This window comes from Micromonospora sp. NPDC005413 (genome assembly GCF_040606435.1).
GTDB lineage: Bacteria > Actinomycetota > Actinomycetes > Mycobacteriales > Micromonosporaceae > Micromonospora.
The window spans coordinates 576132-633802 of sequence record NZ_JBEXEV010000001.1; the positions used below are offsets into that span (position 1 = coordinate 576132).

47 protein-coding genes (2 of these 47 cut by a window edge) are annotated in these 57671 nt (G+C 71.3%); 25 read left to right on the plus strand and 22 right to left on the minus strand.

Annotation, left to right across the window (positions count from 1 at the left end):
* The 3 genes from ABZS37_RS02300 to ABZS37_RS02310 form a co-directional block, all read left to right on the plus strand.
* Positions 1 to 113: the 3' end of a hypothetical protein gene (locus tag ABZS37_RS02300; RefSeq protein ID WP_354992147.1), read on the plus strand. The gene continues 283 nt to the left of window position 1, outside the view; 113 of the gene's 396 nt are visible here — the last part of the coding sequence; its start codon lies off the left edge, out of view; it ends in the stop codon at positions 111 to 113.
* 179 nt (positions 114 to 292) lie between these two features.
* On the plus strand, positions 293 to 1999 hold the full coding sequence (locus tag ABZS37_RS02305) for an ABC transporter ATP-binding protein (protein ID WP_355164990.1): 1707 nt from the start codon (positions 293 to 295) through the stop codon (positions 1997 to 1999).
* A complete protein-coding gene (locus ABZS37_RS02310) occupies positions 1996 to 3849 on the plus strand; it encodes an ABC transporter ATP-binding protein (RefSeq protein WP_355164991.1) in 1854 nt (617 codons plus the stop codon). The genes ABZS37_RS02305 and ABZS37_RS02310 overlap by 4 nt, the downstream gene beginning before the upstream one ends.
* A gap of 16 nt (positions 3850 to 3865) precedes the next feature.
* Here the strand turns inward: ABZS37_RS02310 and ABZS37_RS02315 are convergent, their stop codons facing one another.
* On the minus strand, positions 3866 to 5302 hold the full coding sequence (locus ABZS37_RS02315) for a PepSY domain-containing protein (protein WP_355164992.1): 1437 nt from the start codon (positions 5300 to 5302) through the stop codon (positions 3866 to 3868).
* A gap of 225 nt (positions 5303 to 5527) precedes the next feature.
* Between ABZS37_RS02315 and ABZS37_RS02320 the strand changes: the two genes are divergently transcribed.
* Positions 5528 to 6106 (plus strand): sigma-70 family RNA polymerase sigma factor, encoded by a 579-nt coding sequence (locus tag ABZS37_RS02320; protein WP_355164993.1) that lies wholly within the window; start codon positions 5528 to 5530, stop codon positions 6104 to 6106.
* A 39-nt stretch (positions 6107 to 6145) separates the two neighbouring features.
* Here ABZS37_RS02320 and ABZS37_RS02325 read toward each other — a convergent pair whose 3' ends face one another.
* Complete coding sequence (locus tag ABZS37_RS02325; protein ID WP_355164994.1) at positions 6146 to 11608, minus strand: carboxyl transferase domain-containing protein; 5463 nt, start codon at positions 11606 to 11608, stop codon at positions 6146 to 6148.
* 182 nt (positions 11609 to 11790) lie between these two features.
* Here ABZS37_RS02325 and ABZS37_RS02330 point away from each other — a divergent pair, with 182 nt between their 5' ends.
* Positions 11791 to 12915, plus strand: coding sequence for a winged helix DNA-binding domain-containing protein (locus ABZS37_RS02330; RefSeq protein WP_355164995.1), 1125 nt, complete (start codon positions 11791 to 11793; stop codon positions 12913 to 12915).
* A gap of 127 nt (positions 12916 to 13042) precedes the next feature.
* Here the strand turns inward: ABZS37_RS02330 and ABZS37_RS02335 are convergent, their stop codons facing one another.
* Positions 13043 to 13840 (minus strand): SAM-dependent methyltransferase, encoded by a 798-nt coding sequence (locus tag ABZS37_RS02335; RefSeq protein ID WP_355164996.1) that lies wholly within the window; start codon positions 13838 to 13840, stop codon positions 13043 to 13045.
* A 238-nt stretch (positions 13841 to 14078) separates the two neighbouring features.
* Here ABZS37_RS02335 and ABZS37_RS02340 point away from each other — a divergent pair, with 238 nt between their 5' ends.
* Entirely contained in the window at positions 14079 to 14777 is a 699-nt protein-coding gene (locus tag ABZS37_RS02340; protein WP_355164997.1) for a hypothetical protein, read from the plus strand.
* On the opposite strand, the gene ABZS37_RS02345 is transcribed toward ABZS37_RS02340, so the two are convergent.
* Positions 14774 to 16138 carry a serine/threonine-protein kinase gene (locus tag ABZS37_RS02345; protein ID WP_355164998.1) on the minus strand — a complete coding sequence of 455 codons (1365 nt, stop codon included), beginning with the start codon at positions 16136 to 16138 and terminating at the stop codon, positions 14774 to 14776. The two genes, ABZS37_RS02340 and ABZS37_RS02345, sit on opposite strands and share 4 nt — an antisense overlap.
* A gap of 55 nt (positions 16139 to 16193) precedes the next feature.
* Here ABZS37_RS02345 and ABZS37_RS02350 point away from each other — a divergent pair, with 55 nt between their 5' ends.
* A complete protein-coding gene (locus tag ABZS37_RS02350; protein WP_355164999.1) occupies positions 16194 to 16742 on the plus strand; it encodes an RNA polymerase sigma factor in 549 nt (182 codons plus the stop codon).
* Positions 16743 to 17268: 526 nt separating this feature from the next.
* On the opposite strand, the gene ABZS37_RS02355 is transcribed toward ABZS37_RS02350, so the two are convergent.
* The 3 genes from ABZS37_RS02355 to ABZS37_RS02365 form a co-directional block, all read right to left on the minus strand.
* Complete coding sequence (locus tag ABZS37_RS02355) at positions 17269 to 17649, minus strand: YccF domain-containing protein (RefSeq protein ID WP_355165000.1); 381 nt, start codon at positions 17647 to 17649, stop codon at positions 17269 to 17271.
* A 71-nt stretch (positions 17650 to 17720) separates the two neighbouring features.
* The gene (locus tag ABZS37_RS02360) at positions 17721 to 18362 is read right to left on the minus strand and encodes an STAS domain-containing protein (protein ID WP_355165001.1); all 642 of its coding nucleotides are present in this window, start codon (positions 18360 to 18362) and stop codon (positions 17721 to 17723) included.
* On the minus strand, positions 18359 to 18688 hold the full coding sequence (locus ABZS37_RS02365; RefSeq protein ID WP_355165002.1) for an STAS domain-containing protein: 330 nt from the start codon (positions 18686 to 18688) through the stop codon (positions 18359 to 18361). Before ABZS37_RS02365 ends, ABZS37_RS02360 begins: the two co-directional genes overlap by 4 nt.
* Positions 18689 to 18839: 151 nt before the next feature.
* Here ABZS37_RS02365 and ABZS37_RS02370 point away from each other — a divergent pair, with 151 nt between their 5' ends.
* From ABZS37_RS02370 to ABZS37_RS02385, 4 genes are all read left to right on the plus strand, one after another.
* Positions 18840 to 19529, plus strand: a complete 690-nt coding sequence (locus ABZS37_RS02370) for a response regulator transcription factor (RefSeq protein ID WP_355165003.1) — start codon at positions 18840 to 18842, stop codon at positions 19527 to 19529.
* The gene (locus ABZS37_RS02375) at positions 19526 to 20881 is read left to right on the plus strand and encodes a HAMP domain-containing sensor histidine kinase (RefSeq protein ID WP_355165004.1); all 1356 of its coding nucleotides are present in this window, start codon (positions 19526 to 19528) and stop codon (positions 20879 to 20881) included. The genes ABZS37_RS02370 and ABZS37_RS02375 overlap by 4 nt, the downstream gene beginning before the upstream one ends.
* Positions 20878 to 21441 carry a GerMN domain-containing protein gene (locus ABZS37_RS02380; protein ID WP_355165005.1) on the plus strand — a complete coding sequence of 188 codons (564 nt, stop codon included), beginning with the start codon at positions 20878 to 20880 and terminating at the stop codon, positions 21439 to 21441. The genes ABZS37_RS02375 and ABZS37_RS02380 overlap by 4 nt, the downstream gene beginning before the upstream one ends.
* Before the next feature lie 293 nt (positions 21442 to 21734).
* A complete protein-coding gene (locus ABZS37_RS02385; RefSeq protein ID WP_355165006.1) occupies positions 21735 to 22331 on the plus strand; it encodes a hypothetical protein in 597 nt (198 codons plus the stop codon).
* Between the two features lie 47 nt (positions 22332 to 22378).
* Here the strand turns inward: ABZS37_RS02385 and ABZS37_RS02390 are convergent, their stop codons facing one another.
* The 7 genes from ABZS37_RS02390 to ABZS37_RS02420 form a co-directional block, all read right to left on the minus strand.
* Positions 22379 to 24295, minus strand: a complete 1917-nt coding sequence (locus tag ABZS37_RS02390; protein WP_355165007.1) for a glycerophosphodiester phosphodiesterase family protein — start codon at positions 24293 to 24295, stop codon at positions 22379 to 22381.
* 95 nt (positions 24296 to 24390) lie between these two features.
* Positions 24391 to 25131, minus strand: a complete 741-nt coding sequence (locus ABZS37_RS02395; RefSeq protein WP_355165008.1) for a cellulose binding domain-containing protein — start codon at positions 25129 to 25131, stop codon at positions 24391 to 24393.
* Positions 25132 to 25205: 74 nt separating this feature from the next.
* Positions 25206 to 25586, minus strand: coding sequence for a DUF742 domain-containing protein (locus ABZS37_RS02400; RefSeq protein ID WP_355165009.1), 381 nt, complete (start codon positions 25584 to 25586; stop codon positions 25206 to 25208).
* On the minus strand, positions 25564 to 26013 hold the full coding sequence (locus ABZS37_RS02405) for a roadblock/LC7 domain-containing protein (protein WP_355165010.1): 450 nt from the start codon (positions 26011 to 26013) through the stop codon (positions 25564 to 25566). The genes ABZS37_RS02400 and ABZS37_RS02405 overlap by 23 nt, the downstream gene beginning before the upstream one ends.
* Positions 26010 to 28004, minus strand: coding sequence for a nitrate- and nitrite sensing domain-containing protein (locus tag ABZS37_RS02410; protein ID WP_355165011.1), 1995 nt, complete (start codon positions 28002 to 28004; stop codon positions 26010 to 26012). The genes ABZS37_RS02405 and ABZS37_RS02410 overlap by 4 nt, the downstream gene beginning before the upstream one ends.
* 43 nt (positions 28005 to 28047) lie before the next feature.
* A complete protein-coding gene (locus ABZS37_RS02415; RefSeq protein ID WP_355165012.1) occupies positions 28048 to 30612 on the minus strand; it encodes a LuxR C-terminal-related transcriptional regulator in 2565 nt (854 codons plus the stop codon).
* A gap of 5 nt (positions 30613 to 30617) precedes the next feature.
* Positions 30618 to 31883: an Hsp70 family protein gene (locus tag ABZS37_RS02420; protein WP_355165013.1), complete on the minus strand. Its 1266-nt coding sequence runs from the start codon at positions 31881 to 31883 to the stop codon at positions 30618 to 30620.
* Between the two features lie 296 nt (positions 31884 to 32179).
* Here ABZS37_RS02420 and ABZS37_RS02425 point away from each other — a divergent pair, with 296 nt between their 5' ends.
* From ABZS37_RS02425 to ABZS37_RS02435, 3 genes are all read left to right on the plus strand, one after another.
* A complete protein-coding gene (locus ABZS37_RS02425; protein WP_355165014.1) occupies positions 32180 to 33061 on the plus strand; it encodes an IniB N-terminal domain-containing protein in 882 nt (293 codons plus the stop codon).
* Between the two features lie 115 nt (positions 33062 to 33176).
* Positions 33177 to 35033, plus strand: a complete 1857-nt coding sequence (locus tag ABZS37_RS02430; RefSeq protein ID WP_355165084.1) for a dynamin family protein — start codon at positions 33177 to 33179, stop codon at positions 35031 to 35033.
* On the plus strand, positions 35030 to 36490 hold the full coding sequence (locus tag ABZS37_RS02435; protein WP_355165015.1) for a GTP-binding protein: 1461 nt from the start codon (positions 35030 to 35032) through the stop codon (positions 36488 to 36490). Before ABZS37_RS02430 ends, ABZS37_RS02435 begins: the two co-directional genes overlap by 4 nt.
* A gap of 58 nt (positions 36491 to 36548) precedes the next feature.
* On the opposite strand, the gene ABZS37_RS02440 is transcribed toward ABZS37_RS02435, so the two are convergent.
* Positions 36549 to 36839 carry a DUF1540 domain-containing protein gene (locus tag ABZS37_RS02440; RefSeq protein WP_355165016.1) on the minus strand — a complete coding sequence of 97 codons (291 nt, stop codon included), beginning with the start codon at positions 36837 to 36839 and terminating at the stop codon, positions 36549 to 36551.
* Between the two features lie 351 nt (positions 36840 to 37190).
* Here ABZS37_RS02440 and ABZS37_RS02445 point away from each other — a divergent pair, with 351 nt between their 5' ends.
* From ABZS37_RS02445 to ABZS37_RS02455, 3 genes are all read left to right on the plus strand, one after another.
* Positions 37191 to 41126, plus strand: a complete 3936-nt coding sequence (locus ABZS37_RS02445) for a ThuA domain-containing protein (protein ID WP_355165017.1) — start codon at positions 37191 to 37193, stop codon at positions 41124 to 41126.
* Between the two features lie 98 nt (positions 41127 to 41224).
* A complete protein-coding gene (locus tag ABZS37_RS02450; protein ID WP_355165018.1) occupies positions 41225 to 41572 on the plus strand; it encodes a PadR family transcriptional regulator in 348 nt (115 codons plus the stop codon).
* Positions 41569 to 42642: a hypothetical protein gene (locus ABZS37_RS02455; protein ID WP_355165019.1), complete on the plus strand. Its 1074-nt coding sequence runs from the start codon at positions 41569 to 41571 to the stop codon at positions 42640 to 42642. The genes ABZS37_RS02450 and ABZS37_RS02455 overlap by 4 nt, the downstream gene beginning before the upstream one ends.
* On the opposite strand, the gene ABZS37_RS02460 is transcribed toward ABZS37_RS02455, so the two are convergent.
* Positions 42639 to 43214, minus strand: a complete 576-nt coding sequence (locus ABZS37_RS02460; protein WP_355165020.1) for a septum formation initiator — start codon at positions 43212 to 43214, stop codon at positions 42639 to 42641. The genes ABZS37_RS02455 and ABZS37_RS02460 overlap by 4 nt on opposite strands.
* Positions 43215 to 43315: 101 nt before the next feature.
* Here ABZS37_RS02460 and ABZS37_RS02465 point away from each other — a divergent pair, with 101 nt between their 5' ends.
* From ABZS37_RS02465 to ABZS37_RS02480, 4 genes are all read left to right on the plus strand, one after another.
* Entirely contained in the window at positions 43316 to 44011 is a 696-nt protein-coding gene (locus ABZS37_RS02465; protein ID WP_354992098.1) for a response regulator transcription factor, read from the plus strand.
* The gene (locus ABZS37_RS02470; protein ID WP_355165021.1) at positions 44008 to 45297 is read left to right on the plus strand and encodes a HAMP domain-containing sensor histidine kinase; all 1290 of its coding nucleotides are present in this window, start codon (positions 44008 to 44010) and stop codon (positions 45295 to 45297) included. The genes ABZS37_RS02465 and ABZS37_RS02470 overlap by 4 nt, the downstream gene beginning before the upstream one ends.
* 28 nt (positions 45298 to 45325) lie before the next feature.
* A complete protein-coding gene (locus ABZS37_RS02475; protein WP_355165022.1) occupies positions 45326 to 45880 on the plus strand; it encodes a DUF5872 domain-containing protein in 555 nt (184 codons plus the stop codon).
* Positions 45881 to 46060: 180 nt separating this feature from the next.
* Complete coding sequence (locus tag ABZS37_RS02480) at positions 46061 to 46627, plus strand: PepSY domain-containing protein (RefSeq protein ID WP_355165023.1); 567 nt, start codon at positions 46061 to 46063, stop codon at positions 46625 to 46627.
* A gap of 80 nt (positions 46628 to 46707) precedes the next feature.
* On the opposite strand, the gene ABZS37_RS02485 is transcribed toward ABZS37_RS02480, so the two are convergent.
* The 5 genes from ABZS37_RS02485 to ABZS37_RS02505 form a co-directional block, all read right to left on the minus strand.
* Positions 46708 to 48558 (minus strand): ABC transporter ATP-binding protein, encoded by a 1851-nt coding sequence (locus tag ABZS37_RS02485; protein WP_355165085.1) that lies wholly within the window; start codon positions 48556 to 48558, stop codon positions 46708 to 46710.
* A gap of 170 nt (positions 48559 to 48728) precedes the next feature.
* A complete protein-coding gene (gene trxA / locus ABZS37_RS02490; RefSeq protein WP_354992094.1) occupies positions 48729 to 49076 on the minus strand; it encodes a thioredoxin in 348 nt (115 codons plus the stop codon).
* A complete protein-coding gene (locus ABZS37_RS02495; protein WP_354992093.1) occupies positions 49046 to 49438 on the minus strand; it encodes a MerR family transcriptional regulator in 393 nt (130 codons plus the stop codon). Before ABZS37_RS02495 ends, trxA begins: the two co-directional genes overlap by 31 nt.
* Before the next feature lie 120 nt (positions 49439 to 49558).
* Positions 49559 to 50767, minus strand: a complete 1209-nt coding sequence (locus ABZS37_RS02500; protein WP_355165024.1) for a chitosanase — start codon at positions 50765 to 50767, stop codon at positions 49559 to 49561.
* A 212-nt stretch (positions 50768 to 50979) separates the two neighbouring features.
* Positions 50980 to 52605: a glycoside hydrolase family 43 protein gene (locus tag ABZS37_RS02505; protein ID WP_355165025.1), complete on the minus strand. Its 1626-nt coding sequence runs from the start codon at positions 52603 to 52605 to the stop codon at positions 50980 to 50982.
* Positions 52606 to 52855: 250 nt separating this feature from the next.
* Here ABZS37_RS02505 and ABZS37_RS02510 point away from each other — a divergent pair, with 250 nt between their 5' ends.
* Genes ABZS37_RS02510 through ABZS37_RS02525 form a run of 4 tightly spaced genes read left to right on the plus strand, consistent with a single transcriptional unit; the run spans position 52856 to position 57136 of the window.
* Entirely contained in the window at positions 52856 to 54151 is a 1296-nt protein-coding gene (locus tag ABZS37_RS02510; protein WP_355165026.1) for an extracellular solute-binding protein, read from the plus strand.
* A 52-nt stretch (positions 54152 to 54203) separates the two neighbouring features.
* The gene (locus tag ABZS37_RS02515) at positions 54204 to 55202 is read left to right on the plus strand and encodes a sugar ABC transporter permease (protein WP_355165027.1); all 999 of its coding nucleotides are present in this window, start codon (positions 54204 to 54206) and stop codon (positions 55200 to 55202) included.
* Positions 55199 to 56035 (plus strand): carbohydrate ABC transporter permease, encoded by an 837-nt coding sequence (locus tag ABZS37_RS02520; protein WP_355165028.1) that lies wholly within the window; start codon positions 55199 to 55201, stop codon positions 56033 to 56035. The genes ABZS37_RS02515 and ABZS37_RS02520 overlap by 4 nt, the downstream gene beginning before the upstream one ends.
* Before the next feature lie 54 nt (positions 56036 to 56089).
* Positions 56090 to 57136 (plus strand): LacI family DNA-binding transcriptional regulator, encoded by a 1047-nt coding sequence (locus tag ABZS37_RS02525; protein WP_355165029.1) that lies wholly within the window; start codon positions 56090 to 56092, stop codon positions 57134 to 57136.
* A gap of 7 nt (positions 57137 to 57143) precedes the next feature.
* Here ABZS37_RS02525 and ABZS37_RS02530 read toward each other — a convergent pair whose 3' ends face one another.
* Positions 57144 to 57671, minus strand: the 3' portion of a protein-coding gene (locus ABZS37_RS02530; protein WP_355165030.1) for an ElyC/SanA/YdcF family protein. It continues 126 nt past the right edge of the window; the window shows 528 of its 654 coding nt (coding positions 127-654); its start codon lies beyond the right edge, outside the window — the gene reads right to left on this strand; its stop codon occupies positions 57144 to 57146.

Here is a 57671-nt window from a genome sequence, read left to right on the forward strand (position 1 = left end):
CCAATGGCGGGGTGTACGACCTCGTCGAGGGCGCCAACTACAAGTTCGTGCTCTGCGTCGACTGGGGCGGCGGGGATCGGTACAACTGCGTCACCGAGTACGACAAGGCCTGATCGGCTTGTGGACGAGGGCGTGGCGGCGGTCACCGGATCGTCGCCGCGCCTCCGTGCCACCGGGTTCCTCTGAGAAACTGTCGGCACCCTCCCGCCCAGCCCGGTCTCGCGACGGCGTGTTAGGTTAGGCTGCCCTAATCAATAGTGGAGTCTGCCGCCATGCCCTCATCGATCCGAGCATGACAGTCGCCGAGATCAGCGGCACAGTGGTGCTGCGCCGCGCCCTGCGCCGACAGCGCGGACGGGTGGTTCTCGGCATCGCGCTGCTCTGCACACACCAGGCCGCCGAAGCCCTCGTCCCGGTCGCCATCGGCGTGGTCATCGACCGTGCCGTCGCCACCGGGGACGTCCGCGCGCTGCTGCTCTCACTCGCCGGTCTTGCCGCCCTGTTCACCGTTCTCGCCTTCGCCTATCGGACCGGTGCCCGAATGGCGTACGCCGCGGTGGAACACGAGGCGCACGCCATCCGCGTCGAGATCGCCCGCAGTGCACTCGACCCACGAGGGCACCGCTCGGGCATGCGTGACGGAGAACTGCTCTCCGTCACGGCCTCCGACGCCGAGTTGTCCGCCCTCGTCGTCCGGGTCGCGGGACTCACCGCGGCAGCGTTCACCGCCATCGTGGTCGCGGCCGTCGCGTTGCTCGTCGTCGACATTCCTCTCGGGCTCGGGGTGCTCATCGGCGTACCTCTGCTGGTCGTCGTCCTGCAACGGATGGCGCCGTTGCTCACCCGACGCAGCGCATCGCAACAGGAGGCCCTCGCGGCCACGACCGCACTCGCCGTCGACCTCGTCACCGGCCTGCGCGTGCTGCGCGGCATCGGCGCCCAGGATCACGCCGCACGCCGGTACGCCGGCGCCAGCCGTCACGCCCTCGACGTCACCCTGCGTGCCGCCACCACCAAGGGCCTGCACCTGGGGCTCACCACCATGGTCAACGGCCTCTTCCTCGCGACGGTCGCCGGCGTCGCGGGCTGGCTCGCGCTACAGGGCCGACTGACCATCGGCGAGCTCGTCGCCGTCGTCGGGCTGGCCCAGTTCATCGCCGAGCCGGTGCAGACGCTCGGCTACTGCGTCCAGCTGTTCGCCATGGCCCGGGCCTCCGCGGGTCGGGTCGCCCGGGTCCTGGGTGCCGCGCCGGTCATCCGGCCGGGCAGCGCGGGGCCGCCCGCCCCGAGCTCGTCGCGGCTCACCCTCGACGCGGTCGGTCACGTCGGCCTCGACGACGTCAGCCTGCACGTCCGCGCCGGTGAGATCCTGGGCGTGCTCGCCTACGATCCGAGCGACGCCGAGGCGCTGGTCGCGCTGCTGTCCGGTCGGGTGCCCCGCCCGGACTACCGGGGAACGTTGTACGTCGACGGCGTGCCCGCCGAAGAGCTGCACATCGACGCCGTACGCGCCACGGTCCTGGTCGAGCAGCATGACGTGGCGCTGTTCGAAGGAACCCTGCGCGCCAATCTCAGCGCCGGTGCCCACCTCGACGACACGGTCCTGCGTGCCGCTGTGCGGGCTGCCGCGGCCGAGGACGTGCTCGCCGCGCACCCGCACGGATTCGACCGCCTGCTCACCGAGCGGGGGGCGAACCTGTCCGGCGGGCAGCGGCAGCGGATCGGACTGGCCAGGGCACTCGCCGCCGACCCGCCGGTGCTGGTGCTGCACGACCCCACCACGGCGATCGACGCGGTGACCGAAGGGCTGCTCGCCGAGGGTCTGGCCTCGGCTCGCGGGACGGCGACCCGCGGCACGGTGCTGATCACCACCAGCCCGGCCCTGCTGCGGGTCACACACCGGGTGGCCGTGATCGACGGTGGGCGGGTCGTCGCCGAGGGCCCGCACGAGCAGCTGCTCGCCAGCGACGCCCGCTACCGGGAAGAGATCCTGCGATGACCGACAAGTCGTTGATGACCGGCGTCGAGCCCCGGCAACTGCTGCCAACGGCCACCGGCCGGCAGACCTGGGCCGCTCTTCGTACCGAGTTGACCCGCCTGCCCTGGCTCAGCGCCGTCGCCGGCACGTTGCTGGTCGCCGCGGCGGCAACCGGGCTCGTCGCCCCGTGGGTGCTCGGCCGCCTCGTCGATGACGTCATCGCCGGGTCCGACACGCCACAGATGGTGGCCTGGGCCGGTGTGATCGCGGGCGCGGCGGTGCTCGCTGGACTCCTCACCGCGGTCGGAGCGGCGGTCGCCGCACGACTCGGCGAGACCGTGCTGGCCCGGCTTCGGGAGCGGGTCCTCGATCGCGCACTGCACCTACCATCGGCCACCCTGGAACGAGCCGGGACCGGGGACCTGGTGGCACGCGCCGGTGACGACGTGGCCGTGGTGACGAACGTGATCGCCACCAGCGGCCCCGCGTTCCTCGGCGCGCTGCTGTCCGTCGTGTTGACCGCAGCAGGGCTCTTCGCCCTCGACTGGCGACTCGGCATCGCCGGGCTGGTCGCGGCCCCGGCGTACGCGTTGGCGCTGTACTGGTACCTGAAGCGTTCGGTTCCGTTCTACGCGCGCGAGCGGGTGGCGACGGGCGAACGCGCACAGGCGACGGCGGAGGCGCTCCGCGGCTCGGCAACCGTTCGCGCCTACCGGATGGAGGACGCCCACGTCGCGCGGATCGCGGACCGCTCCGCGGTGGCCCGCGACCTGTCGCTGGAGATCTTCGGTCTGTTCACGCGGTTCGGGCTGCGCATCAACCGGTCCGAGTTCGTGGGGCTCGCCGCCGTGCTGCTCGCCGGTTTCCTGCTGGTACGCGACGACCTCGTCACCGTGGGAGCGGCCACCACCGCCGCGCTCTACTTCCACCGCCTCTTCAACCCCATCGGCCTGCTGCTGTTCGAATCGGACTCGGTGCTGCAGGCCGGGGCGAGCCTCGCCCGGCTCGTCGGCGTCACCACACTGCCGGACACCGCGTCCTCCGACGGCTCCCGGCCCGCTCGACAAGAGCGGCCCGAGCCGGCGGCGCTGGAGGTGACCGTCGCGCAGCACCGCTACGACGACGGACCCGTCGTGCTGCGGGACATCGCCCTCCGTCTCGCACCCGGGGAGCGTGTCGCTCTCGTCGGCGCGAGCGGAGCGGGCAAGAGCACGCTCGCCGGCATCATCGCCGGCATCATCGCGCCCAGCCACGGTTCGGTGAGCCTGCGCGGCGTGCCGCTGGCGCACCTCGGCGAGCACCGCCTCCGGCGCGAGATCGCCCTGATCAGCCAGGAGGTGCACGTCTTCGCCGGGCCGCTCGCCGACGACCTGCGCCTGGCCGACCCGGATGCCACCGACGTCGAGCTGACCGCCGCCCTCGACCTCGTCGGTGCCACCACCTGGCTCCGTACCCTGCCTGACGGTCTTGCCACCTCGGTGGGGGAGGGTGGACGGCACCTCACCTCGGCTCAGGCCCAGCAGCTCGCACTGGCTCGCCTCGTCCTCGCCGACCCCGCCGTCGCGGTCCTCGACGAGGCCACCGCGGAGGCGGGCAGCGCCGGCGCGCGCGACCTCGACCGTGCCGCCGCGGCGGCCACCGAGGGCCGTACCACCCTGATCGTCGCCCACCGCCTCAGCCAGGCGGCCACCGCGGACCGCATCATCGTCATGGACCACGGGCGTATCGCCGAGCACGGCACGCACGCCGAGTTGCTGGCGGCCGGGGGCGGGTACAGCCAGCTGTGGCGCTCCTGGAGCATGCCCGACCTCGTGGTCCCGAGGAGACGCGAGAGCGCCGAGCAGATCCAGGACCAGCCCGTCGCAGGCTGAACGGCAGACCCGCGCGTCATCCGGCCGTGGCCCTGGCCTGGCGGGTCCGCCAGGCCCCGGTGACAAGGTCGAGGGCGAGGAAGGCCAGCAGGGTCACCCCGAACACCGGTAGCACCCAACCGGCGGCGACGACGACGGGTACGCCGAGGACGAGGCCCCAGCCGGGCACCAGCCGCCATGCGCCGCGCTCGGGGGCGGTGCCGACGGGGGCGCGACGGTCGGTGCGGGTGGGTCGGCGTTGCCACCACATGCGGTAGCCCCACACGATGACACAGAGCAGCCCGAGGGCGAGGGCGGCGAGCAGGATCTGATTGACCGGCCCGAAGAGCAGCCCCATGTGGGCCTGGATGCCGAGGCTGCTCAGTTGTGCCAGCAGCGGCCAGGACCCGAAGTCGCTGCGGGCGGTCACGGTGCCGGCGGCAGGATCGACGGCGACGCTGTCCTTGCGGACCGGCCAGGTGTCGTCCACCTGCGTGACGGTCCACGCCGTGTGGGCGTCGGCGGCGGGCGTGATCTCGACCGGGCCGTCGAGCCCCGCGCTGCGGGCGATCGCGAGGACGCGGTGGGTGGCGGCAGGGTCGATCGCGGTGGCCTGCCCGCTGTGTCCGCCGCCGTGATGGCCAGTGTCGTCGGCGGGTGCGGCCGCACCCGGCAGAACGGTGGACACCTCGGGGGTACGGGAATCGAGGGCGTCCAGCCCCGCGCCGAAGTTCTCCCCGGCGTGGCGGGACCAGGTCAAGCCGGTGGCGGCGAGGAACAGCAGACCAACGGCGAGCCACAGCCCGGTCGCCGCGTGCCAGCCACGGGTTCGCCGCACACCCCGACGGGCCGCGAGATCGGGGCCGACGAGCCGTCGCACCCGACCGGCACCGGGGCGCTGCCGACGCCACCACAGGACGATCCCGCCGAACACGAGAACCCACAGCCAACTCGCGGCGATCTCCGAGTAGTAACGGCCCACCGCGCCGAGGTGCAGGTTGCGGTGCAGGTCGTCCAGCCAGGTGGTGACCGGCGTCGACCCGAACCAGGTCGTCAGCGTCCCCTTCACCTCGCCGGTGTACGGGTCGACGTAGACGGTGTGTTGCCGGTCCCCGAGGGCAGCGACGTCGAACACCACCCGGGTCGTGGCGTCCCCGTCGCCCGGCGCGACGGATGCGAGGGCGCCGTCAGGATGGGCGACCCGGGCGGCGGCGATCTGCTCGGCCAGCGGACGCGCGTCGTCGCCGACCTTGTCGACCATGAGCTGCTCACCGTGGACGATCCTCTCCAGTTGTGGCGTGACCGTGTACGCGAGGCCGGTCAGCGCGGCCACGACGAGGAACGGGGCGACCAGGATCCCGGCGTAGAAGTGGATACGCAGCAGCAGTCCGCCCCACCCCGCGCGGGCCCCGGACGTCGCGGCCGGAGCCGGCGAGGGGGGAGTGGATTCGGGCGTCTCAACGGTGGACGTCATGCGGTATCCGATCGACTCGATGCGCGGGGCGGTCGGAATCGGTAGTCGGATGGCGGGCGGTGTCGGTTCCCGCCGAGTCGGACATCCGGGAAATCAGCCGAACGGGGAGATCCGGGAACTTTTCCGGACCGGCCTCCGACAACCAGAGTGCGCGGCTGACCGGCGGCGTTCCGACGACGGCATCTCGGCATGGAGGAGCGCCCGTGGCACACAGGACGGTGGTCGGTGCGGAAGGGCGTCGTTGACGACGACCAGGTGACCCGGTGGGCGCAGGACGCAGGCCAGGGCGACCGGCAGGCCGCCACGGCGTTCGTCCGGGCCCTGCAGGACCAGGTCTGGCGGTTCCTGTCGCATCTGGCCGGGCCGGGTGAGGCCGACGACCTGACCCAGGAGACGTTCCTGAGGGCATTTCGCAGCCTGCCCCGCTTTGCCGGTCGCTCGTCCGCCCGGACGTGGGTGTTCACGATCGCCCGGCGCGTTGCCGTCGATCACGTCCGGACGGCGGTGGCCCGGCCGAGGACGGCATCGGTGCCGGACTGGCAGGCAGCAGCCGAGGCTGCCGGGGCGATCACCGCCGGCATCGACGAGGGCGTGACCCTGCACCGGTTGATCGCCGGCCTGACCCGGGAGCGTCGCGAGGCGTTCGTCGCCACCCACGTGCTCGGCCTGTCCTACGCCGAGGCTGCCGACGTCTGCCGGTGCCCCGTCGGCACGATCCGCTCCCGTGTCGCCCGCGCCCGCGAGGATCTCGTCACGGCCTGGCAGGCCGACACTGGCCCGACCCGCGAGCAGCAGACCGGCTGAGGGCGGATACCGGTTCCGGCCCCGCCCCGCCTCGTTCCCTTATCCCAGGCGGGTCTCGATGGCCTCGATGATGCGCGGGCGTAGCTCGGCGGCGCGGATGACGGCGTCCACCGAGCCGACCTCGACGGCGCGTTGGATGTTGTGCACCCGGTCGAACTCCGTCGCCACCTCGCCGAGCTTCTCCGCGCGTACCGACGAGCGCAGTTCGTCGAGTTCGGCGGTCAACGCGGCGCGTTCGGTGCCCGTCGCGGCCCCGGCGCGGGTCTCCAGGTCCCGCACCCGGGCGTCGGCCGCCGTACGGGCGTTGACGTCGGCGGCGAACACCACCGCGGCGGCGGGGGCGCCACCGAGCACCGAGGCGAACGAACCCTCCAGGGCGAGCACGGTCATGTTCGGGTTCAGCGCCTTCGAGAACACCACGAACGCACCGCCGTGGTAGCGGGAGATCACGCAGAAGACGATGGGCCCCCGGAAGTTCACGATCGCCCGGCCGATCTCGGCGCCGTACTCCAACTGCAGCTTGCGCATCGACTCCGGTGAGCCGTCGAAGCCGGACAGGTTCGCCAGGACGACGAGAGGTCGGTTGCCGCTGGCCGCGTTGATCGCCCGCGCGGCCTTCTTCGACGAGCGGGGGAACAGCGTGCCCGCCGTGTAGGTGTCCGGACCGTCGGTGGGCGGGAAGCCGTGCCGCGGCACCGACCGGGACTCGATGCCGAGCAGGCAGACCGGGATGCCACCGAGGTGGATGTCCTGCACGACCGCGGTGTCCGCGTCGGCCATGCCCGCCCAGCGCTCCAGCACCGGGTGGTCCTGGTCGGAGAGGGCACGCATCACCGTACGGATGTCGAACGGCTTCTTGCGGTCCGGGTTCGACTCGACGGAGAAGATCTCCCCGACGGTGCGGAAGGCGCTGCCCGCCACGTCGTGCGGGAAGTCGGAGATGTCGCGGTCCGCGGGGTCGGTGGTGGCCGCCCGCCGTGGCGCGTCCTCGCCGGGTGCGACGTACGTGTGGTCGTAGTGCGACATCACCACGTCCCGTGCGGCCGTCAGGTTCGGCGCCCAGTACTGCGCCTGCCCGTTCGGCCCCATCACCCGGTCGTAGCCACCGATGCCGAAGTTGTCCTCTGCGGACACACCACCGGAGAAGTCGAGCGACTGCTTGCCGGTGAGCACCATCGCCGAGTCGGGTGTCATCACCAGGATGCCCTTGGTGTGCATGAGCATCGTCGCCTCGGCGTTCCAGTACGGCTGCGCGCCGACGTTGATGCCCGCGACCACGATGTTGATCTCACCGCCGGCCTGGGTGAACTCGACGATCCGCTTGAGCGCCGCGGCCACCCAGTCCATGTTCTCCGTGCCCGAGGTCATGGAGATCCGAGCGCCGGCGGACAGCGCCCACCACTCCAGCGGCACGTGCATCCGCTCCGCCAGGTCCAGTGCGGCGATCACGCGCCGGCACTCCGGCTCCGACAGGGCACCCAGCGACTTCGTCGGGTCGCCGAGCAGCACCACGCGGGTGACACCCTGCGGGTAGCGCTCGGTCGGCGTCGTGACCACCCCGGCGACGATCGCGGCGCTGTTGCGCCCCTTCGGCCGGTCCACCGGCACCAACACGTGGTCGTCGTCGAGGTCGTACTCGACGAAGTCACCGAGCCGGCCGGTCAGCTCGTACGGGTACACCGTGTTGCGGCTGCTCGCGCGCAGCACCTTCAGCCGGTACTCGTCGAGCGGCTCGAGCGGCTCGACCGGCGGCTCACCGACGGCCAGGTCGGCCCCGCCCGCGGCATCGAACGAGATCCGCACGGCGATCTTGGTCAGCTCGCCGGTCCGGCGGTCGCGCTGCCGTGCGATGAACAGGATCTCCTCCAGCCCGGCGCCCACGGTCGTCGGGCGTACGCGCCCGGCGATCATCTCCATCTCCTGGCGGGTGAGCTCGCTCGGCGGCCAGACGTAGACCACGATCCGGTTGGTGTTGAAGCGCGTCTTCGACGGTCGCCGCGACTGGGCGCGGCGGATCGAGTCGAGGCAGGCGGCGATGGCGTCCTCGGTCGTCGGCAGCGCGACCAGGCGGCCGTCCTGCTCGCGAAGCTCGGTCAGGTCCCGCACCTGCGCGAACGCGACGAGGCGCTCGTCCGCCCGGTTTTCCCGCGCCACGCACTGGAAGAGGTAGACCTCCTCGTCCGACGACGGCAGCCGGGTCAGGTCGAACTTGTGCAGCCGCTCCAACTGCATCCGCTGCGCGATGTACGGGTGCAGACCGCGGATCAGCCGGTCCTCGGTCATCTCGGTGCTCGACGGGCGGAAGGTGAAGTGGTGGTGCATCACCGCTCCGCCGCGACCCGCGACGGTGGTGGTGACCCGACGGACCTGGGGCGGCAGCGGGTGCGCCGCGATGACCTCGGCCAGCGCGGCCGCCATCGCGTCGAAGTCCTCCGGCTGGTTCTCCCAGCCGAGGTAGATGTCGGCGTCGACGGAGTCCTCGCCGCCGGCCAAATCGGCCAGCCCGCGCAGTGCGCTGCCCAGCGCATCGAAGCTCACCGCGGCGGAGACCACGCTCGAGTCGGCGCGCTCGGCGACCACGAACGTGCAGCCCGCGACCTCCCGGGTGCGCACGCTGGTGAGCGCCTTGTTGCCGTAGTACCGCCGGGTCAGCACTTCCAGCATGACCGCGTTGTCGAGGTGGTCGCGGACGAGCCGCTGGCCGAGCAGCCGGACCAGTGGCTCGGTGCTGCGTACCATCTCGGCGATGCGCTCGGCGCGGTCCGCCGCGTCCGGGTGGGCGTCCAGGTGCCGCAGGTGCCCACGGACCCCGGCGTAGACGCGGGCGCGGTTGCGGCGCAGCAGCGGCTGGGCGAACCAGGCGAACACCACGCCGCGGGCGAGGTCGGCCACCGCGGGGAAGCGGACCTGCGTGGCGGCGATCAGCCGCTCCAGCGCGAGTCCGGCGGGCTCGCGCAGCGTGTCGTCCGGCGGGGTCTCCCGCAGCCACGCGCGCAGCAGCGTCGCGACGACCGTCGCGTCGGCGGACGCGCGTTGCTGGGCGAGGAAGATCCGGAAGACGGCGGCTTCGAGGGCGGGGGAGCGCTCCAGGTCGGTGACGCCGTACCGGCCGAGCGCCTTGGCGAGCTTGGTCTGGAAGGCATCCGGCAGCCCGGCCCGCTCGACGTCGAGGCTCTGCAGGTAGGTGTGGAAATACTCCCGGGCGCTGTGGACATGCGCGGCGCCGCCGTCCTCGCCCGTCGGCCGGTTGCGGCTCAGCTCGACCAGGTCGGCGAACACCTCGATGAGGTCGAGCTCGGCGGCCAGCGGCCGCTGACCGGCCTCGGTGGCAGCCCGCCGCGCGGTGAGGTAGCCGTCGAGCACCCGACGGTCATCGTGCGGATCGACGTCGAAGCCGAGCAGCAGAGCGCGCAGGTCCTCCTGACCGCGCCTGCTGCGCTCGTACGCCGGAATGTCCTCGGCGGAGGTGGGCAGGTCCAGTTCGACGGTCTCGACGGTCGGGTCGTCCGCGGTCTCGTCGGCCTCGTCGGCGAGCGGCTCCAGCCGCATCAGCGGCGCACCCGCTTCCACCTGGCTGCCCACGGAGACGGCGCACTCTTTCAGCCGCGCCCTGAACGGCGCCCGCAGCACGGTCTCCATCTTCATCGCTTCCAGCACCAGCACCGGTGCGCCCGCCTCGACCTCGGCGCCGACCTCCAGCGGCGTGGCGACGACCAGCGCGGGCATCGGGGAGCGCAGAACGCCACCCTCGTCGCGGCTGACCCGGTGCGTCACGCCGTCCACCTCAACGAGGTGGGTGGGCCCGTACGTGCCGGTGAGCAGGCGGTACCGGATGCCGTTGACGACGATCTGACCGGTGTGCCGATCGAAGCGGTCGAGCTCGACGTCGGCGGTGCGCATGACGGCACCTGCCTCGATGCCGACGCGGAACCGGTGTGCGCCGACCCGCGCCACGCGCGTGCGGTAGTCGACGCCACGCAACTTGAGGTCCAACGGTCGGCCGCTGGCATGCTGCACCTGCGGGCGTCCGCCGGACGCCGTCGACAGCAGCCGCTGCCGCTCGACGCGTTCCTCCTCCTCGTACGCCTCGATGGCGGCGGCCGCCAGTGCGACCGCGGAGTGGCGGTGCGTGACGAGTCTGCCCTCGCCGCGGACGCGGTCGATCCAGCCGGTGTCCGCGCTGGCGTCGATCACCTCGGGCTGGTCGAGCAGGTCGAGCACGAAGCTCTTGTTCGTCGCGCCGCCCTCGATGATCACCGTGGTGTTCGCCATCGCTCGCCGAAGCTTGCCGAGTGCCTCGTCGCGATCGCGGCCGTACGCGATGATCTTCGCGATCATCGAGTCGAAGTCGGCCGGGATGGTGTCGCCCTCGCTGACGCCGGTGTCCACCCGGACGCCGGGGCCGCTGGGAAGGTCCAGCCGCGCGATCCGGCCCGGCGACGGCGCGAAGTCGCGGTCGGGGTCCTCGGCGTTCAGTCGAGCCTCGATGGCGTGCCCGCGCTCCATCGGCGGTTCGCCGTCGAGCCGCCCACCCGAGGCGACGTGCAGCTGTGCCTTGACCAGGTCGAACCCGGTGGTCAACTCGGTGATCGGGTGCTCGACCTGCAGGCGGGTGTTGACTTCGAGGAACGCGAACAGCTGGTCGCCGGGGTGGTACAGGAACTCGACGGTCGCCGCACCGCGGTAGCCCACTGCCAGGGCCAGCCGCTCGGCCGACGTCCTGAGCTCGGCAGCCTGCGCCGGGCTGAGCACCGGCGACGCCGACTCCTCGATGACCTTCTGGTTGCGTCGCTGCACCGAGCAGTCGCGGACGCCGAGCGCCCACGCGGTGCCCTGCCCGTCGGCGATCACCTGGACCTCGACGTGCCGGGCCCCGGTGACCAGGCGCTCCAGGAACACGATGCCGCTGCCGAACGCCCGCGCCGCCTCCTGACTGGTGCGCTCGTACGCGTCGACCAGCTCGGCCTCGTTCCTGACCACACGGATGCCGCGCCCGCCGCCGCCCGCGGTCGCTTTCAGCATCAGCGGGTAGCCGATCTCGGCCGCCGAGGCCCGGGCCGCTGCCAGGGTTTCGACGGCACCGCGGCTCCACGGCGCGACCGGCACGCCGACCTTCTCGGCGATCAGCTTCGAGCCGATCTTGTCGCCGAGCTGGCGCATGGCGTCCGCGCTGGGCCCGACGAACGTGACGCCGATCTTCTCGCACAGCTCCGCGAACGCCGGATCCTCGGCGACGAAACCCCAGCCGACCCACGCGGCGTCGGCCCCGGTCTCCGTCAGGGCGCGCTCCAGCACCGCCAGATTGAGGTACGGGCGGGCAGATGCCGGGCCGAGATCGTAGGCGATGTCCGCTTCGCGAACGAAGGTGGCGGTGCGGTCGACGTCGGTGTAGAGAGCGACGGTCTCGATCTGGATGCCGGTCTCCGCGGCCAACTCGCGGACCGCGTGGATGAGCCGCATGGCGGCTTCACCACGGTTGACGATGGCGACACGGTTGAACACCCGACTGACCCCTTAGCTAGACCTCGAACTGCGTGCTGCGAGACGACGGCTCCCAGCAGTGATCACCTTTCCGCCTGACGGCTGCGAGCGCTATGGCGCAACCACCGAACCAACTGTCCCTCAGTTGTAGGAAGTGAACAAAAGTTTTTGGCCCTGACCGCTTCACCTGCCATCGTCGTTCCGTGCCGAACGACGACCGGAAGGACCCGATGACCGTTCTCGACACGCGGGCGCTCAACCGCGCGACGCTCGCCCGGCAGTTGCTGCTCGACCGCGCCGGCCTGCCAGCCCTCGACGCCGTCGCGCACCTCGGTGGCCTGCAGGCACAGGAACCGCAGGAACCGTTCGTCGGGCTCTGGTCGCGGCTGCGCGCGTTCGACCCGGCGGTGCTGTCGAGCCTGCTGACCCAGCGGCACCTGGTGCGCACCCACCTTATGCGCCGCACCGTCCACCTGCTCGTCGCCGACGACGCCGTGGCCTGGCGACCACGGCACGACGTCATGCTGCGCCAACGGGTGCTCGGGGTCTACCGCGGCGAGCTCGACGGGGTGGACCTCGACGAACTCGCCGCGGCAGGGCGGGCGGTGATGGCTGATGATGAGCCCCGCTCGATGACCGAGATCGGGCGGGCGCTCGGCGAGCGCTGGCCGGCGGCAGGGCCGCGGGCACTGGGCGAGATGGCGATCGCCCTCCTCCCGATGACGCAACTGCCGCCACGCGGCGTGTGGCGTACGAAGGCGGGCGTGCGCAACGTCCTACTCTCCGAGTGGCTGGGCCGGGAGATCGACCCGTCGACCCCGGAGGGCCCCGACCCCATCGGCCAGGTGCTCGTACGGCGTTATCTGGCCGCGTTCGGCCCGGCGGCCACGGCCGATCTGCGCGCCTGGTGCGGTCTCGCCGGGTTGCCGGCGGCGGTGGCCGCGATGCGCGAGGAATTGGTCACGTTCCGTGACGAGCGTGGCCGGACACTGATCGACCTGCCCGACGCGCCGCGCCCCGACCCGGAGACACCCGCACCGGTGCGGTTCCTGCCGGCGTTCGACAACGCGATCCTCGGCTACGACGACCGCAGCCGCATCATCGACGACGCCCACCGCGGCCTGTCGGTGGCCGGTGAGCGCGTGGTGCTGGTCGACGGCCGGGTCGCCGCGACCTGGAGCGTCGATTCAGGCACGGTGACGGTCAGCCCGCTGCGGGGCTTCTCCCGAGCCGACCGCACCGCCGTCGCCGAGCAGGGGCGGGCGCTGGCGGCGTTCCTCTCCGACAACGAGAGCGACCGGGTGCGGGTCGCTCCGTCTCTCCGATGAGCCGATCGTCCTTCTATTGATATTTGTCGAATGAATTGCCGTGGACGGGATGACTCTTACCTGCGACCGGTGAACGGCGTCCGCCCCGCTCCGGCCGTCGTGGCGGAGCGGGGCGGCCTCGCGTCGGTCAGGGCTTGCGGGCCACAGCGCCGTAGGCGTCGATCCCGGTGGCGTCGGCTTCGTCCGGCCGCCACAGGGGGATCGGCACCAGGCCCGGCTCCACCATCGTCAGCCCCGCGAAGCAGCTGTCGAGGTCCTCCGGGCTGCGCAGAACGTACGGAACGCCGCCGCTCTGCGCCAGCCGCTCGGCACCGGAAACCACGGCCGGGCTGGTGTCGGTGCCGTCCCAGAGCACCAGGTGACTGCCGGACGGCATCGCGTCCATCATCCGCCCGACGATCGAGCGCACCACGGCCAGGTCGGGCTCGTAGCCCATCACACCCATGAACATCACGGCGATGGGCTGGTCGAAGTCGAGCGTCTGCGCCGCTTCGACGAGGATCTTCTCCGGGTCGTGGTAGTCGGCGGGTACGTAGGTGGTGACGCCCTCCGACGTCGTGCTGGCCAGCAGCGCCCGCGCGTGCACCAGCACCATCGGATCGTTGTCCACGTAGACGATCCGTGAGTCGGGCGCGATGCCCTGGGCGACCGCATGCGTGTTCTGCATGGTGGGCAGGCCGGTGCCGATGTCCAGGAACTGACGGATGCCCGCCTCGGCGGCGAGGTAACGCACGGCCCGCACCAGGAACAGGCGCGACTGCTGCGCCATGAGGACGATCTCCGGGTAGACCTCGGCGACGGCGTCGCCGGCCGCCCGGTCGGACTGGAAGTTGTCCTTGCCGCCCATCCAGTAGTTCCAGATCCGTGCCGCGTGCGGCACGTCGGGCTGAAGCTTTGCGGCGAGTTCGGCGTCCGGGCCGGCCATGCCAGGCTCCTATCGAGGGGTCGACGACTGGAGTTCACCACTGCGGTACGACCGGGATCGTACTCCGACGATGTCCACTGTCGACGTCAGGCGTCAGGGGGTGCGCATGCCGAGCCCGGCGCGGCTGTCACCGTCGGAACACTCCGTTCTGGTACGCCCACACGACGGTTCGCGTGAACCGCTGCCCGTACCGGTGCATCCAACCCTGTGACAGAACCTGCAGAGGAAAGGACCGTCCATGCGCGGCAAACTGCTCGTCGGTGTGGTGCTGAGCCTGACAGTCGCCACCGGTTGCACGTCACCGATCGATCGGGTCGGCGGCGACGCGGCGCCGGCCGGCTCTCCGTCCGGCGGCACGAGCCCGCCGAGCCCTTCGGCGACCAGCGGCTCCGGCCCGAGTGCACCGGCTACCCGCGAATCCACAACGGGGACTCCGGCCACCCGCACCTCCGGGCCGGGCACTCAGGTGAGCGAGATCCGGCGGACCGACTGGCGCAACGCGGTCATCCGCAATCTGGGCTTCTGCGGCGAGTCCGACGGCAGCGTGACGTTCCGCAACGGGTCGAACGGCTTCGACGTGCCGTGCAGAATCCTGCCGGGCGGTGCACGGCCGGTGTACGCCGAGTTCGTGGTCGAGGAGCCGGCGAACGCGCCGTCGACCGAGGACGCTCTCGTCCTCGTCGAACTGGGCAACCCCGACGCCGCACGTCAGCAGGCGCTCGTGCCCGTTCAGCTCTCGGACAACGGCCGGGGCCGGTACGCGTGGCCGGTCATCAAGGGCGACGCGCCCAGCCCGGCCGGCGACCGGGTCATGACGTTCGTCTCGTACCGGGTGGTGGGGCAGGACGTGCAGGCCACCGTCCGCAAACTCGACGGCGGCACCGAAACCCGTCGGTGGCGCAAGGCCGACGGCAGCGGCAACTGGGAAAGGTACTAGCGTTGAGCGGCCGTCGAGGTGTCCACCCGCAACGTGCCGAGGATCTCGTCGGTGCGGTCGTCGCCGCCGGTCTGTTTGACCTGGACGTACACCCCGAAGGAGCCTTCGGCCGCGATCAGCGTGACCTCGCTGAACGACGTCTGCGCACCCCCGCAACGCGTCCAGCGCCCGATGCTTCCGCGCAGGATGCCGACGGTGACCGTCCGGTCGGCGGCACGAGTGCAGCCGCTGTGATCGGGCAGGGCCGGCTCCTCCGTTCCAGCGAGAGCACGGCTCGTCCCGACGAAGACCCCTGGCGTCGGGGTGTCGACATCGGCCCAGTCTCTGAGGTCCGGTCCGATGAGCAGGCCTGGGCCGCGTTCACCGGCGAGACCGACCACGGCCGGGTCCCAGCCGCCGTCGCGCAGTTGCCTGGCCCAGCCGTCCGGAACGGCCACCGAGACCGTTCCGGTCGCGTCGCCCACCCGTGTCCAGCCGTGCGGTGCCGTGGAGGCGGTCGACGATCCGGCCATGACCAGCGTGGCGACCACGGTGCCGACGGCGGCGAGGGACCGGCGGGTGCGCCGCAGCGGCGCGCGGGCCGGGCCCCGTCGCGCGGCGAGCAGGTCTTCCAGCGCGGACGCGTAGGCGGCAGCGGTCGGCCAACGGCGGCCCGGATCGCGATGCAGAGCCCGGCGGACGACACGCTCGACGGCGGCGGTTGTCCGGGACGCCGCCTCCACCGGCTGCCCTGGCGGCATCCCGGTCAACATGTGGTGCGTCAGGGCGCCGAGCGCGTACACGTCGGCGCGCGCGTCCAGCCCGCCACCCGGGACGAGCTGCTCAGGCGCCATGTAACCAGGTGTGCCGGCGACCAACGTGAACCCGGACGCGTGCGCGAGTGTCTTGGCCAGTCCCAGGTCGGCGACGAGCACCCGGTCTCCGGCCGGCGTGGTGTCGAACAGGACGTTGGAGGGCTTCAGGTCGCGGTGCAGCACACCGTTGTCGTGCAGGACGGCCACCGCCCTGGCGATGTCGGCGGCGATACGCAGTGCCTCGTGCACCGGCATCGGGCCGCCGGTCAGCCGATCGGCGAGCGTGCCGCCAGCGGCGTACGTCATCACCAGGTAGGGCCGGCCGTCGGGCAGCTCACCGATGTCCAACACACGGACCAGGTGGTCGGAGTCGACCTGCCGCATGAACCGGGCCTCCTGGCGGAAGCGCGCCCGGATGTCGGCCCGCTGCGACCAGTTGTCGGCGAGCACCTTGACGGCCACGGGCGATTGCAGCTCGTCGTCGTACGCCAGCCACACGGTCGCGAACGCACCGGCGCCGACGGGGCGTGCGACGCGATACCGGCCGACCTGCGCAGGGATGGACACGACCGTATTATCCGACGACCGGAACACCGGTGAGGTACACGAACGGGGAGCGCCGGTGGCGGACGGGTCCTGCACCGAGGAGATGGCACGCCGGGCGGCGGCCGGCGACAGCGCGGCACTCGACCAGCTGCTGGCCGCGATCGGTCCGCGGGTGCTTGAGCAGTGCGGGCGGTTCCTGCCCTGCCGGCAGGACGCCGAGGAGGCAGCCCAGGACGCGCTGGTGCAGGTGGCCCGACACATCGAGCGCTTCGAAGGTAGGTCGCTCTTCTCCACCTGGTTGCACACCGTGGTCGCCAACTGCGCCCGCCAGACCTACCGGTCGCTGCGGCGACGGGCAGCGGAGCAGCCGAGCGCGCTGCTGCCCGTCGAGGTACCCGATCCCCGGACGACGAGCGTCATCGCCGGATCGCGTCTCGACCTTCTCGACGCGTTGGACAGGCTGGAGGCCCACCGGCCGGAGCTGGTGACGGCACTCGTGCTTCGCGACCTGTGTCAGTTGGACTACCAGGAGATCGCCGGGCAACTGGGCATCCCCGTCGGCACGTTGAAGTCCCGGATCCATCACGCCCGCAGGCACGTCCGGGAGTCGTTGCAGGGCGGCTGATTCCCGTACCGCCGCGCGCGCATTCGCCGCGCGCTCTCGTCAGGCCGGGTGCTTGCTGAGACTCTGTAAGCCCCCTGCCCGCTGCGCCCGGGATCGCGACATCTCCGAACTCCGTTGTCCACGGCCGGGACAGCGTGGCCGGTGCTCGCCACAGGGCCACCCGCGGCCCCGGCCCGGCCGTCGAGTCGGTGCGCATTCCGACACCGGATCCGGCGGGCTTGGCGCGGGTGTCACCGGCAGCCGGCGCGATCCCCAGCTCCCGGGTGCAGGTCCTGGCTCACCGGGTGACCCCTTCGACGTCCGCACCCTCGGCCGTCGACGCGCCGCTCAACAGGCGAGCCAGCGGGGGAGGGGAGTCGTGCAGGTAGAGGTGTCCCCCGGGTACGACCGTCCGTTCCAGCTCAGCACGGCGACGACGGGTGGTGTCGCCATGCCCGCACACGCTAGGAACGGCCCGTGACGGCGGTCTTAGCGTCGGATGAGGGTTCGCTGCGGTGTGTGCTGCGGGTGGTGGGTCCGGAGCGGATTACGGTGCGTCGACGACCTCGCGGCCGAGGGGCCAGAACGCGGCGGGGACGAGCTTGAAGTTGGCGATGCCGAACGGGATCCCGATGATCGTGACGCAGAGGGCGATGCCGGCGACGATGTGGGACAGCGCGAGCCACCAGCCCGCCAGCACCACCCAGAGGATGTTCGCGAACCCGGAGGCGACGCCCGCGCCAGGCTTCGGCACCAGGGTGCGGCCGAAGGGCCACAGCGAGTAGACGGCGAGGCGTAGCGAGGCCACGCCGAACGGGATGGTGACGACCAGGACGAAGCAGATCAGCGCGGCGACGCCGTAGCCGACCGCCAGCACGATGCCACCGCCGAAGATGAGCCACAGCACATTCAGTACGAAACGAATCACCACTCCAGCATGAGGCATGCTCGCCACCTGGCCGCGCGAGGGCTTTGCAGCCGTCCCGGCACACCGTCCTCTCAGGAGCGAGCCGTCGGGGTGAGCGGGCGGGGGTCGTTGACGATGCCCGCGAGGGGAACATGGGGGAGGGGCGTTTCGCTGCCCTCGGACAGCTGGGTGAGGGCGTCGTCGTGGCTCTCGAAGATCGGGAACGCTCCGTCCAGACGCATGGTGTGCAGGACGGTGCGGATGAATCGCGACGGCGCGGCGAGGCAGAGCGCGACGCCCCGTTCCCGGGCGTCACGGTGGGCGCGGACGAGGAGACCGAGGCCGGTCGAGTCGATGATGTGCACCCGGCTCAGGTCGACGACGACGTGCTCGCCCACCTCGCTCACGTGCCGCAGCGCCGTACGCACGGTGTCGTCGGTGTCGAGGTCACCCGCAGCGGCGATGACGGTCACGTCGTCGAGCTGGTCGATGCCGAGGATGCCGCCGGGGCCGTGGTCGTCGAATGCCACGTGCCCGCCGCCCGAGGGTGGCAGCAGGCTGCAGTGGGGGCAGCGGTGCGGCCCGGTGGCGAACGGAGACCCACTCCAGCCATGCTCGGCCACCAGGGTCCAGACGACCTCGGCGTCGGGAAGCACGCACGCCGTGCCGCGAATGGTCTCCCCGCAGGTGTCGCAGATCAGGGTCATCAGGTGCTCGTCCGGGACGACGGTCATTCTGCTGTTCCTTCCTCACTCACGATCGACAGCACCTGGTCCAGGCGGGCGATGTGCAGGATGCGTCGGACCCGAGTGTTCGGATTGCGGACGGTGAGGACCGCGTCGGCACGAGCCAGCCGCCGGTGTACGTCGAGGAGCAGACCGATGGCGGCGGCGTCGAGATGCTGACAGTCGGACAGGTCGACCACGACCTGCGCGGGGCGCAGGGGCAACAGCCGATCGAACACCGCGCCGACCTCCGGCAGGCAGACCAGGTCGAGTTCGGTGACGCGAACCTCGACCAGCGGCAGCGTGTACTGCGGAGCCATCACCGGCGTTGTCATGGCCGCACCCCTCTCCGTCAACCCTCGCTCCACCACCACCCTGGTGGGCGGGGTTGGCGATCACTGCAAGGCTCTGTGACAGTTGTGTGACAAAACCGCCGGCTGCCGGGCACGGTTGGCCGGCCGGCGGGCTGCCGAGGATGATGCCGGCATGACGGCCGTACTGGTGATCGAGGACGACGACCGCATCCGGCTCGCGCTGCTGCTCGCACTTGAGGACGAGGGCTACGACGCTCTCGGCGCGGCGACGGCCGAGGAGGGCCTACGCGCGCAGCGCCACCACCCGGCCGACTACGTGCTCGTCGACCTGATGCTGCCCGGCCTCGACGGCTTCGAGTGCATCCGGCAGCTGCGCCGTAACGACGACGTACCGATCGTGGTGGTCAGCGCCCGCGACGACACCGACGACATCGTCGCTGCCCTCGAAGCCGGCGCCGACGACTACGTCGTCAAACCCGTGGCGATCAGAGAGCTGACCGCCCGACTGCGGGCCCTGCGTCGCCGCGCCCGCCCGGTGGTGGCGGCATCGACGCGGGCTCCCGTGCCGGCGGTCGCCTTCGGCGAGTTGGAGATCAGTCCAGAGGCGGGGGAGGTGCGCCGCGCCGGCCAGCAGGTCACGGTCACCCGCACCGAGTTCCGGCTGCTCTGTGAGCTGGCCGAACACGCCGGTCGGGTGCTGTCCCGCCAGCAACTGCTGCAACGGGTCTGGGGGTACGACAGCGGCGACGAACGGCTGGTCGACGTGCACGTCGGCCGACTACGGCAGAAGATCGAATCGGACCCGGCGAACCCCCGGCACCTCGTGACCCTGCGGGGTCTGGGCTACAAGCTGCAGCGATGAGACGACTTGGACTGCGGACCCGGGTGACCGCCGCGTTCGCCGTCGGCGCGCTGCTGCTCTCGGCGTCGATGGCTCTGGTCTCCTACGAGCTGACCCGCCGGTCCCTGCTCGACGACCGGGAACGCATCGCCCTGCGCGCCGCCTACTTCGACGCCGCCGTGGTGCATGCCGGGCTCGACACCGACACTCCCGACGTGGTGGAGGTGCTCCGGTCGCTGGACACCGGCGGGAGCCGGCGGCCCGTGCTGCACCTCAACGGCGAGTGGTACGCCCGCACCGCCGACCCGGGCACCACCGCCGCCATTCCCGTCGACCTGCGTCGGGTCGTCGCCTCCGGGGAGCCGGCAGTGCAGCGCGTACGCGTCCACGGACAGCCCGCCCTGGTGGTGGGGGTGCCCCTGTCCGCGACGGCGACGTACTTCGAGGTCAACTCGCTGCGCGAGCTGGAGCAGACGCTCCAGGTCCTGGCGCTCGCGCTGACCAGCGTCGCGGTGATGGTCGCCGGGTCCGGTGCCGCCCTCGGCTGGTACGCCACACGGCACGGCCTACGGCCGCTGACGGCGGTCGCCGACGCGGCCGAGAAGATCGCCGCCGGCGACTTCACGGCCCGGCTGGACCCGGCCACCGACCCCGACCTGACCCGCCTCTCCTCCTCGTTCAACCAGATGGTCGACCAACTCGCCCGTCGCATCGAGCGGGACCGCCGGTTCGCCGGCGACGTCAGCCACGAGCTGCGTTCACCACTGCAGACCCTCGCCGCGGCGGCCAGCGTCCTGGCCCGTCGTCGGGAACACCAGGACGAACGAACGGCGACTGCCGCCGGGCTCGTCGCCGACGAGATCGACCGCTTCCAGCGACTGGTCAACGACCTGATCGACCTGGCCCGTAGCGACCAGCCCGCCCACCGTGCCCCGGTGGACGTGGTGAAGTTGGCCGGGGAGGCGTGCCACGCGTACGACCTGCCGGTCAGCCTCGTCCACCTGGCACCGGACGTACCCCCGACCTGGCAGGTCGAGCGGCGGCGGATCGCCCAGGTCCTGGCGAACCTGCTCGACAACGCCGTGACCTACGGCGGTGGCCCCGCAGCCGTTCGCCTGTGCCGCGACGGTGACACCGGCATCATCGAGGTCGACGACGAGGGCCCGGGCGTGCCCGTCGATGATCGCGAGACGATCTTCGACCGTTTCGTCCGGGGGCGAGCCGCCCACACCCGCGGCGCGGGTGACGGCACGGGGCTCGGGCTCGCGCTGGTCGCCCAGCACGCGGTCGCGCACGCGGGGCACGTCACCGTCGCCGACCGTCCGGGCGGAGGCGCCCGGTTTCGGGTCACCCTGCCGGGGAGCCTGCCGTGAACCGCCGCCGTCTCGTCCCGTTGGCACTCGCCGTGCTGCTGACCGGTTGTGGCATCCCCACCGACGACAGCCCTCGAACGGTGCAGCCCCCGCGAGGACCGTTCCGCGGCTCCGTTCCCGCCGACACCACCGCACCGGCCGGCCGTGCCATCGAGACAATCTGCCTGGTCCGCGACAGCCACATCATCCCGGTCGACCGGCGCGCCGATGAGCCGCCCACCATCGAGGAACAGTTGCGACACCTGCTCGCCGGACCCACCGGAGCCGAACGCGACAGCAACCTGACCAGCGCGCTGCCGGGCGCGGTCAACACCGCTGGTGCGACCGTGACCGGCACGCAGGCCATTGTCGCGGTGGACGAACCCGCCGACGACGCCGGTCGCAGCGACGAGGTCCTCGCCTTCGGGCAGATCGTCTGCACTCTGACCAGTCGAGACGACGTAACCACCGTGGCGTTCCTGCGCGACGGCAAAGCCCTCGGCGTGCCCCGGGCCGACGGTTCCCTGTCCACCGAACCGCGCACCCGCGCCGACTACGCCCCACTGATCAGTGAGCGGTGACCCCACTCACGCCGGATGGCCCGTCGCGCCACGCCCCGCACCTGCGCGATCTTGCACTTTCTGTCCCGACTCAAGGGGCATGCCGCGCAAAACAGCGACCGGAACTGCAAGATCGTTGGGCGGGCCCGGACCCGGGGGCCCGGGACCCGAGGGTTGGCGTCTTGGCGGTTTCTGCCCCGCTAGCGTGCGGGTGGATCAAGGGTTGCTCGGTGGAAGACCTGAGTCGGATCTCGGGGCCAGGCAAGGGACGTGCCCGGAGGTCGGGCGGCATCGGCGACCAGATGATGGCTGGCATGAAACGCGCTGCGCTCTATGTGATTGCCGGGCCGGTCGGTATCGCGGCCTACGGCTTGGTACGTCTGTGGGCACGATCCGACGGGGTGTACGGCCCGGGGATCGACTGGCAGGCCGCACATCTGGTCGGCCTCGCCGGCATGGTGTTCTTCGTCCCCACCGTTCTCGCGCTGGCCCGCCTGCTGCCCCGCAGCCCGTGGCGCACCGGGGTGGTGGCTCTGACGTTGGTGGGGCTCGCCGCGACGATGGTGCAGTTCGGCGCTGACATCGTGGAAGGGCTCCTGGCCGCGGACCGGGCGGAGATGTCAGCGCTCGGCGCGGACTTCAAGGACATCCCGGGCGTCGAGGTGGCCTTCTACGACGTCGTACCCCAGCTCTTCTTCCTGGGCCTGGTCGTTCTCGCGGGCATGCTCGCCGCCAGGCGACGCCTGCCGTGGTGGAGCGTTCCGCTGCTGCTCGCCGGCATCGTCCTGCCGGTGGTCACCCTCGATCTGCTTCCGATCGGCGGCCTGTGCATGCTGGCGGCACTCGCGCCGGCACTGCCGGCTTTGCGGAAGCAGGGGGAGCGGGCTGAGCCGCCGGTGGCCGTCCACTGAGACGCGTTGGTCCCCGCCGTCGGGGCGACGGCGGGGACCGGTCTGGACTACTTCAGCGCGAGGGTACGGGCGTCGGCGGCGATGACGCTGGCGACCTCGGCCGGGACGAGCTTGCCGGCCTGCCGGTCGGCGTAGGTAGCCAGCTCGGCGTACTGGGCGTGGACCAGCTTGGTGGTCATCGCGGTGATGGCAGCCGCATCGGCGCCGGACGTGAGGATCAGGTAGCCGAGGCCGGCCTGGCTCACCGTCACGGTGAAGGTGCTGGTCGCGGTGGCGGTGCCCTCAGGCCCGGTCACCTGGGTGGAGATGGTGTGGCGACCCGCGGTCAGCTTGGCCAGGTCGAGCTTGCGCCCGGCGGCTGACTTCTTGCCGTCCAACGTGACGGTGACGGTGTCCGCGTTGGTCGCGGCGACCGCGATCACCGGGGACTGCGCCCGGTCGAGCCGAGCCCCGTTGGCCGGCGAGGTGATCTCCACCGTCGGGTCGGCGGAGGCCCGCTGCAGGAATGCCGAGTTCCATCCGACCAGCTCGGACGCACGGTTGGTGATGATCGCGTCGGTGCCGATGCGCTCCAACCGCTGCCACAGGCCGGCCGAGTCCATCGTCCAGGCCATCACGGCGACCCCGGCGGCGTGCAGCGGGGCGATGACCTCCGGCTTGGCGAGCAGCGCGTTGCCGTCCGGGTTGTACGCGGTCAGATGCAGCTCCTTGGCGATCGCCGCCGGGTCGGCGTCGAGGTTGCTGCGGAGCAGGCCGAGCGGCAGCTCGGGGGCGAGTTCGTAGGTGTACTTCAGCGCGTCGACCTCGAAGCTCTGGATGAAGACCCGGCCCATCATCTGTTCGTCCCGGATCACCTGGATGATCGTGGCGACCTCGTCCCGGGTGTGCTTGCCCTTGATCTCCACGAGCAGGTTGCCGCCCCGGGTCCGCAGGTCGGCGAGCTGCTCGGCGAGGGTGGGCACCCGCTCGCCGACGTACTGCGGGCCGAACCAGGAGCCGGCGTCGAGTGCCTTGATCTGCGCGGCGCTCAGGTCCCGGATATTGCCGGTGCCGTCGGTGGTCCGGTCGACAGTGCCGTCGTGCAGGATGAACGGGATGCCGTCCTTGCTCGGCTGGACGTCGTTCTCGATCCAGTCGGCACCGCCCTTGCGGGCGATCTCCTGCGCGACGAGGGTGTTCTCCGGTGCGGCGGCGGACGCGCCCCGGTGGGCGATCACGGTGAACGGGCTGCCCTCGGGCCGGATGTAGCCGTTCGGTGCCAGCTCGGTGACGGTGACGTCGTCGTACGACACGGTGGAGCCGTTGACGAAGAGCCCCTGGACGCCGTTGGCAGAGCGCTGGAGGCTGTTCGTCCGCATCGCCTCCCGCCCGTCGAAGATCCAGCGGGCCTGGTTGCCGCGCACCTCGACGGCGACGCGGATGTCCCGGCCGGTGCCGGCGGCGTACGGGGCGGAGGCGGTGTTCGCCACGACCCAGGCGTTGGCCGTGGTCCGCTGGGCGAACTCGAGACCGTTGGCGGCGGTGGTGCCGCTGCGCATGGTGGCGATCCACCACGGGGTGGCGCCGTCGGCGGGGACATCGATGCCGAGTGAGGCCCAGCGGGTGGCGGCGGAGACCGACTCGAAGCGCATGGTCGCCTCAAGGCGGAAGTCGTTCAGGTGCCGACCGAAGGTGATCTTGTTGTTCTCGCCGGAGCTGGCGGAGGTTCCGTACAGCCGGCCGTTCTCGACCTTCCAGGTGCCGTCGACCGCGTTCCAACCGGCGGGCAGTGACCCGGTCGAGAAGTTCTCCGAGACGACGACGCTGCCCGGCTCGGCAGTGGCGGGCGACGAGGCCGCGACGGTGACCGCGACGGCAGCGCCGGTGACGGCGAGGGCGGCGACGGTGGCGGCGACCCGGCTACGCAGGGCGCCGAGCCTCGATCCGGAGCGGTCGGGCGACGATGATGCGGGTAGGACAGTCATGGCGGGAACGGTACGAAGCGCACCCGAATTCATGATCAATGACGTGTGGCTGCCGCCGGAACGCTGGGTGTACCCCACCCCATCGGGCGGGGTGGTCAGTTCGGCAGGCCGGTGCAGGCGGCACCGTCGATGGTGCACGCCTCCGGGGCGGAACCGGCCGGCGAGCCGTTGACTCGGAACGTGACCCGGACCGAAGCGCTGCCAGGCACCTGACCGGCGCTTCCGTCCGGCACGAACGTCCACACCGCACCGTCCCGGCTGACCCGTGCGCCCTCGACCGCACTGACGCGCAGAGACTCCCGGGGCAGGGTGACGGTCAGCGACCACTGCGGCACCGACACGGGCCCGGGATTGCTGATCGTCACGGCCGCGCCATAACTGAGCAGGGCGTTGTCCGCGATGGCGAAGTCGGCGTGCAGCGCGGCCGGTGGGGGCGCTGCCGTCGAACCGGTCGGTGTGGGCCGGACCGACGCGCCGACGATCGGCGGGGTTGGGGTGGCCGAGCCGGCTGCCGGGGGAGCGGACGCAGCCAGGCTGGTGGCAGCCGGTCGCGGCTGTGCCCGGGAAGTGCCGGCCGGCGGTGTGCGCACCTGCTCGGCGGACGGCGGCGGATCGAGGGTCACCGGTGTCAACTTCTCCGGCGTACGCAGGACCCCGATGACGGAGACGGCCGTCGCGATCAGCACCCCGAACGCCGCGATCATGGCCACCCAGGTGGCCCGCGAGACGTCGTCCCGACCGGTGAGCACCCGCCGTGCGGCCGTAACGAGGGCCACGATGCGGTCCAGCAGAATGATCGCCACGGTACGGCGTGGTTGGGGTGGTGTTGCCGGCACTGCCTGTCTCCCCTTCAATTCGGCGCCGGGTGCGCGCCCGCGATCCGTCCGGGTCGCGGATGGCACCTGCCCTCTCACAGGGCGCGAAGCCCGACGAGTATCGCCTCAAGCAGATCGTCGGTCGGCAGCTCCGACAGCACCGGCGGGTCATGCGTCTCGATCAGCCCGGCCGTGACCAGGTCGCCGAGCAGCACCCGGACGGTGCCCAGTGGAAGGTCCAGCTCGGCGCCGACCTCAGCCACCGACACTGGATGGTGACACAGCTCGACGATCCGCGCCTGTTCGGGGAAGAGCGGTGTGGAAGGCGTGACCGCCCGCCGGGCGACGACCAGTGAGATCAGGTCGAACTGGCCGCGCGCGGGCGCGGTGCGCCCGCCGGTCATCGTGTATGGCCGGGCGACCGGGCCCGCGTCGTCGTCGTACCACGCCTCGTCAGCGGTGCCGGTGGTGTGCACCAGTGTCCTCGATCGTCGCCGAGGAGGCCGGTCCCAGACTGATCGGCAGGTGCCGCTCGGCCTGCCCCACGAAGAGCGCCACCTCGTACGCCATGTCGCCGACCTCGACGTCGTCACCGGCGATCCGGACGGTGAGGATGGTCCCGTTCGGGATGGTGGCGATGAACAGGAACGCTCGCGACATCTGCACGACGACCTGGCGCAGGCCACCCGCGTCGCAGACCCGGGTGGCGGCGAGCCCCAACGCGATGAGGCCGGCGACCACGCCGGAGATCTGCTCGGCCAGCTTCGCCTCCACCTGCCGGGAACCGCCGAGGGGCAGCCCGTCGGGAGAGAGCACCACGGCGAACTCCGCGCCGTGCACTCGGTCGACCAGGCGGTCCAGGGCGCCGGTCAGGTTGTCGTCGGTGACCACTGCAGACGTCATTGGTGTCTCCTCGCTGCTCTCGCGACCGGCAACTCGACCGTGTCGAGGCCGGTGTTGCGGTGTTCGGGGCCGGTCGGCCCGGTGTGACGGACCCGCGTCGGCAGTTCGCCGCCGCTCGGGTTGGGCAGATGGGCGCCGTTCCCGGCCTGCGGGAACGGGTCGCCGGGCGCTGCTGCGGACGGGCCACGGCCGGTGTCGGTCGCCGTGACCAGCCGGGCCGAGAGGAGCACGATCGCGGCCGTCCCACCCCGCTGGCTGGGACGCAGCGAGACGTGGGCACCACAGCGGTCGGCCAGCACGGCGGCGGTGTACAGCCCCGCCGGGCCCGTGGGCGGGCGGGCCGGTGGCGGGCTATCGAGCAGGTGGTTCGCCTCGGCGAGCGCGGACGCGTCCAGGCCAGGCCCGTCGTCGATCACCAGGACGGCGCACCCCTGCGGTCGGCGCTCGCCGGTGACCCGGACGGTGGTGTCCGCCGGAGAGAAGGCGAGGGCGTTCTCGATCAGCTCCGCCAGCAGGTGGATGACGTCCGTGACGGCGGGACCCGCGAGCGACCACGGCCAGTGCGGCGCGATCAGGACCCGGTGGTAGTCCGGCACCTCGGCGACCGCACCGCGTGCGACGTCGAGCAGTGGCACCGGGCGCCGCCAGCGGCGGGCGGGCGTCGCGCCCGCGAGGGCGATCAACTTCTCCACGTTGCGTCGGATGCGGGTGGTGAGGTGGTCGAGTTGGAACAGCTCGGCGGTCTCCTCGGCGGACCGCTCCCGGCGCTGCATCCCGTCGAGCAGGCTGAGCTGATCGCGCAGCAGAACCTGGTTGCGTCGGGTGAGCCGCAGGAACAATTCCGGGTCGGCGCCGTCCGGCGTGGCCGCAGCATCCCGCGCCACGACCGTTGCCGTGGCATCCCGCGCCAGGACCGTTGCCGCAGCATCCCGCGCCAGGACCGTGGCCGTGGCATCCCGCGCCACGACCGGGGAGTCGACGTCCGGCCCGGTCAGTTCGTCGGCCAGGCGCCGGACGGTGCCTGCCCAGCTCAACAGGAGCACGAGCACGACGATGAGGCCGAGCCCCACCACCGCGCCGGTACGTGCGACGATCACGGCGGCACCCGGCGTGGCCCGCTCGACGCTGCTACGAGCGGTGGCCGTCACCAGTGTCTGCAGCGTGTCGAGGGCGGTGTCGGCCGCGGCCCGCCAGGCCGGCATGGTGATCCCGACCAGGGCGTTCGCGGTGTCCGCCCATAACAGCCTGTCCTCCAGGGCGACCAGGCCCGCGAACTCGGGGCCCGTCGTGAGGAGTTGGCGCTCGCCCGACAGTCCGGCTGCGGCCTCGGTGCGCGCGTACCGCTGACTGCTGACGAGTCCGGTCAGTCGGCGCCGTTCGTCGACACTGAGCCGTTCACCGGTCAGGGCCGCGCTGACCAGGGTGTCCTCCCGGGCGAGCAACTCGCGGGCGCGGGCCAGCGCGATGACCGCCCGGGTGTCGGCGGCCAACTCGCTCTCGTTCGCGCCCCACTCTTGGCCGTACACCCGGAAGGCGACGTCGATGACCTGGTCGTACCCGTCGACCGCCTCGGCCTGGTCGAGCCGCCCGGCGTCCACCTGGGACCGGATCGTGCCCAGGCCGTCCAGCCGTCGGACCAGTTCGCCGGCCCGGTCGCGGACCTCGCCGGCGCTGAGCAGCCGAAGGTCGCGGCCCTCGGTGAACTCGCGGACCTCGGTGGCAGCCCGGTCGGTGCCCTCGCGTGCCCCGATCAGCGGGGTCGCCGTCGGCCCGGCCCCGGCGATCGTCTCGGCGGTGAACCGGCGTTCGGTCTGCAGGCTCAGGATCAGGCGGTCGATGGGCTGACCCAGGGTGTCCGCCAGGGCCCGCACCCGCAACAGGTCGACGGCGTCCTGGCTGGTCACGTAGGCCGCGTACGACCAAAGCGTGATCAGGACGGCGGCCAGCACGGCCAGCCTGGTCCGGATCAGCCGGACCTCGCTACGCGTCACCTGCCGCCCCGCTCGGTGCGGCGGCGCCCGTGGCGTGGGTGCCTCATCGGGTCGCCCGCTGCGGCCACGGCTGGCCGGCCGTGTCACTGGCCCGGTCGGCGACGAGGGTGCGCAGCAGAGCCAGCAACTCGGTGCGGTTGGCGCAGTTCAGCCGGTTGCGCATTCGCGCCACGTGGTGTTCCACGGTCTTGGCCGAGATGAAGAGCCGGTCGCCGATCTCCCGATAGGTCAACCCGGCCAGCACCAGCTCGGCGACCTCGTACTCGCGGTCGCTGAGCCCCTGCTGGGTGGGGCCGGCGACCCGCGCCGTGCTCTCACCGGTCGTCGGTGCCGGTCCGACCGAGCCGCTGGGTGGCCGCCCCTGCAATGCGCGGGCGCACTCCAGCAGGGTGGTCATCGCCCGCCGGTCCGCGGTACGGATCGCGGCCTGGCCGGCGAGGCGAGCACCGTCCCAGCGCAGCCCGGTGTCGTGCAGCCCTCGGGCGGCGGCCTCCACCCGGGCGGGGTCGACGACGCCCCGAAGGACCTCCACCCAGCTCTCCCCGGCTGCGGCGACCACGGCGGCGTACCGGCTGTGGCCCGCGGCGGCGAGTAGCGCGGCGACGTGTTCGTCGGCGACGGCCGGCTCGCCGGTCAGGATCGCGGCGTGCAGACCACTCCAGTGCAGCGGCACACTCCACAGTGGTGGGTCGCCGAGTCGGCCGAGCAACGAACGCCCCTCCCGCAGGTACGGCTCCAGCCGGGCCAGGTCACCGAGCCGTGCGCCCGCGATGGCCAGCTCACCCAGCGGGAGCAGCGTGAACAGGTCGACGGGGTGCCGAACAACCGCCTCCAGCGCCTGCCCCCAGCCACGCTTGAGCGCCCCGAGGTCGCTGTTGCGCCGGCCGATGCCCATCCGGATCGCGGCGGCGAAGAGCAGGTCGCGTGACTCCAACTGCCGACCGTCGAGCGTCACCGTGACGAGGCGCTCGGTCGCGGCGTGCGTCTCGCCACGGACCATCAGGATCCAGGCCTGCAACAGTCGATGGCGGCGAGCCATCAGCGGGCCGCCGACACCGGCACCCAAGGCCCGGTGCAGGACCCGCTCGGCGATCTCCAGCTCACCGCAGTGCACCGCCGTCAACGCGGCCAGCGCCGCTGGGCTGTCCGGTAGGAGCGCGGCCCGTCCGTCCGGCTCCAGCAGCGCGGCGGCCTGCACGAGCGCGGAGAGCGCGCCGGTCGGCGCGCCGGTCACGCTCTCGCGTACCCCGTTGGCCATCAGTCGGGCGGCGCTGGCGTGCGAGGTTAATGGTTCGCTCGCGGGGTCGCCCGCCGGCTGCTCGGCGGTGGCGCCCAGGTCGCCGCCGGCGAGCCCGCCGACGACGGCGAACGCCACCGCCGAGGCGGTGCCCGACCACCGGTACAGCTCCACGCTGCGACCGACGTGACCGCGATGGGCCAGGGCGGTCGCGGCCACGACGGCCGCCTCGCAACGCTCGGGCGGAAGGGCCGTGGCCAGCAGTCGGTCCGCCAGCCGCAGGGCGTCGTCGAGGTTGCCGGCGAGCGCGGCGGCGAGCGCCTGCTGGGCGCTGGCCGGCCGTCCGGCCGCCGTGGCGGCGGCGAACAGGTCGGCGGCGAACGCCGGGTCATCGGCCAGAGCCTCACTCGCTGCCGCTGCGAGGGTCGAGGCCGGGCAGTCGCCGAGCGCGCCGACCGCGAGCAGGGAGCGGACCAGCGGCAGCACCGCGCCGCCCCGAGCGAGCTGCAACTCGGTGAGCCGGCGCCAGACCGCGGTCCGGTCGGTGGTCGGGCTGAGCGTGGTGACGGCCCGCCGGACGATCGGCGCGAGCCGGCCGTCGGCGCCGAGCAGCCCGGCCGCCCTGGTCGTGGCGATCAGCTCGTCCACCGCCGCCGGCTCGCGGCCCAGGAGTACGCCGAGCATGCTCACCGGCAGCGGCTCGCCCGCCGCGACGGCGAGCAGCAGTCGTCGTACGGCGGCGGGCTGAACGTCCAGGTCCGGCCCGAACTCTCCGACGACGGACCGGGGCGGGTCGACCACGGTGCCGGTCAGGGTCTCCGTGCCGGCCAGGCCGCGCACGAGCCGTTCGACGTCCCGGGGTACGCCGGAGGTCTGTGTGTGTACGAAGTCGACCAGGTCGTCGCGGCGGCCCAACTCGGGCGTGGAGGCGAGGTAGGCGGCGGTCTGCTCCCGGGTGAACGGCGTGAGCAGCACGGTCTGCCCGTCGCGCCGCAGGGTGTCGACCAGCTCGCTGAGGGCCGCTGGCCGGGGCCACGGGCGATGGGCGACCACCAGCCGGTGCCGACGGGCGGCCACCAGACGCAGCAGCACCCCGATCCGCGCGTCGTCGAGCAGGTGCGCGTCGTCGACCAGCACCAGTGTGTCGGGGTCGACCGTTTCGCCCGGCTCCGGCGCGGCCGTGCGTACGGTGATTCCGGCGCGTCGGTGGACCCGTGCCAGCTCCGCGAGCAGTGCGGTCTTTCCGTGACCGCCTGGGCCGGCGATGCCGACGGTGAGCGGGCTGGTCGGATCCTGCACGACCGTGTCCAGCAGGGCCTGCGGGCCCTTGTCCAGCATCAGCCCTGATTCGGCGATGTCATTCATGATCATTGGGGTCATCCTTCGCGTCCCCGGCTGCGGGCCAGCGCCAGGCGGGACGGCTTCGGCAGTTCCAGTGGGAGGACCCGGACCGGGGGCCGCGGTGGCGGATCGCCCGGGACGGTGGTGTCGTGGTGCGGGCGGCGCGGTGCCGGGATGGTGGCCCGCCCGGTGCCGACGACCGGGGCCGGGTCGCGTACCGGTGCCGGGTGGCGAGGGCGTGGCGACACCACCTGGCAGGCTGCCATGGCTGCCCCGGTGGCGGCGGTCAGTTGTGAATCCGGCTCCACCTCGACGGGGACTGGGAGGGCCGCGCTGATCAGCTCGGCGACGAGCGGGACGCGGGTGGAGCCGCCCGCCAGCAGGACGCCGTCGAGCTGCGCCGACGTCAGGTTGGCACTCTGCACGGCCCGAAGCAGGAGGTCGACGGTGGCCTGCACCGTCGGGCGGATCATGTCCTCGAACTGCGCCCGGGTCACCGGTATCCGTGCCGGGCCGCTCGGCAGGGCCAGCACCACGTCGGCCGTGAGATCGACGGTCAGCACCCGCTTGACCCGGTCACACTCCGCGCGAAGCCCGCGCAGCGCGGCCTGGGCGCCCCGACGTGCGGTGGCGGCCAGCTCCCGGGCCAGGACGGTACGGGCATGCTCGGCCAGCGCCTCGTCGAAGTCGGCGCCGCCGATCGAGTCGAGACCCTGCGGCGTGCCGAACGTCTCGTACGTGCCGCGCGCGGTGCGACGCACCAGGGCGGCCTCGAAGCTGTTGCCCCCCAGGGCGTAGACGACGGCCGTGGTGCCCGCGAACCCTCGGGCCGCGTGACTCTCGGCCACCGTGACCGTGCGGGGCAGCAACGTCACGTGACGCAGGCCAAGGTCCGACAGCGCCCGGTGCAGCATCTCGCGCCGGTAGGGGCGCCACCCCGCCGGGTGGCTGAGCACGATCGCCTCGGCCGCGCGGCCCTCCAGGGCGTGAGCCCGTTCCACCACCCACGCCGCCAGCTCCGCGGTCAGCGTCTGCGGGGCGCATGCCTCGCCGCCGAGCAGCAGGGGCACGTCATCGCCGATCCGGTGGACGAAGTCGCGGGTGGTGCGGCTGCCGTCGTCGGTCGCGGGCTCGCCGACGTGCAGCGAGCCGTCCTCCGACAGGCACAGCACCGACGGTACGAGAGCTGAGTCGGCGGTCAGCGGGATGACCTCGGGACGCGTCCAGGTCGTGCCGTGTCGCCGCGCGACGGCGGCGGCCGTGTTGGTGCTTCCGATGTCTATCCCCAGGACGTACGGCATCGTCTCTTCTCTCCCCGTGAGTTGGCCGTTCGGTGGCGATGGCGTCGGTGCTGCCGACGACCCACCCCCGGCGAACCCCGCGGGCTCCTACGTTCGTACCAGAGATCAGTCCCTGGTCGGGACCCTAATCTTGCCGGGACGGTTTCCCCCTGTCCCCCTAACGTACGAGGCGGAGGAGCCCCTAGTTCAACCGGGGCGGATGCGGGCTGAGCCCCGATGTCCGGGGGCGTGCCCGGCAATAGCGTCACTGTCGACGTACGACATTCGCCGACGCCACTTCCGAGGAGAACCGGCACATGGACTCGCACCAGACCCTCCACGACTTCGTGCTCGACCTGCTGACGAACCCCGACGCGCGGTCGGCCTTCGACCTCGACCCCGAGGGTGCGCTGCGGGCTGCGGGGCTCACCGACATCACCGCGACCGACGTGCAGGACGTTGTACCGTTGGTCGTCGACTACGCGCCGGGGCAGGGCCTCGCGCCGTTGGCCCCGTCCGTCAGCCAGCTCGGGCTGGACCCGCTGGTGACCGACACCACCGACGTGGTGGGCCAGCTGCAGAGCGTGGCGCAGCAGATCAGCGTCACGAGTTCTCCCACGGGCGTGGACGTCAAGGCCGGTGTGCTCGGCGCCATCGCGTTCGACCCGGCAACCGCCGCCGCCGGGGTCACCGTGCTGCCGGGGATCGGCCTGGGCGTCGGCCCGAACGGCCTCGACACCGACCTGGCCGGTGTTTCCGACGTGGCGTACACCCTCGATGCCGACGTGGTGCAGCCGGTGGACGCCATCACGGACCCGGTGCTCGGGGACGTCACCGGCGCGGTCGGCGACCCGACCGGCCTGCTCGGCGCCACCGACCCGGGTCTGCTCGGCGGTGATCTGACCGGCGGTGTCCTCTCCGGCACCCACGGTCAGATCAATGGTGTCGTTGGCTCCCTCGGTATCGACGACACCCTGGGCGGGCTCGGCCTCGGGCACGGCGGCGTTGTCGGCGGCGTGGTCCCGCCGCTCGACGTACCGTCCGCCGTGGGCGGTGTGACGCACCAGGTGGACAGCCTCCTCCCCGGTGTCACCGGCACGGTCGGCGATGTGACCGGCGGAGTCACCGATGGTGTGCTGGGCGACTCGCACGCCTCGTCTGACCACGGGCTGCTGGGTATCACCGGTGGTCTGCTCTGACGGGGATTTCCGGTAGGAACGGGAGGCCGGATCGCTTCAGGCGATCCGGCCCTCTCCGGTTCCACATCCGGTCCCTCTTGATAATTGAGCCGAAATCCGCACACTTGGTGCGGTGATGGCCGGGATCTGGTTGGACGTGCTGGACGAAATCGCCCGCACCTGCAGTGCACACGGTCGTGGCGATCTACTCCAGACGGTGCGGCAGAAACGCGCCCAACTGCTGGACCCGACGCTCCGCGTCCTGGTCATCGGTGAGCCGAACCAGGGCAAGAGTCAGTTGATCAACGCGATCATCAACGCGCCGGCCTGCCCGGTCGGCGACGGCCGCACGACCGTCCTGCCGACCGTGGTGCAGCACGCCGAGGTCCCGTCCGCCGCCGTGGCCCAGGCACCGCCACCAGCCCCGGGCCGTCCCGCCGGCACTGCCGTCGCGCTGACCGTCGAGCGGACCCCGGTGGCGCTCAACCAGGTCGCGGCGGGCGTGGCCGGCATGATCGGGCGGCGGCCGGGTGGCGGCCCGGCGTACGTCGAGATCGGGGTGCCCCGCGCCCTGCTCGGTGCCGGGCTGGTGCTGGTGGACACTCCCGGCACCGACGAGATCGCCGCTATCGGCGGTGCCGCCTCGGTCGCTGCTCCCGCCCGCGCCGACACCGTGCTGCTGGTCTCCGACTCCACCCGGGAACTGTCGGTTGCCGAGCTGAACATGCTGCTGCATGTCATGCGGTCACATCCGAACGTGGTCGTGGTGCAGAGCAAGACCGATCTGGTGGCGGACTGGCGTGCGGTCGCCGAGCGCAACCGGCAGCACCTGGCCGAAGCTGGCGTCCCGGCGACGTTGATCCCGGTCTCGGCGACGCTGCGACTGCGCGCTGCCGCGGTCGACGACCGTGGCCTCAACGCCGAGTCCGGCTTTCCCGTGCTGATCGCCCGGCTGCAGCAGGATCTGGCAGGCAAGGCCAACCAACTGGCCAGGGCGTCGGTGCAGACGGTGGCCCGGACGGTGGTGGAGCAGTTGGCCGCGCCGCTGCGCGCCGAGCTGGCGACCCAGGAGGCCGAGGAGCAGTCCGGGCCGATTTCCCGGCTGCATGCGGCGCAACGCGAGGTCGACGAGCTGCGCCGGTGCTCGACCCGGTGGCAGAACACGCTCAACGACGAGATCGGCGACCTGCTCTCCGACATCGAGTACGACCTTCGAGACCGGACCCGTCAGATCCTGCGCACGGTGGACGAGGCGTTCGACACCGCCGATCCGTTGGTCGCCTGGGACACCTTCCACGACTGGCTGGAGAGGAGCCTGGTGGAGGCGGCGGAGGCGAACCACGAGTGGCTGATCCAGCGCTGTGACTGGATCGCCCGCCGGGTGGCCGCCAACTTCAACCGGTACGGCTACGACGTGCTGCCGCCCTGGTCGATGACGATGCCGGACGACATCGGCGAGCGACTGCCAGAGCTGGAACGGCCGACGATCGACCGGTTCACCACGGGCCAGAAGCTGTTCACCGGCATGAAGGGCTCGTACGGCGGCATGCTGATGTTTGGTCTGGCGACCACCTTGGCCGGGATGCCGATGATCAACCCGGTCTCGGTTGGCATCGGGGCGCTGTTCGGCGGCAAGAGCATCCGCGACGAGAGCAAGCAGTTGCTCCGCCGCCGGCAGGCGACCGTCAAGGCGTCCATCCAGCGGCATGTCGACGACGTCTTCGTCCGGATGATCCGAGACTGCCGGGACACCGCCCGGCAGGTGCAGCGGATGCTGCGGGACCACTTCACGGGGCTGACCGAGGAGCTCCAGGAGGCCATCGTCCAGTCGTTCCGGAGCGCGAAGCAGGAGGCCGACACCGATGCCTCGCTGCGCGAGCAGCGGCAGCGCGAGATCCGGCTGAAGATGACCCGGCTGGCCGCGCTCTACGAGCAGGCCCAGCAGGTGACCGGTGCCCGTTCCGCTCCGATGCTGGTGGAGCCTCGAGCATGACCGTGGGGCTGCGCTTGGACGAGGCGGCCTGGGGGTTGCTGCACCAGGCCATCGACCTCTACCAGGACGACCCCCGGGCCGTCGGGCAGTTGCGACATCAGGTGGCCCGGTTGGAGCAACCGCTGCGGATCGCGGTCGCCGGCCCGTGGCGATCCGGCAAGTCGACGGTGCTCAACGCGCTGATGGGGGAGGAGGTCGCACCGGTCGAGAGGGCAGATGGCGTCTTCACCTGGTACGAGGACGGCGCTGCGCCGCGCGCCACGGCCTACCCGGCCGGTCAGCCTCCGCAGGAACTGACGGTGGTCAAGTCGGCCACCGGGCTGCGGGTGGATCTCGGCTGGGGCGCGGGGGCCGTCGGGGACATCGTGGTGCAGTGGCCGACGCGGGCGCTGCGGCAGGTCACGCTGATCGACACCCCGGCGGTCAGCGGCACCGATGAGCAGGGCCGCGTGCCAGTGTTGGACCGGGTGTTACGGGATGCGGACGCGGTGTTGTACCTGACCCGCGACGGTCGCGACAGTGATCTGCGGGTGCTGGAGTCCGGCCGGGACAGCGCCGTCGGGCAGACCGCGCCGGTCAATGTGATCATGGTGCTGTCCCGGGCGGACGAGACCGGCGGAGGCCGGATCGACGGGCTGCTCACCGCCCGTCAGCTCGCTCGGCGGCACTACCGCGATCCGCGGGTTCGCGCGGTCAGCGTGAACGTGGTGGCGTGCAGTGGGATGATCGGCCTGGCGGGCAGAATGCTCAGCGAGTCGGACTTCGCCGCGCTCGCGACGCTGGCCCAGGTGCCCCGGGCGGAGCTGGACGCCCACCTGATCTCCGCCGACCGCTTCCTTCGCGGCGAGCTGCCGGTACGGCTGGACACCGAGGTGCGCGCCGCGCTGCTGGATCGGTTCGGGGTCTTCGGTGTCCGGCTGGCGGCCACATTGGTCCGCAGCGGCTTTGACAGCCGGGTGAAGCTCTCCGCCGAGCTCATTCGGCGCAGCGGTCTCACCGAGCTGCGCGAGTCGGTGACCCGCTGTTTCATCGACCGCCGCGACGCGCTCAAGGCCCGGTCAGCGCTGGCCGCGGTCGAGGCGCTGCTGCGGGCCCAGCCCACCCGGGGTTCTGCCGAGCTGGCCGGCGTGGTCGAGCAGATCCTCGTCGGTGCGCACGAGTTTCGGGAGCTACGCCTGCTGGTGGCGCTGCGGAACACCCGGCTCGGGTTCGACGCCGAGCTGGCTGCCGAGGCGCAGCGGCTGATCGGGGGTGACGGCGTGGGCCTCGCCGCCCGGCTCGGTGTCGAGCACGAGGCGACCGTGCAGCGGCTCTGGGAGGTCGCCACCGATGCGCAGTGGCAATGGCGGGACCGGGCGGAGGACCCCCTGCTTCCGCTCGTGCAGCGGCGCGGGGCCCAGGTCGTCGTCCGCAGCTGCGAGGGAATGATCGCCGAGCTGGTCGCGGGCGGTCGCTGAGCGCTGACGGCGTCCGCCTCGCAGCGGTGGCCGCCCCGCATCGGTGCCTGCGGAGCGCTCAGCGTGGCTGATACGTCTGGCAGTCGGCGATGTCCTGGCCGGGCCCCACCCGAATGGACTGCGCGTGGCACTCCAGTTCGGCGTTGTGTTGGCAGTCGGAGCGTTTGCAGGCCCCGACCTGGGCGATGACGCGGTCCAGCCCGCCCTTGGCCGAGGTGTCGATGAACGTGGCGCAGCTGGCGTTCTGCTGTCCGATGGTGATGGCGAACGCGTGGCAGCCGTCGTGGTTGTAGCCGCAGTCGGTGACCGTGCACTCGTGGACCCGGGGCATCTCCAGCATGTCAGTCATGAGCGGTCTCGCTTCCGTCGGTGGTGCCGGGCAATCGCAGTACCCGGCTTCGACGGGACAACTCCCCATCAGAAGCCTCTTTTGGGGATATTTTGGGAAGGGCAGCCTTCCCTAAGCGATGGATTGCCGCTGGCGCATCAGGCCCTCCAGGCGCGGATCGCGGCCCGAAAACCGTTATTTGATCTCGCCCGCCACAGTCGCCCCTGACCTGCGGAGATAACGCTCTCACGGATAGTGGGAGAGCGCTTGACGCAGCGGTGATCCGAACGCAACGATGCATTCGCATGTCTCGTCCCACCACCGCTAGGCGTGATCGGCGCACGCCGTCCTCGCACCGCGAAAGGACCTATCGTGCGCAGATCCCTGAGATCGTGGCTCGGCGTCGCGCTGAGCGCGATCCTCGTGGCGGGCGGCATCGTCGCCGTGCCACCCACGGCCAGCGCCGCACCGTTCTCCGTGCTGGTCTTCAGCAAGACCGCCGGCTTCCGACACGGAGCCATCACCCCGGGCATCACCGCCATCCAGCAACTCGGCGCCGCCAACGGCTTCACCGTCGAGGCCACCGAGGACGCGGCCCAGTTCACCGACGCCAACCTCGACCGGTTCGCCGCGGTGATCTGGCTGTCCACCACCGGTGACGTGCTCAACGCCGCCCAGCAGGCCGCCTTCGAGCGCTACATCCAGGGCGGCGGCGGGTACGTGGGCGTGCACGCCGCCTCCGACACCGAATACGACTGGCCCTGGTACGGCGGGCTGGTCGGGGCGTACTTCGCCTCGCACCCGGCCGAGCAGACCGTCACCGTCAAGGTCGCCGACCAGGTGCACCCGTCCACCGCGACGCTGCCGCAGCGGTGGAGCCGGTTCGACGAGCTGTACAACTACCGCATCAATCCCCGGGGCAACGTGCACGTGCTGGCCACGCTGGACGAGAGCACCTACACCGGCGGGAGCATGGGGGCCGACCACCCGATCTCCTGGTGCCAGAACTACTCCGGCGGCCGATCCTGGTACACGGGCCTGGGCCACACCGACGCGTCGTACACCGAGGCGAACTTCCGTCAGCATCTGCTCGGCGGCATCAGGACCGCGGCGGGTGCGGCCGAGGCCGACTGCGGTCCCACCGTCAACAGCAGCTTCCAGCAGGTGGAGCTGGCCAAGGGCGCGGCCGAGACCGGTGAGCCGATGAGCCTCACCGTCCTGCCGGACCGGGGCGTGTTGCACACCTCCCGCAATGGCGTGATCCGGCACACCGACGCCGCCGGCAACACCAAGATCGCCGCGACTCTGCCGGTCTACACCGGCGACGAGGAGGGCCTGCAGGGCATCAAGGCCGACCCGAACTTCGCCACCAACCGCTGGGTGTACGCGTACTTCGCGCCACCACTGAGCACCCCCGGCGGCGGTGCCCCGGCCACCGGCACCCCGGCCGACTTCGCCGTCTGGGATGGCGTCAACCGGCTGGCCCGGTTCACCGTGAACGCGGACAACACCATCAACCTGGCCAGCGAGACGCTGATCCTGAACGTGCCGACCAGCCGGGGCATGTGCTGCCACGTCGGCGGTGACATGGACTTCGACGCGGCCGGCAACCTCTACCTGTCCACCGGTGACGACACCAACCCGTTCGACTCGGCCGGTTTCACCCCCATCGACGAGCGGGCCGGGCGCAACCCGGCCTTCGACGCGCAGCGCACGTCAGCCAACAGCAACGACCTGCGCGGCAAGGTGCTCAGGATCAAGCCGAGCGCCGCGGGCGGCTACACCATCCCGGCCGGCAACATGTTCGCACCGGGCACCGCCCGGACCCGCCCCGAGGTCTACGCGATGGGCTTCCGCAACCCGTTCCGGATGAGCGTGGACAAGGCCACCGGCATCGTCTACCTCGGTGACTACGGTCCCGATGCGGGCACCGCCGACCCGAACCGGGGACCCGCGGGCAACGTCGAGTTCGCCCGCATCGACCGGCCCGGCTTCTACGGGTGGCCGTACTGCACCGCCCGCAACGACGCGTACAACGACTACACCTTCCCGTCCGGGCCGTCCGGGCCGAAGTTCAACTGCGCGGGCGGGCCGGTCAACAATTCGCCCAACAACACCGGCATCACCCAGCTGCCGCCGGCCGTCTCGGCGTGGCTGCCGTACGGCGGCTCCGGCTCGCCGCCGGAGTTCACCGGCGGCGGCCTGTCCCCGATGGGCGGCCCGGTCTACCGGTACGACCCGAACAACACCTCGCCGGTGGCGTTCCCCGAGTACTACGACGGGACCTACTTCGCCGGTGAGTTCGGCCGCCGCTGGATCAAGAACATCAAGCTCGACCCGGCCGGCCAACCGCTGAAGATCAACCCGTTCCCGTGGACCGGCACCCAGGTCATGGACATGGAGTTCGGGCCGGACGGCGCGCTCTACGTGCTCGACTACGGCACCGGCTGGTTCAACGGCGACGCCAACTCGGCGCTCTACCGCATCGAGTACGCCCGTGAGGGCAGGGCACCGGTCGCGGTGGTGTCAGCCACCCCGACCAGCGGCACGGCACCGCTGACCGTGGCCTTCTCCTCGGCCGGCACCCTCGACCCGGACGGTGACCCGTTCACCTACGCCTGGGACTTCGACAACAACGGCACCACCGACTCGACCGCCGCGAACCCGACCTTCACGTACACCACCAATGGCACCCGCAGCCCGACGCTCACGGTCCGGGACACCACCGGCAAGACGGCCACCGCGAGCGTGGTCGTCACGGTCGGCAACAGCGCCCCGGTGGTCACCGTGAACACCCCGTTGAACGGGCAGACCTTCAACTTCGGGGACGCGGTGCCGTTCTCCGTCACCGTCACCGACGCCCAGGACGGTGCGATCAACTGTGCCCGGGTCAAGGTGAACTACGTCCTCGGGCACGACTCGCACGGTCACCAGCTCGGCAGCGTGCAGGGCTGTTCCGGGGTCATCCAGACCTCGGCCGACGGCGAGCACGACTCGGCGGCGAACATCTTCGGCATCATCGACGCCGAGTACACCGACCTGGGCGGGGGCGGCCAGCCGCCGCTGACCACGCACACCCAGGCCGTCCTGCAACCGCGGGTGCGCCAGGCCGAGCACTTCGGTGACTCGTCCGGCGTCCAGATCGTCGCCGGGGCAGCCGGGCACGGCGGCGCGGCGGTCGGTTACGTCGACAACAACGACTGGATCTCGTTCCGCCCCTACAACCTGACCGGCGTCCAGTCGTTCAGCGCCCGGGTCGGCGCCCCGGCCGGCGGTGGCGGCACACTGGAGCTGCGGGTCGATTCACCCACCGGGCCGCTGGTCGGCTCGGCCACCGTGGTGCCGACCGGCGGGTACGCCAATTTCGCCACGGTCACCGGTGGGGTCACCGCCCCGACCGGCACCCGGACCCTGTTCCTGGTCTTCAAGGGCGCCGGTCCGTGGTTCGACATCGACGAGTTCACCCTCTCCACCAGCCCCGGCGGCCCGGGACCTGACCCGGATCCCAACCCGGGGGGCAATCTGGCCCAGGGCAAGCCGGCGCGGGCGTCCAGCTTCGAGGGGGCCTTCACGGCGGCGAACGCGTTCGACGGCGTGGCCGGCACGCGCTGGGGCAGCGCGTTCAGCGATCCGCAGTGGATCGACGTGGACCTCGGTGCCACGTACGCCATCAACCGGGTCAAGCTGACCTGGGAGGCCGCGTACGGCAGTGGGTACCAGATCCAGACCTCGCCGGACGGGGTCACCTTCACCACGGTCCGGACGGTGACCGGCGGCGACGGCGGTGTGGACGACCTGACCGGGCTCACCGGCTCCGGCCGGTACGTCCGGCTCCTCGGCACCACCCGGGGCACCGCCTGGGGCTACTCGCTGTTCGAGTTCGAGGTGTACGGCAACACCGGTGGCCCGACCGGGCCGGGCACCAACCTGCTGTTGAACAAGCCGACGCTGACGTCCAGCAACGAGGGGGCCGACGTGTCCGGTGCCCAGGCGGTGGACGGCAGCCTCACCACCCGCTGGTCGAGCACGTTCTCCGACCCGCAGTGGATCCGGGTCGACCTCGGCAGCCCCACCGTGATCGGTCGGGTCAAGCTGAGCTGGGAGGCGGCGTACAGCAGCGCGTACCAGATCCAGACCTCGAACGACGGCACCACCTGGGCCACCGTGAAGACGGTGACCGGCGCTGACGGCGGGGTGGACGAGCACACCGCGCTCGGTGCCAACGGTCGGTACCTGCGGATCTACGGCACCGCTCGGGGCACCGGATACGGTCACTCGCTCTGGGAGGTGGAGGCGTACACCAGCTGAACCACCACCACTGACGTGCCCGGCACGGATTTCCGTGCCGGGCACGCTCGGCTGCGATCCATATTGCATATACCGGCTGTCGGTATATGCTGCTGCGTATGGCCGAGAGTCCACTTCGGGAACCGACGTTTCTGGTGCTCACCGCGCTGGCTGAGGCACCCAAGCACGGGTACGCCGTCATCGAGGACGTGCTGCGCATCTCCGACAACCGGGTGCGCCTACGCGCTGGCACCCTCTACGCCGTTCTCGACCGGCTCCGCGTCGACGGCCTCATCGAGGTCGAGCGCGAAGAGGTGGTGCAGTCGCGTCTGCGTCGCTACTACCGACTTACCGCGCTCGGCGCGCGCCGGCTCGCCGAAGAGGCGGCCCGCCTACGACACAACGCCGACGCGGCTCGCGTGCGGCTGCGCCGCGGCGGCCTGCTGACCGATGGGGGTGCTGCGTGAGCAGCGTCGATCTGGAGCGCCGCTACCGGCGGCTGCTGGCCGTCTATCCGTGGGAGCACCGCCGGGCGTACGAGGACGAGATGCTTGCCGTGCTTCTCGCCGGCGCGCGGCCGGGCCAACGGCGACCCGCCGCCAGTGACGTGCGGAATCTGGTCAGCGCCGGCCTGCGGGCTCGGCTGCGGGTGGGCGCACGGGGGTTCACCGAGTCGACCTGGGCGGACGCGGCGACGGTGACCGGCCTGCTGGTCGGGCTCGTCCTGCTCTCCCTGGCCGGAAAGTCACTGCTCAACCAGCTCATCCACAACCCGAGTCTGCCGCCCGGGTACGAGCCGAGCGGCCCGGACCTCGTCGAGTGGCTGCGGGTGGCCGGCTGGGCGGGTGTCTGCGCGGCGGTGCTGGTCGGGTGGCGCTGGGTGGCCGCCGGCCTGGCCTGGGCAGGCGTGCTCGGCTGGGGTTGGCTGGTCGCCCCGCAAGCCAGCGACAATCTGACGTACGTGGTGGACACGCTGCCGCAGTTCGCCCTCGCCGTGGTGGCTGCCGCCGCGCTCACTGTGCCCGCGCCGCGTCGTCGGGTGGTCGCGCTGCTGGGCGTACGCCGGTTGCTGGTGCTGCTGCTCGCGCCGGCCGCGATGGTCGCGCTGTTGGTGACGAACCGGGTGACCAGTCCCACGTTCGACCCGGTCAACGGGGCGTCCTACCAGGTCCTCTACGGCATCGAGGCGGGCAGCGAGCTGGTCCTCTGGCTCTATGTCGCGGGCCTGGCGGCCGCCGCGTTGGCCATGGTGGTCGCGGTGGTCACGCTCACTCCGGAGGTACGCCGGCGGATCGTCGTCATGCTCCTGCCGGTGGCCGCGCTCGCCCTGGTGATCGACAGCGCCCTTGCCGGCTGGGCGACCTCCACCATGCACATGGGCCACGTCATCCCCCTGGTGCCCGCGCAGTGGGCGATGCTGGTGTTCATCCCACCGGTGACGTTCCTGGCCGGGGCCCTGCTCGTCCGTCGTCGAGAGGAGACGCTGCGCATGGTTGCCCTCGGTCGGGCCGCGGACCGCGAGCAGCCGGTGGGTTAGTCGTCGGCGACGGCCACCGGCTCCGAGCCGATGCAGCGCACCTTCAACTCGTACTTGTGGGTCGACCCCTCGAACGTGACCTCGACGTCGTCGTCCGGGCCTCGGTCCACGTCGTGGACCCGGTAGCCCTGGGCGGGCGCCCAGGAGACGAGGCGTACACCATCGGCACTGCACTCGGCGACGGCCGTGCCACCGTCGGTGGCGAACCCCCGGCGGACCCCGGAGCTGGCGCTCGGCGCGACGCCCGTCGTGCCCGGCCCGGCTGAGGCCGTGCCTGTCGTGCCTGGCCCGGCCGAGGTCGTGCCTGGCCCGGCCGAGGTCGTGCCTGTCGTGCCTGGCCCGGCCGAGGTCGTGCCTGTCGTGCCTGGCCCGGCCGAGGCGGTGCCCGTCGTGCCGGTGGGCACCGGCTCCGGCGAGGCGAGCGCCCGTTCGATCTCCGCCTCGCTGCGCACCCCGCCTGGGGTGCCCGTGATGCTCTCGCCCACCAGCCGGATCGCGCCCAACCCGATCAGGGTCGCCACGGCAGCGGTGGCCACCCAACCGCTGGCGACGAGGATCGAACGACGGCCCATCCCCTGACTATCCCCGATCCGACGTTGTCGTCGACACATCCGGACGCTAAGGCACGGTTAACGCGCGCCGTACTGCCAGCCGCAGCGGTTAGCCTGCCAGCGTGGCCCGCCTGCTGCTCATCGAGGATGACCTGACCATCCGTACCCCGCTGATCCGGGCGTTGCGGGAACGCGGTCATGCGGTGGCCGCTGCCTCGACCGCGATGGCCGGGCTCCGCGACGCCCTGGAGGATCGGCCCGACCTCGTCGTGCTCGACCTGGGCCTGCCCGACCTGGACGGGCGCGAGTTGCTGCGGATGCTGCGCGCGGTCAGCTCCGTGCCGGTCATCGTGGCCACCGCGCGTGACGACGAAACTGAGATCGTCCGGGTGCTCGACGCGGGCGCCGACGACTACGTGGTCAAGCCGTTCACCGCGGCACAGCTCGACGCCCGCGTCCGGGCGGTGCTGCGGCGAGGCCCCGCCGGTGCGGACGCGCAGGACCCGGCGCTCGTCGTCGGCGGGTTGCGCGTCGACCCCCGAGCCCGACAGGTCACCCTGGACGGGGTCGCGGTCGAGCTGACGCCCCGTGAGTTCGACCTGCTGCACCACCTCGCCGGCCGGCCCGGCCAGGTGGTCACCAAACGTGAGCTGCTCACCGAGGTCTGGCAGATTCCGTACGGCGGCGCCGACAAGACCGTCGACGTGCACCTGTCCTGGTTGCGCCGCAAGTTGGGGGAGAGCGCCCTGCAGCCCCGCTTCCTGCACACCGTGCGCGGTGTCGGGGTGCGTCTCGAGGCGCCGGCGGCGCAACCGTGAGGGCCCGGCTCGCGTTGCTGGTCGCCGCGGTCAGCGTGCTCACCCTGATCGCGTTCCTGGTGCCGCTGGCGCTGCTGGTTCGCACCGTCGCCGAGGACCGGGCCACCGTTCGGGCCACCGCCGACGCGCAGAGCCTGGTGCCGGTGGTAGGCACCGCCGACGCGACGACCATCCGGCTCACCGTCGAGCAGCTCGCCGCGGAGTCGGGGCGACCGGTGAGCGTCTTCCTGCCGGACGGGACGGTGCTCGGCGCGCAGACACCCCGTACGCCCGCGGTGGCTCTGGCCGCGCGTGGGCAGAGCCTCACCGGGGAGTCGGCGGCCGGCCGGGAGGTGGTGATCGCCGTGCAGGGTCGGGCGGACGGCACCGGGGTGATCCGGATCGCGGTGCCACAGCACGAGCTGACCGCCGGGGTCACCCGGGCCTGGTTGGTGCTGGCGCTGCTCGGCGTGATCCTCGTGCTGATCGGGCTGCTGGTCGCCGACCGGCTGGCGCGCACCCTGGTCCGGCCGATCAGCGACCTCTCCGCCGTCTCGCACCGGCTGGCCAACGCCGAGCTGGACGCCCGGGTCACGCCAGCCGGCCCGGCGGAGCTGCGCGAGGTGGCCGGCGCGCTCAACCACCTCGCCACCCGCATCCAGGTGCTCCTCGTGCAGGAGCGCGAGCAGGTCGCCGACCTGTCGCACCAGTTGCGTACGCCGCTGACGGCACTGCGGCTGGAGGCGGAGTCGCTGCGTGACCCGGACGACGCCGCCCGGATCACCGCCGCCGCAGACGGGCTCGAACGGGCGGTCACCGGGTTGATCCGGCAGGCCCGGTGGCGTCGCTCACCGACGGCGGGAACGGTCGCCTCGGACGCGGCGGCGATCGTCGCCGACCGGGTCGCGTTCTGGTCGGTGCTGGCCGAGGACACCGGCCGTGCCGTCACGCTCGACCTGGCTCCCGGCCCTCTTCCCGTCGGTGTGCCCGCCGACGACCTGACGGCGGCCGTGGACGCCCTGCTCGGCAACGTCTTCGCGCACACCCCCGACGGGACGCCGTTCGCCGTCCGGCTCGCCCGCGACGCGGGGGAGGTGCTCCTCACCGTCGCCGACGAAGGCCCCGGCATGCCGGTCGGTGCGGTCCGGCGGGGGGCCAGCGCGGCCGGGTCGACAGGCCTCGGCCTGGACATCGCCCGGCGCGCTGCGCAGGCCGGCGGCGGTCGCCTGGAGGTGCGGACCGGTCCCGGCGGTGGGGCACAGGTGCTGCTCCGGCTCGGTCCACCGACGCCGCAGCGGGAGGCATAGGCGCTGCTGCCCCGGGTAGCTGCGAGCTATGGCGCGGTATACGAAACCCGAGCTCAGAGAGCAGATCAAGGAAGAGATCAAGGCTTCGGACAAGGGCGGCAGGCCGGGGCAGTGGTCGGCGCGCAAGTCGCAGCTGCTCACTCAGGAGTACAAGAAGCGCGGAGGGGGATTCCTGGGCGAAAAGGACGAACGGCAGAAGTCTCTCCAGCGGTGGGGCAACGAGAAGTGGCAGACGAAAGAGGGCGACACTCGTGCGCGCAAGGGCGACACGACGAGTCGTTACCTGCCCAAGCGGGCCTGGGCCGAGATGTCGGACAGCCAGAAGCGCGCGACCGACACCAAGAAGCGTGAAGCGTCCCGATCCGGCAAGCAGTACGTCGCCAACACCGGGCCGGCCAAACGGGCGCGGCGAGATGCCACCACGGCCGGCCGGATGTCGGAGATGTCGGTCGCCGAGGCCGCCAAGCTGGTCCGTGGTCTCGACAAGCGACAGCTCAAGACCGCGCTGCGTAACGAGCACGCAGGCAAGGACCGCAAGACGCTCGTCCAGCGGCTCGAGGCGGAACTCAACCGGCGCGGCTAACCAGCCCTCGACTGCCCGCCCGGGGCGTTGCCGCCCCGGCAACCGCGCCGAGCTGACGGAAACTGTCCAATATTCACACGGAAGCGCCGATTTAACCCCGCCTTAGCATCGGTGCAGCGCGGTGCTATCCCGATTCGACCGATCCTCGGAGTCGACAACCGAGGAAAGGTGGACACCACGATGAAGCGCAACAATCTGCTTCTGGCGACGGTCGGCGGTTCGGCGGTGCTGGCGGTGGCCGGGGTCGCGCTCGGCGTCACCGCCGCGAACGACTCGCGGGCCGGCGGCACGGCACTCGTGGCGGCAACCGCCGCCCCGACGGCCACGAACGCGCCGGACGACAGCGCCACCACCCCCGCGCCGGGCACCAGCGCTACGCCGTCGAGCGGCACCCCATCGGGTACGCCGTCGGCTGGCTCCCCGTCGGCTGGTACGCCGTCGGCCGACAGCTCGACGGCGGGCAGCGCGGTCGACGAGCAGCGCGCCGGTGAGATCGCGCTCGCCAAGGCGGGTGGCGGCCGGATCGTCGAGGTCGAGGCCGAGCAGGAGAACGGCCGCCCGGTGTGGAGCGTCGAGATCGTCGCCGGCGACACCGAGCACGAGGTGGACGTCGATCGGGACAACGGCTCGGTGGTCAAGGCCGAGCAGGAGCCGGTCGACGACGACGATGACGACCAGGCCGACGACGACCAGTCCGACGATGACGATGACGACGATGACGACGACAGGTCCGACGACGACGACTGACCCTGCCATGCCGCCGCCCGTCACGGGGATCACCCGCGGCGGGCGGCGACAGCGAGTCCGCGCAGGGCGGGGGAGGGCGGTCAGATGGCGACGCGTTGCTCCTGGACCGTCGGCTGCTCCTGGTCGAACTGTGTGCGGTACAACTCGTGGTAACGGCCGCCAGCGGCGAGCAGGTCACTGTGTCGCCCGCGTTCGACGATGCGTCCTTCTTCCACGACGAGGATCTGATCGGCCGCCCGGATGGTGGAGAGCCGGTGCGCGATGACCACGCTCGTCCGGCCCGTCAGGGCTTCGGCGAGAGCGTCCTGAACCGCCGCCTCCGACGTGGAGTCTAGATGCGCGGTGGCCTCGTCGAGGATGACCACGCGCGGCCGGGCCAGCAGCAGCCGCGCGATGGTGAGCCGTTGCCGTTCCCCGCCCGACAGACGGTATCCGCGTTCGCCGACGACGGTGTCGAGCCCATCCGAAAGTGAGCGGATCAGGCCGTCGAGCCGGGCCCGCCCGAGCACATCCCACATCTCGTCCTCGGTCGCGTCCGGCTGAGCGAACGCCAGGTTGGCGCGGATGCTCTCGTGAAAGAGGTGCCCGTCCTGGGTCACCACGCCCAGCGAGGCCCGGATCGACTCGGCCGACAGATCGCGTACGTCGATGTCGGCGAGCCTCACCGCGCCGTCCTCGACGTCGTACAGGCGTGGCACGAGTTGCGCGATCGTCGACTTGCCCGCACCGGAGGAGCCGACGAGGGCGACCATCTGCCCCGCTTCGGCGCGGAACGACACGCCGTGCAGCACCTCGTCGCCGCCGCGCGTATCGAGCTTCGCCACATCCTCCAGGGACGCGAGCGACACCTTGTCTGCTGAGGGGTAGCCGAACCGTACCCCGTCGAACTCCACCGCGACCGGCCCGTCGGGAAGGGGGCGGGCGTCGGACCTGTCGAGGATCAGCGGCGTGAGGTCGAGGACCTCGAACACCCGCTCGAAGCTCACCAGCGCGCTCATCACCTCGACTCGGGCACTGGCCAGCGATGTCAACGGTGCGTAGAGACGCGACAGGAGCAGCGCGAGGGCGACCACGGTCCCGGCGTCGAGGCTGCCCCGGAGGGCGTAGAGACCGCCCAGCCCGTAGACCAGTGCCAGCGCCAGCGAGCCAACGACGGTGAGCGCGGTGATGAAGACCCACTGGAGCATGGCGGCGCGGATGCCGATGTCGCGTACCCGTCGTGCCCGCGCCGCGAACTCGGCCGACTCCTCGGCCGGACGCCCGTACAGCTTGACCAGTGTGGCGCCGGGTGCGGAGAAGCGTTCGGTCATCCGGGTACTCATGGCCGCGTTGTGCTCGGCCGCCTCACGCTGCAGCTGGGCGAGCCTCGACCCCATCCGCCGGGCCGGGAGGACGAAGATGGGCAGCAGGACGAGCGCCAGCAGCGTGATCTGCCAGGAGAAGGTGAGCATCACGGCCAATGTCAGGATCAGCGTCACGGCGTTGCCGACGACACCCGACAGGGTGTCGCTGAAGGCCCGCTGCGCGCCGATCACGTCGTTGTTCAAACGGCTGACCAGCGCGCCCGTGCGGGTCCGGGTGAAGAACGCCACCGGCATGCGCTGAACGTGGTCGAAGACCGCGGTCCGCAGTTGGACGATCAGCCCTTCACCGATGCTCGCGGAAAGGAATCGCGTCACCAGACCCAGGCCGGCTTCGGCCAGGGCGATCACGGCGATCAGCACTGCCAACCGGATCACGACGCTGCTGTCGGCGCCGTCGACGATCGCATCGACCACCCGGCCGGCGAGTACGGGCGCCGCGACCGTGAGAGCCGCTGTCACCACGCTCAACAGCAGGAATCTCATGATCAAAGCGCGGTGCGGTTGCGCGAACTGCGCGATGCGCTTCAAGGTGGCCCGGGACAGTGGTCGTTCGTCCTGCGCGTTCATCGTGTGGTGTAGCGATGTCCACGCGGCAAATTCCATGCTCATTCAGTACCTCCGATACCGGAGGTTAGGACCTCACCCGAGCTTGAGGTCAAGCGGCGCGCGGAGGCACAGGCGTCGAGGACGCAGGACGACCGGCCGGGCCCCGGGAGGAGCCCGACCGCCGCTGAGCGTTACAGGCCGGCGTACGTGGTCAGGCTCTGCCGTAGGTGCGTCTTCGGCCTGGACCCCACGATCGAGCCGACGACCTCGCCTTGGCGGAACACCAGCAACGTCGGCAGGGACATGACGCTGTAGCGCCGAGTGGCCTGCGGGTTTTCGTCGGAGTTGAGCTTGGCCACGACCATCCGGTCGCCGAACTCCCGCGCCAACTCGGCGAGGCTCTTCTCGATCATTTTGCAGGGCGGGCACCACTCGGCCCAGAAGTCGACCACGACGGGTCGTTCGCTGGCCAGCACCAGCTCGGCGAATGTGTCGTCGGTGACGGTGATCAGAGAGCCGATTGCCGTTTCCTGGGGCATGTTTCCTCCCGGTGCGCGATGGCGTGGGTGAGTTGGGCGTTGAGCTGCTGCCGTACGGCGCCGAGCCGGTCGATGTAGGCGTCGACCTCAGCGAGCTTGCGTCGCAGCACCAGCACCGAGTCCGGGCAGACGCCGCCGGACGAGTTGCCGGCCCGGAGGCACGCGACGAACGGGCGGACATCGTCGAGGCCGAAGCCAACGTCGAGCAGTGTCCGGATCTCGCGGACGACCCGAAGCTCGGCCTCCTCGTAGACGCGGTAGCCGTTGGTGGAGCGCTGCGCCTGCACCAACCCGTGCGCCTCGTAGTAGCGCAGGGTTCGCGTGCTCGTGCCGGCCCGCTCGGCCAGCTCGCCGATCAGCATTCCGACCTCCTCGATCAGCCGTCGCGACCAGGTTAAACCTTGTCGCTGGCGTCAAGGCAAGATGCGCTCAGGGCGCCGCCGACGAGGCGACGCCCTGAGCATCCGGGTGAACCGGAGAACCTAGCCGATGCGGAACTGGTCGCCGTAGACGGCGAACACCAGCGGCGTGTTCAGGTTGAAGTTCCCGTTGTTGAGGAACACCCGCTGGGCGGTGTCGACACGGGACGTGTCCGAGTGGGCCGCCTCCTTGCGCATCTCGATGACCCGCTCGTCGAGGAACGCGTTGAGCCAGGTCCGCTCGTCACCGCCCTGAGCCGGGGGCTTCGCCCGAGCGAGGGCGCGGCTGCGGATCTGGCGCATGCCCTCGTACCCGTGCATGACCGCCGCGTCGTAGTAGGCGAACTGTCCGAGTGCCCGGACCTGGTCGTTCTTGCCGTCGCGTACCGACGGGTTGAAGTAGACCCGGTCCCGCTCGGCCTCCTGCGCGGCCCGGAACACCGAGTCGGTGGCCGCGGCCCGCCAGTCGCGCGGGAAGTTGGGGTCGAGACCGGCGTGCGAGGGGGTGCCGTTGACGGCACGCAGCGCCGGCAGGTACGCGGCGAGCACGTTGCCGGGCTTGGTGCGGGTGTACGCCTCGACCAGTTCGAGCATGTCGCCGGTGCCGGAGCAGAAGCCGATGATGCCGGCGGTGTAGCCGCGCCCGTCGCCGATGTCCTCGATGTAGGAGAACTGCGCACGCCAGTCGAGCGAGGAGTTCTCCGCGGCCGAGACGATCTGCATGGCGACGTCCTTCTTCGCCGGGTCGTCGAGGTTGGTCCCGGCCGGGGTGGTGGGCGTGGGGGTGCCGGTGCCGCCGCCGGGCAGGGTCCATCGCTGGTTGGTGGTGCCCGAGCAGGCCCAGATCTGCAACCGGGCGCCGTTGGCCGTGTTCCGGTCCGTGACGTCGAGGCACTTGCCCGAGCCGGTGTTGACGAGCGCGCCGTTGCTGGCGGTCCACTTCTGGGCGCCGGTGTTGTTGCAGTCGTACAGCTGCACCTTGGCACCGTCGGTGGTCGACGCGGCCGTGACATCGAGGCACTTGCCGAGTGCCCGGACCGAGGTGTCGGTGTTGCCGACCGTCCACGTCTGGGCCGCGCTGCCGTTGCAGTCGTAGAGCTGGACCGGCGTGCCGTTGGCCGGGTTGGCACCGGCGACGTCGATGCACTTGCCGCCGAGGCCGGTGATCGGGCCGGCGGTCGCGGCGCTCGCCGACGGCAGGCCGTAGCCGACCGCCGCGACGCCGATCAGCAGGGCGCCGACGACGTAGGCGGCTGTTCTCTTGCGAACCATGGTGTTCCTCGGGGAAGGGGCGGCGGGCCGCCGGCCGGTCGGTGGCCCGGCGCGGCGGTTCGGCCCCGGCGGGCACCGCGAGCATCAGGAAACTGTATTAACAGATACCAGTACGTCGATGCACCGTCAATCGACGACCGCAGGGCGTGACGGAGCCTGTTCATCTCGTTGTTGGCGGGCGGCACCCGACTGGGTCGGGTGCCGCCCGTGTGTCAGTGCTCCCGGTAGGTGGCCAGGTCGAAGTCGGCGTGCACACCGTCGCCGCCGAGGTCCTGCACCCACAGGCCGAGGAACGCCCCGGTGAAGCCCCACGCCGCCGGCTCGCCGTCGATGATCAGTGCGGCGTGCTCGTCGGACAGGATGGTCGCGTCCAGGTCGACGGGGAGCCCCTGCCAACCGGCGCCGAGGTCGTAGTCGAAGCGCACCACCGGCCCGTCGAACACGGCCCGCAGGCCCACCCGGGTTATGCCACTGACGTCGACGGTCAGATCCGGGTACGGGGTGCGTCGCCCGTTGTCGGAGCTGAGCAACTCCAGCACCGTCCGCCCGTCGTCGGCGCGAGTCAGGTAGAGGTGGTGCCAGTTGAGGGTGTTGTAGTAGGCGGTGATCCCGGCGAGCTGACGGTGGTCGACCGGGTCGAACTCCACCACGGTCTCCAGGGAGCAGTGCGTCGCGCCGACGCGTCGCCCGACCAGGCTGGGGGCCTGTCGACCGACCGGTGACTGCCCGCCGTGGACCCGCAGGTGCGACGGGCGGGTGTGCAGGTCGATCCAGTCCGCGGTGGCCGGCCGGCGCAGCGTCGACCAGCACAGACTCAGCTCGGGGGCGTCGAAGTGGTCGGTGTCGGGCTCCGCCGGCCACGGGTGCGCGGGCAGGTCGGGCGCGACGACCTCCTCTGCTGGCACCCCTCCGGCGATCCGGGGCCAGCCACCCGACGGCCACTCGACCCGCTGGATCGCGGTTTCCCGGCCCAGCACGCAGTTGCCCAGCGGTGAGTAGGGGCGGCCGACCAGGTGGGCCAGGTACCACCCGCCGTCGGGGGTGCGGACCAGGCTGCCGTGACCGGCCTTCTGCAAGCGCAGGTCGGGGCGGCCGACGGAGCTGAGCAGCGGCCCGTCCGGGTCCACCTCGTACGGCCCGAACAACTCCCGGGACCGCGCCACGGTGACCTGGTGCTCCCAGCTGGTGCCGCCCTCGGCGGTGATCAGCCAGTACCAGCCGTCGTGGCGGTACAGGTGCGGACCCTCGGTGACCCCGACCGACGTGCCGGTGAACAGGATGCGGGGCCGGCCGACGAGACGGCGCGCGGCCCGGTCGTACTGCTGGATCTCGATGCCGCCGAAGCGGTCCCGACCGGGTCGCCAGTCGGCGCTCATGCTCAGCAGCCAACTGGTGCCGTCGTCGTCGTGGAACAGCGCGGCGTCGAAACCGCGCCCGTGCAGTTTCACCGGATCAGACCAGGGCCCGGCGATGTCGGGAGCGGTGACCAGGAAGTTCTGCGGGTCCCAGTAGCCGCTGGCGAAGCTGGCCACATCGCTGTAGACGAGGTGGAACTCGCCGTCCTGGTACGTCAGGTCGGGCGCCCACACCCCGTTGGAGTCACCGCAGCCGCGCAGATCGAGCAGGCGGCGGTCGGTGATGATCCCGCCCAGGGTGCGCCAGTTCACGAGATCACGCGAATGGTGCACACGCACACCCGGATACCACTCGAAGGTCGAGGTGGCCAGGTAGTAGTCATCGCCGACGCGCAGGATCGACGGATCCGGGTGGAACCCGGCGAGGACGGGATTGCGGATCGACCGGGCAGCGGTCACCACGTCAGCGATGTCGGTCGACACGGGGGCTCCTCTGGGCGGCGGTCTGGAACTTCCGGAAACTTGCGGTCCAGGATCACCGGAAGTCCTGACTACGCTAGCCGGTCTTTTCGCAATAGGACAGAGGTCTTGACCGTTGCGGCAACAGCTCGTAGCGTGCCGGCCATCGATCGGTAATACCGGCGAAGCAATGAAAGTTCCGGAGATCCATGTTCGCACCATTGCCGGCTCGACCGGCGTCCGAGCACCCCGTGAGTCCCCGAAGGGATGGATCATGACGACGCACCTTTCCCGCCGAACGCTGCTCGGTCTCGCCGGCGCAGGCGCAGGCGCCTATCTGCTCAGCGCCTGCAGCGGCGACGAAGAGTCCAGCGACCCGAACGCCCCGCAGACCATCAACTGGTGGCACATCCAGAACACCGAACCGATGCTGCCCGTGTGGGCGGCGATGGCCAACGAGTACAAGACCGCACACAGCAACGTCACGTTCACCATCCAGCCGCTGGAGAACGAGGCGTTCAAGGCCAAGCTCACCACCGCCACCCAGGCCGGCGACCCGCCTGACCTCTTCCAGTCCTGGGGCGGCGGCGTGCTCAAGCAGCAGGTCGACGCGGGCCTGGTCAAGGACCTCACCGACGACGTGAAGTCGTTGGTCGACGGCATCCTGCCCGCCGCCATGAAGCCGTACACGATCGACGGCAAGGTCTACGGCATCCCGTTCGACATCGGCATGGTCGGCTTCTGGTACAACAAGGATCTCTTCATCCGCGCCGGCATCACCACCCCACCCACCACCTGGGCCGGCCTGCTCGACGCGGTCCGCAAGCTCAAGAGCGCCGGGATCACCCCGGTCGCCCTGGCCGGCAAGGACAAGTGGCCGGCCCACTTCTACTGGTCGTACCTGGCCATGCGCATCGGCGGCGTCGACGCGCTGCAGAAGGCCGTCGACGACAAGAACTTCGACACCCCCGACCTCGTCGCCGCTGGCGAACGGCTCAAGGAACTCGTCGACCTGCAGCCGTTCCAGAAGGGCTTCCTCGGCGCGGAATTCGGCTCGCCCGACGGCCAGGCCGCCACAATGGGCAACGGCGGGGCCGGCATGGAACTGATGGGGCAGTGGGCACCGGCGGTGCAGGCGTCCGCCTCCACCAGCAAGAAGGGCCTCGGCGACAAGCTCGGCTTCTTCCCGTTCCCCGCCGTGGACGGCGGTAAGGGCTCCTCGACCGAGGTCTTCGGCGGCGGCAACGGCTTCGCCGTCGGCAAGGACGCGCCGGCGGCCACCATCGACTTCCTGAAGTTCCTGCTCAGCGCCGCGAACCAGCGCCGGTCCGCCGAGACTGGCGCGGTGCTGCCCACGGTGAAGGAGGCCACCTCGGCCATCAGCGACGCCAACAACAAGGTCGTCGCGGAGACCCTGGCCAAGAACACCGGCTTCCAGCTCTACCTCGACCAGGCGTACGCGCCGGCACTCGGGCAGCAGATCAACGACAGCGTGGCCGAACTGATCGCCGGCAACAAGCAGCCCGCGGCGATCGTCAAGGACATCACGCAGGTGGCAAAGACCGTCTGATCGTGACCACCCATCCATCCGTAGCCGGCCGTAGAACCCGAGTGGAGCAGGCATGACCAGGCCATCGACCGTGTCGGACATCAGGCGCGGCGACACGGCGACCGACCCGCCGGCACCGGGGCAGGGCACCGCGCGACAGCGCGGCCGCCAGCCCCGGCCCGGCCGGGGCAGCGTCCTCGCTGTCTTTCTGGCGCCTGCCCTGGCGCTGTTCCTGCTGCTGGTCGTCGCACCCATCGTGGTGGCCGGCTACGCCAGCTTCTACAAGTGGAACGGCTTCGGGCTGCCGGAGAACTTCGTCGGGTTGGACAACTACACCCGTGCCTTCAGCGACCCGACCTTCCGCGGCGACCTGTGGCGCGGGCTCCTGCTGGTGGTGCTGTCCCTGGCCGTGCAGCTGCCCGCCGCGCTGGCCCTGGCCATGCTCCTCAACCAGCCGCTGCGGGGCCGGGCCGCCTACCGGCTGATCTTCTTCGCACCGTACGTCCTCTCCGAGGTCACCACGGCCGTCCTGTTCACGCTGGTGTTCTCACCCAACCGGGGCCTGGGCGAGGGGGTCGCCCAGTGGTTGGGCGCCGACGCGGGCACGATCTTCGCTGACCCGGACACGGTGCTGTTCGCCGTCTTCCTGGTGGTGTCCTGGAAGTACTTCGGCCTCTACATGATGCTGTTCCTGGCCGCTCGCCAGGGCATCCCCAAGGAGCTGTCCGAGGCCGCGGTCACCGACGGCGCCACCGCCTGGCAGGCGTTCCGGCACGTCACGCTGCCTCTGCTCGGGCCGACGATCCGCATCAGCGTGTTCCTGTCGGTCATCGGCACCATCCAACTGTTCGACATGGTCTGGGTGCTCACCGGCGGCGGCCCGGTCCACTCCTCGGAGACCCTGGCCGTCACGATGTACCAGTACGGCTTCCGCCGCTTCGAGGTCGGCTACGCCAGCGCGATCAGCATCATCATGTTCCTGCTGAGCCTCGTCTTCGCACTGTTCTACCAGCGCATCGTTCTGCGCCGTGACACCGCGGGCGCGATCACCAACCAGGGAGGCCAGCGATGAGCGGCACGGTGAACCGCGCCCAGCGGACCCGCAGTGTCGTCCTGCACCTCGTCTGCATCGCCGTCGGCGCGCTGATCGTCGTACCGGTCTGGTTCGGGGTGCTCGGCGGCTTCAAGGACAACGGACAGCTGTCCACCAACCCGCTGGGCTGGCCCGACCCCTGGGTGCCGAACTACCTCGACATCCTGGGCACCGGGACGTTCTGGCGGCAGCTCGGCAACAGTCTGCTCATCGCCGTGAGCAGCACCCTCATCGTCGTCGGCTCGGCGGCGATGGCGGCGTTCGTCTTCGCGCGCTACGCGTTCCGGGGCCGCGAGTTCCTGGTCACCCTGTTCGCGATCGGCCTGATGTTCCCGTTCGCGGTGGCCATCCTGCCGTTGTTCGTCCTGCTGCGGAGCGTGGGTCTGCTGGACAACCCGCTCGGCGTCATCCTGCCCCAGGCCGCCTTCGGGCTGCCGATCACCATCATCATCCTGCGGCAGTTCTTCCGAACCATCCCCGCCGAGGTCGAGGAGGCCGCGGTCCTCGACGGGTGCGGCTCCTTCGGGTTCTTCTGGCGGGTCCTGCTGCCGATGGCCCGTCCCGCCCTGGCCACCGTCTCCGTACTGGCGATCGTGACCAGCTGGAACAACTTCATGCTGCCGCTGGTCGTCTTCAGCGACCAGAGCTGGTGGACCCTCCCCGTCGGGGTCCAGGCCTTCCAGGGCCAGTACGCCGACGACACCGCACGGGTGCTCGCCTACGTCGTGCTGTCCATGCTTCCCGCCCTGGGCTTCTACGCCGTGGCCGAACGCCAGCTCATCGGCGGCCTGACCGGCAGCGTCAAGGGATGACCCCGCACCACTGCGAGCAGACCTGAAGCTTCCAGCCAGACGAAGGGGCTGACCGTGGGCTCGGAGAACGGCCGAAACGTCACCATCGCCATGATCGCGCGGCTGGCCGGTGTCTCCGTGCCCACGGTCTCCCGGGTCATCAACGGCCGCTCCGACGTCGCCCCCGACACCAGGGAACGCGTCGAGGCGCTGCTCAACCGGCACGGCTACCGCCGCCGGTCACCGGCACGGCGTACCGACGCCGCCCTCATCGATCTGGTCTTCAACGACCTGGACAGCCCGTGGGCTGTGGAGATCATCCGTGGGGTGGAGGACGTCGGCCAGACCAGCGGCGTCGGCACCGTCGTGTCGGCCATTCACTGGCGCATCTCCTCGGCCAAGCAGTGGCTCGACAACATGCTCACCCGCTCCACCGAGGGCGTCATCTTCGTGACCTCGATGGTGAACCCACCCTTGCAGGCCGAGCTGCGCCGACTCCACCTGCCGGTGGTCATCATCGATCCCGCCGGGGTCGACCCGCAGGAGTCACCCACCATCGGGGCCACCAACTGGGCCGGCAGCCTGAGCGCCAACCAGTACCTGATCAGCCTCGGCCACCGTCGCATCGGCTTTATCGCCGGGCCGCCGCACCTGATGTGCAGCCGGGCCCGGATGGACGGTTACCGGGCCGCCCTCGGCGCGGCCGACATCCCCGTCGACGACACCCTCATCCGCCCGGGCAACTTCTACCACGAGTCCGGTTTCACCGCGGGTACGCAGCTGCTGGGCCTGCCCGACCCGCCCACCGCCATCTTCGCCTCCAGCGACCAGATGGCACTCGGCGTCTACGAGGCGGTTCGCAAGCGCGGCCTACGGGTGCCTGACGACATCAGCGTGGTCGGCTTCGACGACCTGCCCGAGGTCCGGTGGTGCTCCCCGCCGCTGACCACCGTCCGTCAACCCCTGGCCGAGATGGGCATGCTGGCCGCACGGACCGTACTGCGCCTCGCCGGCGGCGAGAAGACCGAAAGCCCTCGAGTCGAGCTCGCCACCGAGCTCATCGTCCGCGACAGCGCCGCACCGCCACCGCGACCGTCGCCGCCTGGGCGGCCACGGTCGTGACCGCCGTTCACGCGTCACGGAGAGCGTCGTCGACGCCCGTCTCCCGGCGGCCGAGGTGCGCCGGGTCCCGACCGGAGAGCAGGTCCAGCGCCGCCTTCAGGCAGGCACCGTTCTCGCGGGACGAGCTGACCCGCCACGTCTGGGCGTAACGCCTCGCGGTCTCGTCGCCCACTCCGCTGGCGTCGATGCCGAGGCGCCTGCACAGTGCCACGGCGCGGGGGAGGTGAAACGACTGGGTCACGACCGTCGCGCGTCGCACTCCGAAGATCCGCTCAGCCCGCGCGCACGAGTCGTACGTGTCGAAACCGGCGTAGTCCAGCACCACCTTCCGCGCCGGCACGCCCCGGTCGACGAGCCAGCTCAGCATTGCGGTGGGCTCGTCGTAGTCCGCGTTCATGTTGTCGCCGGACACCAGGATCGCCCGCACCTTGCCGGCCACGAAGAGCCGTCGCGCGATCTCCAACCGGGCCGCGAGGAACGGTGACGGGCTGCCGTCCGCGTCCACCTTGGTCCCCAGCACCAGGGCGACCGGCGC

Bases quoted from the DNA above. Each gene is read 5' to 3' on its own strand.
- ABZS37_RS02375 (WP_355165004.1), top strand. From the start codon at position 19,526: ATGAGACGACTTGGACTGCGGACCCGGGTGACCGCCGCGTTCGCCGTC.
- ABZS37_RS02495 (WP_354992093.1), bottom strand. From the start codon at position 49,438: ATGCTGATCGGCGAGCTGGCCGAGCGGGCCGGCACGAGCACGCGAACC.
- ABZS37_RS02310 (WP_355164991.1), top strand. From the start codon at position 1,996: ATGACCGACAAGTCGTTGATGACCGGCGTCGAGCCCCGGCAACTGCTG.
- ABZS37_RS02315 (WP_355164992.1), bottom strand. From the start codon at position 5,302: ATGACGTCCACCGTTGAGACGCCCGAATCCACTCCCCCCTCGCCGGCT.
- ABZS37_RS02360 (WP_355165001.1), bottom strand. From the start codon at position 18,362: ATGACCGTCGTCCCGGACGAGCACCTGATGACCCTGATCTGCGACACC.
- ABZS37_RS02480 (WP_355165023.1), top strand. From the start codon at position 46,061: ATGAAGCGCAACAATCTGCTTCTGGCGACGGTCGGCGGTTCGGCGGTG.
- ABZS37_RS02425 (WP_355165014.1), top strand. From the start codon at position 32,180: ATGGACTCGCACCAGACCCTCCACGACTTCGTGCTCGACCTGCTGACG.
- ABZS37_RS02430 (WP_355165084.1), top strand. From the start codon at position 33,177: ATGGCCGGGATCTGGTTGGACGTGCTGGACGAAATCGCCCGCACCTGC.
- ABZS37_RS02390 (WP_355165007.1), bottom strand. From the start codon at position 24,295: ATGACTGTCCTACCCGCATCATCGTCGCCCGACCGCTCCGGATCGAGG.
- ABZS37_RS02520 (WP_355165028.1), top strand. From the start codon at position 55,199: ATGAGCGGCACGGTGAACCGCGCCCAGCGGACCCGCAGTGTCGTCCTG.
- ABZS37_RS02460 (WP_355165020.1), bottom strand. From the start codon at position 43,214: ATGGGCCGTCGTTCGATCCTCGTCGCCAGCGGTTGGGTGGCCACCGCT.
- ABZS37_RS02475 (WP_355165022.1), top strand. From the start codon at position 45,326: ATGGCGCGGTATACGAAACCCGAGCTCAGAGAGCAGATCAAGGAAGAG.
- ABZS37_RS02415 (WP_355165012.1), bottom strand. From the start codon at position 30,612: ATGATCATGAATGACATCGCCGAATCAGGGCTGATGCTGGACAAGGGC.
- ABZS37_RS02405 (WP_355165010.1), bottom strand. From the start codon at position 26,013: ATGACGTCTGCAGTGGTCACCGACGACAACCTGACCGGCGCCCTGGAC.
- ABZS37_RS02340 (WP_355164997.1), top strand. From the start codon at position 14,079: ATGCGCGGCAAACTGCTCGTCGGTGTGGTGCTGAGCCTGACAGTCGCC.
- ABZS37_RS02420 (WP_355165013.1), bottom strand. From the start codon at position 31,883: ATGCCGTACGTCCTGGGGATAGACATCGGAAGCACCAACACGGCCGCC.
- ABZS37_RS02385 (WP_355165006.1), top strand. From the start codon at position 21,735: ATGAAACGCGCTGCGCTCTATGTGATTGCCGGGCCGGTCGGTATCGCG.
- trxA (WP_354992094.1), bottom strand. From the start codon at position 49,076: ATGCCCCAGGAAACGGCAATCGGCTCTCTGATCACCGTCACCGACGAC.
- ABZS37_RS02450 (WP_355165018.1), top strand. From the start codon at position 41,225: ATGGCCGAGAGTCCACTTCGGGAACCGACGTTTCTGGTGCTCACCGCG.
- ABZS37_RS02510 (WP_355165026.1), top strand. From the start codon at position 52,856: ATGACGACGCACCTTTCCCGCCGAACGCTGCTCGGTCTCGCCGGCGCA.
- ABZS37_RS02370 (WP_355165003.1), top strand. From the start codon at position 18,840: ATGACGGCCGTACTGGTGATCGAGGACGACGACCGCATCCGGCTCGCG.
- ABZS37_RS02515 (WP_355165027.1), top strand. From the start codon at position 54,204: ATGACCAGGCCATCGACCGTGTCGGACATCAGGCGCGGCGACACGGCG.
- ABZS37_RS02485 (WP_355165085.1), bottom strand. From the start codon at position 48,558: ATGAACGCGCAGGACGAACGACCACTGTCCCGGGCCACCTTGAAGCGC.
- ABZS37_RS02305 (WP_355164990.1), top strand. From the start codon at position 293: ATGACAGTCGCCGAGATCAGCGGCACAGTGGTGCTGCGCCGCGCCCTG.
- ABZS37_RS02440 (WP_355165016.1), bottom strand. From the start codon at position 36,839: ATGACTGACATGCTGGAGATGCCCCGGGTCCACGAGTGCACGGTCACC.
- ABZS37_RS02335 (WP_355164996.1), bottom strand. From the start codon at position 13,840: ATGGCCGGCCCGGACGCCGAACTCGCCGCAAAGCTTCAGCCCGACGTG.
- ABZS37_RS02500 (WP_355165024.1), bottom strand. From the start codon at position 50,767: ATGGTTCGCAAGAGAACAGCCGCCTACGTCGTCGGCGCCCTGCTGATC.
- ABZS37_RS02365 (WP_355165002.1), bottom strand. From the start codon at position 18,688: ATGACAACGCCGGTGATGGCTCCGCAGTACACGCTGCCGCTGGTCGAG.
- ABZS37_RS02435 (WP_355165015.1), top strand. From the start codon at position 35,030: ATGACCGTGGGGCTGCGCTTGGACGAGGCGGCCTGGGGGTTGCTGCAC.